Below are 57,671 nucleotides of genomic sequence, written 5' to 3' on the forward strand. Positions count from 1 at the left end.
GGCTGGAGAGAGACTCTCAGTCTCCCAGACTTAGGAATTCCCACCATCAATGCCAAGATCGATACTGGCGCAAAGACATCGTGTCTTCACGCATTTAAAGTTAAAGCCTTTAAAAAAGAAGGCGAACAATGGGTGCGATTCTGGTTACATCCCCGTCACAAGGACGATTCAGAAATTGTCATTTGCGAAGCGCCTGTGATCGACCGACGTATCGTCAGAAACTCCGGTGGCTATGAGGAAAAGCGTTATGTCATCCGCACAAAGATCAAGATTGGCACGGAGCAATGGCCGGTCGATATTACACTGACCAATCGTGAAAACATGGCATTCAGAATGTTATTAGGCCGGACAGCGATGCGCCCAAAAATCGTCGTTGATCCGGATGCATCATTTCTACTGACCTCTGGTAATAACGTATGAAAATCGGCATTCTTTCGAGAAACAGCTCGCTCTATTCAACTCAGCGACTGATTGAAGCGTGTAAAGAGCGGGGACATGACCACAAAGTGATCGATGCTTTACGCTGTTATATGAATATCAACTCAGAAAAACCGGAAATTCACTTTAAAGGAGAACAATTATCTGGGTTTGACGCCATCATTCCACGTATCGGTGCGTCTGTGACCTTTTATGGCACAGCAGTCTTACGTCAGTTTGAAATGATGGGGGTTTATCCGGTCAATGAATCTGTCGCAATTAGTCGTTCCAGAGACAAACTTCGTTCCATGCAATTACTGTCCAGAAAAGGGATTGGTATGCCGATCACCGGATTTGCCAGCAAACCCGATGATATTAAAGACTTATTAAACATGGTCGGCGGTGCGCCGGTTGTGATCAAACTCCTTGAAGGAACCCAAGGGATTGGCGTCGTTTTAGCAGAAAACCGCAAAGCTGCGGAAAGTGTGATTGAAGCCTTTATGGGGCTCAAAGCACACATCATGGTGCAAGAATATGTCAAGGAAGCCGGTGGTGCTGATATCCGTTGTTTTGTGATCGGTGATAAAGTCATTGCATCAATGAAGCGCCAAGGTGCAGAAGGCGAGTTCCGTTCAAATCTGCACCGTGGCGGGACAGCAACACTGATCAAAATTTCTCCTCAAGAGAGAAAAACCGCCATTGATGCTGCAAAGATTATGGGACTCAATGTTGCCGGTGTTGACCTACTCCGCTCTTCTCGTGGCCCACTGGTGATGGAAGTCAATTCATCTCCCGGTTTAGAAGGGATTGAACAAGCGACAGGTAAAGATATCGCAAGCATGATCATTGAGTTTGCCGAGAAGAATGCACAATTGAGAACAACAAGGACACGGGGACGAGGATAATAACGCCCCTCAAGAGCCAAGTGGCAGACTCTTGAGGGAGCATCAGTGACTGAAGCGAGTCACTGACATCAGAATATCAATAGAAGCACGAGTCCCCTATATTCTACTGAGAAAATAGAGAAAACCACATCACAGCAGCAACAAAGATAGGGCAAACATATTTAATATATATCGGCCATAAACGTCCAAACCAATGTTGAGAAATGCCTGGGAACCCATGCTGAAGTTCCGTAATTTTAGCGCGATGACGCCAGCCCCATCCCCCGAGCAGACAGAACATCAAGGCTGCAAGCGGCTGTAGATACTGTGTCGCCATCACCACCACCACCCCAAAAAGTGCCGAGAAATGATAGAGCACGACCCCACTCAATAGTGCAATAGCCGCCCCCAGCGCCCAAGTTGTGCCACTCCGGCTGGTATTCCACCGCTCACTCACAAGCGTAACCGGGCATTCAAGCATTGATATCGATGAAGTTAGCGCAGCAATCGTCAATAACAAAAAGAAGACGACAGCAAAAAATTGCCCGAAAATTCCCAAACTCTCAAACATCATGGGTAATACACGGAAAACCAATGTATCGGAATTGAGTAAGCTTCCATCCGCAGCATAAATTTCAACGCCTTGTTTCATTGCTACAAACATAGCCGGCATGACAACCAATCCCGCAATAAAGGCAACCCCGGTATCAACCAGTGTGACACTTAACGCCATTTTGGGGAGATTCTCTTTTTTACTCAAATAAGAACCATACACCAGCATCGAACAGCCACCGATAGTCAGCGAGAAGAAGCCTTGCCCCATCGCAGCAAGAATCAGGTCTTTATTCCATATTTTAGTGAAGTCTGGAATCAGATACTGCTTGAGTCCTTCAACGGCTCCGTCTTGCATCAAAATATAAATGAACAGTACGGCAAAGAGGACAAACAGAGCCGGCATCAAACGTGTCGACCATTTTTCGATGCCCTGTTTGACACCGCCCTGAACAATGAGAATTGTTAGAACATAGAAAATAACGGTTCCTAACAAGTTGCGTTCAACAGAGAAACCTTCTAACCACTGAGAAAGTTCTCCCCATCCCAATAACTGACAGAGAGCGGCCAGAAAGAAACAGATGATCCAGCCCCCAACGATGCTGTAAAACGTGAGTACGGCACAGGGAACGCTCAACCCTAACCACCCCACACCAACTGCAAATTTCTGGGTTTTCGGAGCAGAAGAAAGGGCACGCATACTATCGACTGGATTCGCTTGACCATGACGTCCTATCGCCATTTCAACGACCAACATCGGAAATGCAACAAAAGCAATCAGAACCAGATAGACCAATAGGAAAGCACCGCCGCCATTACTGGCAACCTGAGTCGGAAATCCCCAGATATTACCCAACCCCACCGCAGCACCGGAAGCCGAAAGAATAAAACCAAGTCGAGATGCGAAAAAATCACGCGAAGAAGATTGTGCCATACCACTCATACAACATATCAATAAACTAGTTGATGAGTACAATAATCAAAAAATTGGCTTTTCACAATCAAAAAAGCGTGTATCCGGTATACAACGCGCAAATGTTCCTATATTCAACTATAAATAAACATAAACAAACAATAAGTCTCTATTTTTTATCAGCTGATAGATACAACATCACGAGTGGCGGAAATGGGGGGGAACGCTGGTTATTTCAAATCACCAATCAAAACTCATCTGCTCTTTTTCACTTTGTTCGACATTCAGCCCAACCGACAGACCAATAAGACGAATCCCCCGACCTTGTTGTCTCGACAACGCATCTCGCAATAATGCAGTAAAAAAGTCTTTATCTAATCGCTGTTGTTTATGCTCAACTGTCGTTTGCTTAAAATCATCAAATTTCAATTTGATCCCTTGGCGGATGATGTCCTTTTCCGGGGATACTTTTTCAAGTCGAGTGACTAAATCTGGATATAATCGGTCAATCACGTCTAAACATTCGGCTTCAGTATAAATATCCGCACTGAATGTCTTTTCAACACCGACGGACTTCCTCACTCGAGAAACTTCAACGGCTCTTTTATCGATGCCGTGACACCTGTCCCACAGTGTTTGACCAAACCGGCCAAAATGTTTGACCAGTAGATGATGCTCATATGCTTTGACATCTTTGCCATAAAACAACCCTAACTTGTGTAATTTTTCTAATGTGACTTTTCCTACACCGGGAATCTTCCCCAAAGCCAACGCCTCAATAAAGGAATGCAAATCGTTCGGGGGAATCACACAAATCCCATTTGGTTTATTTATATCTGAGGCCACTTTCGCAACAAATTTAATGGGAGCAACCCCTGCACTCGCAGTTAAATTCAACTCAGATTCAATGGTCTTTCTGATATCTTGAGCAACCAACGTCGCAGAACCTTGAAACAGCGTAGTATGCGTTACATCCAAATAGGCTTCATCTAAAGATAGCGGTTCAATCACATCGGTATATCTGTTAAAAATTTCACGGATTTGCTGAGAAACAGCTTTATATTTCTCCATATTTCCAGAAATCACGGTTAGATGCGGACATAACCTGAGTGCATGCGCGGTTGGCATTGCTGAGCGAATGCCATATTGACGAGCCTCATAGCTACAGGTAGAGAGAACCCCGCGTCCAAACTGAGATCCTCCGATAGCCAATGGAATCCCTCTCAGACTGGGATTATCTCGCGCTTCAACCGCTGCATAATAACAATCAAGATCTATATGAATGATTTTATTCGTCATTGTCATTCTCGATACTTACACTCAGTCACGTGTATTGAAAGGGCTATCAAATCAATATGCTCTGTTCGTTAGCTCATGAACAACACATACTGTCATTATATACAGTATATGATTTTTCATAACCTTTTTTAAAGGGTCATCAGTAAAAAGCTGATTGATGAAATGTCAGAAGGGAGCGAGTTCCGCCACTATCGAGATCGATATAAAAATGCAGTCATCCGCTGAACATGATAAAGGCGGGAATCCCCCGCCTTTATCATGGGTTTACAAAGTGAGTTCAATTAAAATTCAGAACAAGGTTTAGGCCTGCGTTTCAACAATCGAATTCGTGGCAGTAGCAGGCCGGTAATCACTATCGCAATCCCGATTAATTGTAACTGAGTCACAGCTTGGCCAAACATAAACGAGGTGAGCACAGAAAAGATCGGAACAAAGTTGAAAAACAGTGCTGCATCCGCTGATCCAAGGTGACGCACGCCATTTAACCACAGTAAATAACCGGCAACAGTGCCAAACACACCAATATAAACGATTTCCGAGATCCCCAGTGCAGAACTATTCCACAGTTCAGCGAACGGATGCACTTCTGATGATATCAGACACATGATGCCAATCACTGAAGCACCGCTCAGCATACCGATAAAGGTATAGGGAATGACTGGTATCCAGCGACTAATCCCCTGACTACAATAGGTATAAAGACTCCAAGCAAGCATTCCACCAAAGATCAACTGATCACCGTAATTCATCTGCATGGAGAGTAACGTTTCAAGATGTCCATTGGTGAGCACCATCAATACGCCGGTCAGACTGACGAGCAGACTAAAACATTGTACAAAAGACGGTAAAGTGCGCAGTGCTACACACGCGATTAGAGACGTCATCAGTGGGCTAAGCGCCATAATTAATGAACCGTTGGTCGCATTGGTCATCGCCAGACCGGTAAACAGACCAAGATTGAGACCACCAACCCCGACAATACTAACCGAAATAACCCAACACCACTGAAATACACTCAAGTGCATTTCTGGCATACGTTTAACCTTGAGATAGACCGCCAGACATGTAGCAGCAATAATAAAACGCCAGAACACTAAGGTGAGTGCATGCACCTCACCTAACGCATGTTTACCAACGGGAAAGCTGCTCCCCCAAAAGAAGGTACAGATAATGAGAAGAACAGCTGCTTTCATGATTGAATGAGATTTCATCGTTACTCCGAATGACTTGCCAAGACTTATTGATTAGTGTATTGATTTCAATAATTAGATAAACAAGCAATTTTAAGACGGTAAATACCAATAATGAAACCTAGCTATTCGTTAGACGACCTCCGCTGTTTTTGTTCTGTAGCACGTGCCGGTAGTTTCAAAGGGGCCGCCCAATCTTTAGGGATGCCTCTTTCCACTTTAAGCCGTCGTATTCGTCAGTTAGAGACGGATCTACAGCTTCGTCTACTCAATCGAGACGCTCACCGAGTTTCGCTGACCAGCACCGGTGAACGGTATTTTCAGCGCTCCGCCATGCTGTTTGATGAACTCAATGATATTGACGAAGATCTACATCGGGATAAATATCAGCCACAGGGAAAAATCCGGATTTCCGCGCCAATCAATGCTGGCTCACAATTTCTACGCGACATTTTTTATGATTTTTTACTGCAATATCCAGATATTCAGTTAGATCTGAGTTTTTCCAACTCTCTGATAGATATTGAAGCGGAAGGGATGGATGTGGTGTTTCGAGTCGGAAATCCAGTCGTCGACAATTGGATTGCGAGACCACTAAAGCATATCCATTTTATTGTGTGCTCTCATTTTGATTACAATATTTCCGACATAACCACACCAGAAAAGTTGTGTGGTCATCCCACCATCATTTGTCGTCCGATGATACCGTGGCAGTTAGTACATAAAGAGAGTCATGCAACATTTGATTATCACCCGCAGAAAGGAATAAGGCTGGAAGTAGATGAGATTTTGACGCTGGTTCACGCCATTAAAGCAGGACTCGGGATCGGATACGTCCCAGATTACTTTGCACTACCGATGATAGCTCAGAGCAAGATCAAACATGTGCTACCTGACTGGCGCAGTCAAACTCGCACATTATTTATGCTATATCGCGATCGTGACAACTTACCGATGCGAGTACGCTTGTTCATCGAATTTGTTATCAAGCATTTTGAGCGTTAGCTTCATCGCTAACAGAATACGAGTATACGTTTCGCCTTGTGAATCTAAAAATTACCTAAAATGCCTTAAATTAAACGTTTGTACATGAAATTATCGGCGCTACTCTAAACTCATTGAATACTCTCATATTTGCATAAATTTGCACTGACTTGTGGGCTGCTGCCAGAATTACAAATTTAATACTCCCTATTATGCATATTGCACTATAGGATGGGCAATCACTAAGTGCATACGGAGTGCCATTAATGTTAAAAAAATATATGTATTTCGGATTAGTGTTGCTAGGTATAAGCAGTGGCGCTATGGCTCATTCTTTATATCCCAACATGACGCCCCACGAGATCCCACAGGCAAAGTTAACGAGTAGTGAACTACCAAATGTTTTGATCAGTGATAACGCGTTTGTCTACCAGCCCCATTTTCGACCATTTGATATCGGTAGTTTTTTAGCGGATACCCAACCTTCATGGCAGACACGCAAGGAATCACTGAAGCATTGGGCAGGAGCAACTGGTGTTGATCCCAGAGTTCTGTTAACAACGCTGATGGTTATTCATCCAAAACAAATACCGACAGCTAATGAGATTAAAGCCGTAGCAAATCAACTGTCACAGTATTTCTACTATTACGATTCACGCAAATCACTTACCCAGAAAAATTACAACGCTGCCACTTTGGCGTTGGCACAACAACTACCTACGCTATCTGATTGGCATGACTGGCAACGTCAATATGAACAGTGGTTCGGTCCGATCATCCCAACACAAGAAGCAAAGCAAAAAGTGAAACCAGCAGCACCGGCTCTTGCTCTCGCGCCTTCCCTTGCTGATGCGAATTCTGCCCTCGGTATCATCCAATGGCCATGGATGCAAGGCTATTCATGGATGCCTAATGGCCCACATTCAAATACTGGGAGTGGATATCCTTTATCATCGATAGATGTTTCCTATAATTGGCCAGATTGGGGAGAACCCACTTATAGTGTTACAGCCGCTCACGATGGTTATGTGACGGTCATGTCTCGTTGTCAGGTAAGAGTGACCAACCCCAGCGGATGGGCAACTAACTATTATCATATGGACTGGATTCAGGTAGAGGATGGCCAATGGGTAACCAGAGATACTGAGTTAGGTATTTATGCGAACCAACGTTCAACCGCACTTTGTGAAGGCGGCTCATCGACTGGCCCACATTTACATTTTTCTTTACTTTACCAAGGTCGCTTTCAATCTTTACAGGGCGTTCAGCTAGGTCCATACCAAATTCAAGTTGGCCGTTACAACTATGATAGTGATTGTCGATATAGCTGGTTATACGATACGCGAAATCGACGCAAAGTGTGCCTGTATCAAAGTGTTGATAACCCACCTCTTTAGAACTTCGGGTTACCCCACTTCATCAGAGGATAAATGTTAATGTCCAACCTCCACGCCGGGGAGATTGGACATTAAATAAATTTCAAGTTCAAGTTCAAGTCCTCAAGATTGCTTCTCACTTAAAGGGGATTTGTTATAAAACGATACCTTTTGAGCATCACTTTTCATGCAGTCCCCTCTCAGGTGTGATCGCTCAATATTTAGCTTTGTAACCGCCTCAGAATACCTTTCAATATAACCGTTATTAGCAAAAGCCTCTCATATAATGCTTGAATTCAGAACAGCGCCATTTGTTCCCCACAACGGGGAGGTAACCGGAAATGACTGCTATCTAATATACCGGATTCACGCCGATCGAACCCGGATTTACGCCTTGCCAGATGGAAGCGTTGCCGAATGAAATCAGCATAGACGCCACTGCCGGTCATTCGTTTACCAAACTCACCTTGATAAAGCTGTCCGCCATGCAGACTACGAAGGTGGCTAAGAACTCGCTCAGCTCGCAGAGGAAAATGGATGTGTAACCAATCTTCAAATAAAGGGGCAACCTCATGAGGTAAACGTAACATCACATATCCGACACGCTCGGCACCAGCTTCAGCACTCGCCTGTACGAGTGTCTCCATTTCATGATCGTTAATAAAAGGGATCACGGGTGCGATCATCACGGTCACTGGTATATTTCTCTCGCTCAACGCTCGAATCATTTTCAAACGGACAGCTCCCGGAACAGCTCTGGGTTCAAGTCTGCGCGATAAGTCATTATCGAGCGTTGTTAAGCTGACACCGACATGAACCAGATGTTCTGATGCCATTGATTGCAATAGGTCGATATCCCTCAAAATCAAAGCGCTTTTCGTGATCAAAGAAATTGGCTGTTTATATTCATAGGCAATATTCAACAATTTCTGGGTGATCTTTAGTTCTTTTTCTATGGGTTGATAGGCATCGGTATTGATACCAAGCGCAATGGGTTGACACTGATAATTCGGATTTCTGAGTTCTTTTTCAAAGATCTCGGGAGCATTGATCTTTGCTGTCAGACGTGTTTCAAAATCAATGCCGGGAGAAAGGTCCAGATACGCGTGTGTCGGTCGGGCAAAACAATAAATACAACCATGCTCGCAGCCTCGATAGGGATTCACCGAAAGACGGAACGGAATATCCGGAGACTGGTTCGATGTAATCAAAGTCTTTGCGTGTTCGTAGCGAACCTCTGTGTCCGGTGAAGACACAGAAGAAAAGCCATCCTCTGCTTCGATAATGCGGACGTCAAAACGCCCGGGGATAGCAGACATCGTTCCACGACTTTGAAACCGCTTCTCTGATACATCGCGTGACATAACAACTCACAATGCTGTTTATACATACAGTTAATCATAAGCAATATTTCTCTAAATCGCGATCTAATTTTTTGTTGTTAACCGCGTTATCGCAATCATGCCCGACACGACTGATATTGGGATAGGCAGGTGAACCGACAGATAGATACCGGTCAGAATGGGATGCATTGATACTTTCAGAAACAATCGAGGACAATATACAAATCAGAGAGGGTATAACAAAGTCAAATAGAGAGATCCAGAGCAGGATGCCGCTCTCAGTATGGAACCATTAAGAGCAGCATAAACATCGACAAAGTCAGCTCAATTAAACAATACGGTCTTTGTTCCATTCAGCTAAACGGTCAGCTCTAGCTGCCGCTTTCGCTTCGCGTTTCTTGCGAGCGTCACAAGGTTCTGGACAGTTGCAGACTTTTTCAATACCGACAGCCCCCAAACCACCACAACTACCGCTCACCATTTTCTTTTGGAATATATATCCAACCGCCATTGCTGCAATCACAGCAACAAACATTGCAAAAGTGATTAGGAAAGTACTCATATTTATACCTCATTCACGGTTTAGACTGACGGGAAGCCATCCGGAGAGAACTTCTTTGCACCAAATATCGTTTCACAATCACTACGACTTCAGTGACTCATCCACAAGCGAATCCCCTCTGCTTTGACCAAAACACCTCAATCTCACCAGCAACAAATCTTGTGCTCTCACTCATGAGAGATTCTGTCATTAACCATAACAAAATACAGCATTTGGATAAAACAATGGCTGACTTTACAGTCAGCCATATCATACAGGGAATGAAATGACAGCTTAACCGCCAAAGTCATCAAGAAGAATATTCTCTTCTTCGACACCCAGCTCTGTCAACATGTTAATGACAGCTGCATTCATCACTGGTGGTCCACACATGTAGTATTCACAGTCTTCCGGTGCTTCATGCTCCTTCAGATAGTTCTCATACAGAACGTTGTGAATAAAGCCAGTATAACCATCCCAATTATCTTCTGGTAATGGATCTGACAGAGCACAGAACCACTTAAAGTTCTCGTTCTCTTCTTGTAAAGCATCAAAATCTTCTACATAGAACATTTCACGCTTCGAACGTGCACCATACCAGAAACTGATCTTACGCTGAGACTTCAAACGTTTCAGCTGATCAAAGATATGTGAACGCATTGGTGCCATACCTGCACCACCACCGATAAAGACCATTTCAGCATCGGTATCTTTGGCAAAGAACTCACCAAACGGACCAGAAATTGTGACCTTATCTCCCTCTTTCAGAGACCAGATATAAGATGACATTTGACCTGGCGGCACATTTGGATTATTCGGTGGCGGAGTTGCAACCCGAACATTCAGCATAATAATGCCAAATTCTTCAGGATAGTTTGCCATCGAATATGCCCGAATGATGTCTTCGTCAACTTTCGACTCATAACGGAACAGATTAAATTTTTCCCAGTCAGAGCGATACTCTTCAGGAACATCAAAATCTGAGTACTTAATATGGTGCGCTGGCGCTTCGATCTGGATATATCCACCCGCACGGAACGGTACAGACTCACCATCAGGGATTTGTAACTTAAGCTCTTTAATGAAAGTCGCTTTGCTATCATTAGAGATAACAGTACAGTCCCACTTCTTCACCCCAAAAATTTCTTCCGGCAATTCAACTTCCATATCTGCTTTTACGGAAACCTGACATGCCAGACGCTCACCTTCACGAGCTTCACCTTTGGAAATATGGCTTAATTCTGTAGGAAGAATATCGCCACCACCCGCTTTAACTTTTACTTTGCACTGACCACAAGAGCCACCACCACCACAAGCGGATGATACGAAAATACCCGATCCCGCCAGTGCGCCCAGAAGTTTACCACCAGGGCTCGTGACGATCGCTTTCTCAGCATCGCCATTAATTAGAATCGTAATGTCACCTGTTGGAACTAGCTTAGATTTGGCGAACAAAATCACCAAAACTAAAACCAGTACAATCAGAGTAAACATCACTACACCAAGAATAATGTCCATTGACTATTCCTTATTGCTGCGGTTTACCCGACTTACAGTTGAACACCAGAGAATGACATAAAACCTAACGCCATCAGACCGACCGTGATAAACGTGATACCAAGACCACGTAACCCGGGAGGGACGTCAGAATATTTCATTTTCTCACGGATACCTGCAAGCGCGACGATCGCAAGCATCCAACCAGCACCGGAGCCAAAGCCATAAACAATTGACTCAACAAAATCATATTCGCGTTGTACCATAAACGATACACCACCAAAGATCGCACAGTTCACCGTAATGAGCGGTAAGAAAATCCCCAGTGCGTTATATAAAGGTGGGAAGAAACGGTCAAGCACCATTTCCAGAATCTGTACTAACGCCGCGATTACCCCGATGAAAGTGATAAAGTTCAAGAAAGTCAGGTCAATACCATCAACCAGTGCATTTTCTTTCAAAACGAGGTTATAAACCAAGTTATTGACTGGCACAGAAATGGTTAACACAACCGTAACGGCAATTCCCAAGCCAAATGCTGTTTTGACTTGTTTTGAAACAGCCAAAAACGTACACATCCCCAGAAAGAAAGCCAGCGCCATGTTTTCCAGGAAAATGGATCGTACGAGTAAACTAATATAATGTTCCATTGTTCCTTACTCCTTCGCTTCCACTTGCTCTGGTTTGAATACACGGATGCCCCAAATCAAGAAGCCAATCAAGAAGAATGCAGATGGTGCAAGTAGCATCAAACCGTTTGGCTGATACCAACCACCATTATTCACTAATGGCAGAACTTCCATCCCAAAGATTTTACCCGAGCCAAATAACTCACGGAAGAAACCAACACTGATCAGGACAAAACCATAACCCAGACCATTTGCAATTCCGTCAATTAAAGAAGGAATTGGGGCTTCTTTCATCGCAAATGCTTCAGCTCGTCCCATAACAATACAGTTCGTGATGATCAAGCCAACAAAAACTGAAAGTTGTTTGGAAATCTCATAAAGATATGCTTTCAGAACCTGGTCAACCACGATTACCAACGAAGCAATAATTGCCATCTGGACAATAATACGCACACTGTTAGGGATGTGGTTACGAATCAATGAAACGAAAAAGTTAGAAAGCGCGGTTACAAACATGACCGCCACCGTCATAACAAATGCTGTTTCAAGCTTCGTTGTGACCGCTAGTGCGGAACATACGCCAAGAACCTGCAATGCAATCGGGTTGTTGTCTAACACCGGTCCTAACAGACTCTTTTTCAGATCTTTCACAGTAGACATTAGTTCAGACCTCCGTCACGGACTTTTGCCAAGAATGGACCAAAGCCCTTATCACCCAGCCAGAAGTCAAATTGATGCTGGACGCCCATACTAGTCAGAGTTGCACCTGACAGTGCATCAACGCCATGTATCGATCCTGCAGGTGCACCACCTTTGACGATCTTAATTGCTGGTTTATGATTTTCATCATAAAGCTTTTTACCAACAAACTGTGCACGCCAGTTTGGGTTTTCCACTTCACCACCGAGCCCAGGAGTTTCACCTTGCTCATAGTAAACAATGCCATCAATTGTATTACCATCTGTCTCTACTGCAACAAAGGCATACATCATTGACCATAGTCCTTTACCATGAATTGGCAGGATCAAACGCTGAATTTTACCACCCTGCTTCACAAGATAGACCAAACCATAATCAGCTCTATAGCGAATTTGCGCTGGATCTTCAGATGTAGGCAGTTTCAGAGATTGTGATACCTCTTTTGAAGCCGCACGCTGATCATAGTCAGACGCGGTTTGCCCCTCAGGAGTCTTCTCAACAAATTCACCGGTTTTAAAATTCACCAGTTTCGGTTCGATATATTGCGTATAAAGTTCTTTTATACTACCGGATGACGTATCGACACCGGAAACTTCCAGAATCTTTTCCTGCTTATCCAAAACTGCATTGATTTGTTGCTTACTACGCAACCCTACAGCTGCCGTTGAAACGATGATTGAGCACACTAAGCTCAATACGATAACAACAAACAACGTTTTCTTAATGCTATCGTTATTGTTTGCCATAGCGCGCTAATCTCCGTTTGACATTCTTTTCAACGACAATATGGTCGAATAATGGTGCAAAAAGATTCGAGAACAGAATCGCCAGCATCATTCCTTCCGGATAAGCTGGGTTTACAACACGAATCAAAACACACATTGCCCCAATCAACATTCCATAAGCCCATTTACCTTTATCGGTAAACGATGCTGAAACGGGATCGGTCGCCATAAAGAACATACCAAAAGCAAATCCACCAAGAACAAGGTGCCAATGCCAAGGCATATTAAACATTGCGTTGGTATCTGAGCCAATAACATTGAACAGGGTTGAAAGCGCAATCATACCGACCATCACACCACCGATGATTCGCCATGAAGCAATTCCCATGTACACGATAAAAGCAGCACCAATAGCAAGCGCTAAGGTAGACACTTCACCAATTGAGCCTGGAATATTGCCGAGGAATGCATCCATCCAAGAGATAGTCGCACCTGTGACATTATTAACCAATGCACTATGTCCACCTTGAGACCACTGACTCAGTGCCGTTGCACCAGAGAAACCATCGGCAGCAGTCCAAACTACATCACCGGAGATCTGAGCAGGATAAGCAAAGAACAGGAATGCACGGCCGGCCAATGCTGGATTGAGGAAGTTACGCCCCGTTCCACCGAACACCTCTTTACCAACAACAACACCAAAGGTGATCCCTAACGCGGCCTGCCACAAAGGCATGGTTGGCGGAACAATCAGTGCAAACAGAATTGACGTCACAAAGAAACCTTCGTTGACTTCATGTTTCCGCACAATACAGAACAAGACTTCCCAGAAACCGCCGACAATAAAGACGGTCAGGTAAATCGGAAGAAAATATGTCGCACCAAGCAACATCTTACTGCCCCAACCAGCCGTATCGGCCATTAGGGTGCCACCCAATAGTTCGGTAAACCAGTAATGCCAGTTGCCATCAATCACACTGAGCAGTTGTTGCCCCTGATAGAGGTGATTCAATGCAGCAATTGCCTGACCGCCAGCGTTATACATTCCCCAGAACATTGCAGGGAAAACAGCTAACCAAACCATGATCATAATGCGCTTTAAATCGACGCTATCACGAACATGTGAGCTTTTTCTCGTCACCGTGCCTGGTGTATAGAAAATTGTCGCAGCCGCTTCATACAGCGAATACAATTTCTCATACTTGGCACCCGGTTCAAAGTGATGCTCGATGTCTTCAAAAAACTTTTTAAGACCCATGGAAATTACCCTTCCTTCTCAATCTTGTCGAGACACTCACGGAGTAACATGCCGTACTCGTATTTGCCTGGACACACAAAGGTACACAGTGAGAGATCTTCTTCATCGAGCTCTAAAATGCCGAGACGCTGAGCACTGTCAGTATCACCAGCACAGATATCGCGAAGGAGCAATGTTGGTTCCATATCAAGTGGCATTATTTTTTCATAATTGCCGATTGGAACCATCGCACGCTCACTACCATTTGTGGAGGTTGTCATATTGAAAAGCTGGCCTTGGAAAAGGTGTCCAAGGTACGAACGTGTGACGGAGAATTTATGTTTACCGGGAACTAACCAGCCAAACAGTTCTTTCTCACGCCCTTCTCGAAGCACTGAGACTTGGAGATGATAACGACCAAGATAAGCATGAGGACCACTGGCTTTCACTCCGGAAAGGACTGAACCAGAAACCACACGGACTTCTCCGGGCATAATTTCGTTATCGATCAATTCGTCTAAACTAGCTCCAATCATCGTACGAACCAGACGTGGTTTATTTACAACCGGTCCGGCCAGAGACACAACACGATCAACGTATAACTCTCCGGTCAAGAATAAATGACCGATAGCAATAACGTCCTGATAGTTGATACTCCAAGCTACATGGTTGAGATCCACAGGATAGAGGAAATGCATGTGTGTTCCGGGCAATCCAGCTGGATGCGGCCCTTCAAACACATGCTCTTCCACATTCGGTTGAGCCGAACGAGGTAAGCTCTTTCCTTGTTTACAAACGTAGACTTTACCTTCTGTCAAAACAGATAAAACGTCTAAACCTGCAACGAAAGCATCTGATTGTTCATTAATAATCAGTTGTGGATCAGCAGCCAAAGGATTGGTATCTATTGCCGTAACAAAGATAGCCTTGGTTGCAGAATCGATAGCAGGAACCTTGCTAAAGGGACGAGTACGTAACGCAGTCCACATACCGGAATCAACCAGCTGTGTTCTAACTTGCTCGCGTTCCAAGCTTGCAAGTTGACTCGCGTCAAACTTATCGAATGTCTCCTGTGCATCACCAGCAACTTCAATCACGACAGATTGAAGCACCCGTTTTGCACCACGGTTCACTTCGATAACTTTACCGCAGACCGGTGAAGTAAATTTAACCCCCGGATTCTTCTTATCTTCAAAAAGAATTTGAGCTTTCTTTACTTCATCACCTACGCGGACATGCATCGTAGGACGCATACCAACGTACTCTTCGCCAAGCAAGGCGACTTTGCTGATGGTTTTACCATCACTTATCACCTGGGAAGGAGTTCCAGCAATAGGAAGATCCAATCCCTTCTTTATTGTAATCATACGCACTTGCACTATTTTATCGGGAAAAAGATTCTTTAAAATTCTGTAAATAATTAATTGGCTTTGTTTAGTTATTCAGATCGGGGACAAACGCCGAGAAAACTAAATGAGCCCTAGACACGACACTGGTATCCAGCCTTGATTTTTTTGCAACAAGGTCGTAAACCCTATTTAAAACACGTCTCTCACTCATGTGAGGCATATTATCAGACACGAGAGTGTACCATCTTTTAGGCATTTGATGCCATGATCTAGGCTGCTTTTCTTTCTTCATTAGGGTGCAATATAATGCAAGAAATTATCATAATTTTGACGAATAGCACACTTATCTCAAGTCGTTTCAAAGATGTATATATTTAGTAAACATCTTGTTTAATCAAATAGATAGATGGATTAAAAGCACAAACGGCTATCACAGAGACAATCATACCTCATAACTGTCAATCCACTCAGTTCGCCACCACTCAGCTCTCTTTATGACCGCCGCCATGACACATCGGGCTATCAGGCACCTGAGTATTTTGTCGCCACTGTTCTGGAGTATAGGTATAAATCGACAACGCATGAACCTGACCTGCTAATTCATCAGCTAAAACCTGATTCACAGCTCGGTGCTGTTCAATTAAACGCTGTCCATCAAACGAGGGACTGACAATCACAACTTTGAAATGGCTTTCAGATCCAGCTGGCACATTATGCATGTAACTCTCATTAAGCACTTGCAGGTGCTCGGGCTGGAATGCCTGATGTAACTTCGCTTCAATAATTTCTTGTATCATGTACTTTCTCTCTCCGAGATCACCGGAAAAACGTGTTGAGCACAGATAAAAATACTCCGGTGAACCTGTGGCGACATATATTACTACTCTCTGACGTTCAGAAAAAGGTTTCAGTTTCTTGTTTGTGCTGCATTTGCGACAATAATCGACAATTTAATAAACCGACACGCCTAATTGAAAACAATGAAGACAGAATTATCATTAAACGAACGAACGCTGACATTGCACCGCTACCCTGAGCAGCATTATGAAAATTTGCAGGCATGGGATGCCGGAGACGAATACCTCATTCGTCATGTTGAGGCCATGACGTTATCTCCGGGCAAGCATATCTTGATTCTGAATGATCATTTTGGCGCACTGTCATGTTGGTTTGCCCGGGATCATCAAGTCACCCTGATGAGCGATTCATACCTCTCCCATCAAGGGGTGCAACAAAATTTGACCCGCAACGGTGATCATGCGATCAGCTGCCTGACAACAATCGCAGATCTGCCTACCGATATTGATTTGGTTTTATTTCAGTTACCCAAGAATAATCGCCACCTCATCTGGCAACTCAGTCAACTCCGCACCTATCTACCTAAAACCTGTCCAGTGATTGCGGTCAACAAGGCGAAAGATATCCATACCTCAACATTGCAACTGTTTGAACAATATCTAGGTACCACGCAGACGTCACTCGCTTGGAAAAAACATCGCTTAGTGTTTGCCAGTGCGGATGCGCCCCTTCAGTCGGTATCCCCAGAGCTGATCTGGGACGCAGAAATTGATCATCAATCGGTTCGGTTAGTCAATCTGCCCAATGTCTTCTCCGGAGAAAGTCTTGATTTGGGAGCGCGTTTTTTCCTTTGCCACATTCCAGAAAAACCAAATTGCAAGCACATTATCGATTTAGGATGCGGTAACGGCGTTCTCTCTATCAAAGCAGGACAACGAAACCCGCACGCAGCTTTAACCTGTATCGATGAAAGCTTCATGGCCGTCGAATCAGCCCGAAGAAATTTAAACTATCACTTCGGCAACCGCGCAAATATGCAGTGTATCGCGAATAATTGTCTCGATGGTTTGGCCCCCGCATCCGCTGATTTGATTTTATGCAACCCACCTTTTCACCAGCAGAATACCATCACTGACCACATTGCCTGGCAGATGTTCTGTGATGCAAAGCATGTTCTGGAAAAGAGAGGTGAATTATTAGTGATCGGTAACCGTCACCTCGGCTACGATGGAAAACTCACGAAAATATTTGGAAAATCTAACGTAAAAACTGTCGCGATGAACAAAAAATTTGTTATCTTACAGGCAACTAAACCGTGAGCAGCTAAACTTCTGACCATGGGAGTCGGAGAACTGAAGCACGAAGGATAAACGCTGAAATTTAGGTGTTTATCACGCCACTTCTCAATGTCGGCTCACACACGAATCGTATGACGTTTTTACACAAACCTAGAGTTCCATACAGACTTGGTTTTCCATACATATCTGTTAATGTGATTACTCGATTTTGAACAAGGAACCACTCATGAAAAAACTGGTTATTGCAGCGACTGTCGCACTGCTTGCCGCCTGTTCAGGCCCACAGCAGCAACAAATCAACTTTGCCCCTCAACCGGCCCTCAGCCAGAGTGATATTGTGAAAGGAAAATCTTTTACCCTGATGAGTAAAGATGTCAGAACCTCTCAATATGTTGCGTTAGTTGATAGCGGCCGTGCACATATCGAACCGGTTCATGCGCGCCAGAATGTGCGGATCGCGATTGAGAATGCATTGTCACAACAATTCTCTTCTCAAGGTTTTACAACCAGCGTCAATAGCGAAAACTCAATGACGGTAGAGATCCAAGAAGCACTCGTTTCAGTGAAGCATTCGATGATGGAAAGTGAAATGAACGCAAGTGTTGTGCTTGAAATCACGGCTGAAACGCCAACCGGAAAATTAGTAAAAACTTACCATGGTACCGCAAAGAAAACGTCAACATTTAGTGCATCGAATGATGATATCGAGATGGTCTTTAATGATGTCGTGAATAATGTTCTGAAAAAGATTGCCCAAGATGACGAGCTGAAAAACTATATGCGGGAGCACTTTTAATGCGTCGGTATCGCTTCTCAGCCATACTGGCCTGTTGCTTTTTTTCACTGTTTAGCCTCGGCGCGTCAGCATCCCCCAGTGTGGCATTTGAAACCACACTGGGTTCGTTTACAGTCGAATTGAACAGCGCACAAGCACCGGTCACAGTCAAAAACTTCTTGCGTTATGTTGAAAACGGCAGCTATGTCGGCAGTATTTTTCACCGGGTCATTCCCGGCTTCATGGTTCAAGGGGGGGGATTCAGCACCCAAATGGAACGGCTGAAAACTTACCCGCCAATCGCTAACGAAGCCAATAACGGTTTGTCCAATCAAACCGGAACCATTGCAATGGCCAGAACTCAGGATCCAAACTCAGCTACCCGGCAATTTTTTATCAACCTGGTTGATAATGACTTTCTCAATTACGGAAAACGGCCACCGGGTTATGCGGTATTTGGTCGGGTCACGGCAGGGTTTGACGTGATTCAAAAGATTGGTCAGCAAAAAACGGGCGTCCAGAAATATATGAACGATGTCCCCGTAGAACCGATTATTATCACGCGTGTTTTTGTTGTCCCTGAAAAAGACACCACAGCAACGACGTCAACAGCACAATAGAGGTTTATTCGTTGCAAAAATCATCATACACGTGGAAATCCACTGTTCAGAGTTATCTCGATAAACGTTTGGCATGGGTTCTCATGCTTGGATGTTCCAGTGGATTTCCTTGGGTATTAATCGGTTCCAATATGTCCGGCTGGCTAAAAGATGCTGGATTTACCAATACGGATATTGGTTATTTCAGCAGTATTTTTGTCGCCTATTCAGTCAATTTTTTATGGTCCCCTCTCGTAGACCGAATTCATATCCCACTGGTGAGCCGATGGCTCGGGCAACGGCGTAGCTGGATTTTTGTCTGCCAGTGCATCATTTTGTTGTGCACACTGGCAATTGCTTCTTTTTCCAATCCCACCACTCATTTTATGATGACCTACGGGATCGCACTGGTGATCGCATTTGTCTCAGCAACTCAGGATATTGCGATTGATGCGTTTCGGATCGACAGCTTCAATAAAGCCGAAGAATCGAAGCTGCCTCAAGCTTCTGCAATGGCGGTCATCGGTTGGTGGACCGGTTATTCTCTACCGGGTTATCTGGCATTTACCAATGCCGATCAATATGGCTGGAATACGATTTATTTTGGGATGGCTGCCGTCATGGTTGTGCTGATAATATTCACGCTGATGACCAAAGAGCCAGTCACCCACCGAGATCTTTTACAGCAAAAAGCGCAAGCGCGTCACCATCAGTATATTGAATCTCCGGCCCTCCTGTGGCTTTCTGTCACCGTAGTCGAACCGTTTATTGATTTCTTTAAACGGAACGGGATTCGGGTTGCATTAACGATCTTGCTCTTCGTGTTTTTGTTCAAAATTGGCGAAGCGTTTCTGGGCAAAATGTCGATTTCATTTTACCGGGAGGTCGGGTTCACCAATGAGCAAATTGGTTACTACTCGAAAATGATCGGTTGGTGGACAACGATGTTCTTCACGCTGATCGGGAGTATGGTGACAGTCCGATTCGGTATTGTAAAAGGCTTGATGATCGGGGGCATCGCCATGTCAGCCAGCAATCTGATGTTCGCATGGATTGCGCAGACCGGTCCGAATGAACACCTTTTTCTGGCAACCGTCATCGTCGATAACTTTACCACGGCTTTTTCAACCGTCGCATTTGTCTCATTCCTCACCTTAATGACCGGGCAAGCCTTTTCGGCAACGCAATACGCGCTATTAGCGTCTTTAGGCAATGCCGGGCGCACCGTCCTCTCGTCATTCAGTGGCGCGATGGTCGATTATCTGAACAACTGGCCACTATTTTTTGTCCTGACTTCGGTTATGGTTGTCCCGAGTCTGATCATGCTTTATCTACTCCGGCATTACTTTACGGATCTGCTGGAAAAAGCAAAAGCATCCAGAAAACAGGACTGCATTTAAAACAAGATTGCATTTAAATCAGGCTTGATTAGACTCGCTAATCGTTCGGAACAAATCAATGAGCCCCAATAAAGCATGAATATTCTGGTGATTGGCCCGGGAGCGATTGGCTCGCTTTGGGCCATCAAATTACAGCAAGACGGACATCAGGTCGCAGTGTTTGGCAGACAAACCGAGTCTCACTATCAATGTCGGTTCGGTGAACACAGCTACACATTCAGCAACCGTCAGATCAACGATATCAAACACGCTGATCTCATTTTGGTGACCGTTAAAGCCTGGCAGGCCACGTCAGCCCTTGATTCACTCGCCCGTCAGATCGATCCTGACACCATCATGATGCTCATGCACAACGGAATGGGGACTGTTGAGTCAATCCGCACTTTATTACCAACCAATCCAATCGTTCTGGCGACGACGACACATGGCGCTTTCAAGCCAGCGCCGACACAACTCTTCCATACCGGACAAGGTGAAACCTTCATCGGTGCTGCGAATGAGCAAGGTCATCGCTGTCAGTTTCTGTGCGATGTCTTACAACATGCATTCCCTGAGGTTCACTGGCACCCACAGATTGAACACGCCCTATGGCGCAAACTTGCCGTCAATTGTGTGATCAATCCCCTAACCGCCATCCATCAATGCCCGAATGGCAATTTAGCATTCCCCAGATACCAAGCCGTCATCTCTCGTCTGATTGCGGAAGTGGGCGCCGTCATGGCTGCTGAGAACATTCCGGTTCATCTTGAAGAATTAACCACTCATATTGACTGCGTCATCACTGCTACATCGGAAAATAAGTCGTCGATGCATCAAGATGTTTACCACCGGAGAAAAACTGAAATAGACTTTATTACAGGGTATCTGCTCAGCCGTGCGAAAAAACATGGGATTGCAGTCCCAGAAAACGAAGCCTTATATCATCACATCAGGACATTGGAACAACAGTGGGAGTCACTCATATGAGTTATAACATTTTAGTGCCCATAGCGACCGGCAGTGAAGAAATCGAAGCAATCACAATCATTGATGTCATGGTTCGGGCGGGTTATCACGTAGTAACCGCCAGTGCCGATCCGACAGAACAACTGATGATGAAAGCCTCGCGAGGCGTGATGTTAACGGCGGAAACACCGCTGCGGCATGTCATACACCAACCGTTTGATGCCATTGTCCTGCCCGGCGGCCTTGCAGGTGCAGAGAACTTCCGCGACAATCCGCTCCTCATTGAGCAACTCAGACAACAAAAACAAGCCGGTCGTCTGGTTGCTGCGATCTGTGCTGCGCCGGCCATTGTATTCCAGCATCATCACCTGTTCCCGGAAGCACAGCTCACCTGTCACCCGAATTTTCAACAACAGATTCCCGATGCACAGAGAAGCACACAGCGTGTGGTTTACGATCGCTCGGCCAACGTGTTAACCAGTCAGGGGCCCGGAACTGCCTTAGAATTCGCACTGGAAGTGGTTCGTCTGCTCTCCGGAGAACAACACATGTGGCAGGTCGCTGAGCCGATGGTTCCGCCTGCTGAGATTACGCCAGTTCAACCGCTTAATACTTAATGAGTCGTAACCGTCATGACACTTGATATTTCGTCCGTTCGCCAACAGTTTCCGTCGTTAAACGATGCTGCTTATGTCTATCTGGACAGCGCTGCGACCACGCAAAAACCACAATGCGTGATTGACCGATTGTCTCACTACTATCAGCACCAGAATGCCAATGTTCACCGCGGTAGCCATCAGCTCACGGCCGAGGCAACCCAAGCATTCGAACAAGCTCGCTCATTGGTTGCTGACTTTATCGGTGCAGCTTCCGAACAGGAAATTATCTGGACAAGAGGCGCAACAGAATCCTTGAACCTGATTGCTCAGAGTTGGGGAAGAGCGAACTTGAGTGCAGGCGACGAAATTCTGGTGAGTGAAACCGAGCATCACGCGAATATCGTGCCGTGGCAACTAGTCGCGGAACAAACGGGGGCTCGGGTCATCAAGATTCCGATGACGGCACAGGGAGAGTTTGGCTGGGAGGCTTATACACAACGGCTCAATGCCAAAACCAAGCTGGTAGCAGTTGCGCATATGACCAATGTCACCGGCACCCGGCTACCGTTAGAAGCGATTATTCCGCTGGCTCATCAAAACGGGGCTGTCGTCGTCGTGGACGGGGCACAAGGCATTGTTCATGAATCGGTCAATATGGTCGAGATGGACGCCGATTTTTATGTTTTCTCCGGCCATAAACTGTATGCGCCTACCGGCATCGGGGTTTTGTATGGCAAGAAACACCTATTAGATGCCATGCCGCCTTGGCAAGGCGGTGGCAAAATGGTCGAGAAGGTTTCTTTTGAGCAAACCACATTTACCGGATTACCCGGTAAATTTGAAGCGGGGACACCTAACATCGCCGGCGCGATTACGCTGGCTGAAGCGATTCGTTGGTATCAGTCTTTTACAATCGAAGACCGAGAACAACACTTACACCAATTACAACACGCGGCCTATCAGGCTCTAAGTCAGTATGAAGATGTCCGGGTAATAGGATACCAGCCCAACGCCAGTATTCTCAGTTTTGTGGTGGAAGGCGTTCATCATCAGGATGTCGCCACGCTCTTGGACCAACAAGGCATTATTGTCAGAGCGGGTCATCATTGTGCTCATCCTTGTATGGATGCATTGGGCATTCAGGGAACCATTCGTCTGTCTTTCGGGATTTATAACACCATCACAGATGTGCAAAAATTCATTGCCGCATTGGACAAGTGTCTGAGTTTTTTCTAACGAGACAGAGCTCGGAACGCGCTGCCTGTCTGTCAGTGCTGACTCAGTATCTGGATTTGCCGGACGATAGCACGGAGGCCGTTGCCCCGGGATGGGCTGAGATGATTCAACAAGCCTAAACGGGAAAAATAGTCTTCAATAGGGAAAGCCGCAATCGCATCACGCGTTTTCCCTTGGTAAGCCGCCATCACAATCGCAATCAATCCGCGGACAATTCTGGCATCGGAATCCGCACAAAAGAACCACTGGTCCTGTTCAGATTCAGCCACCAGCCAGACCTGACTCTCACAACCCGAGACCTGAATACGTTCAGATTTCAAGTCCTCCGGCATCGCGGGTAACCGTTTTCCCCACTGAATCACCTGACGATATTTATCTTCCCAGCCGTGAAGGTTTGCCATGATTTGCTGCACATCATCAGCAGTGATTTCACGACCAAATGGCGACAACGGTAAATTAGGCATCACATTTCCCCTTCCATCACTGTTGATATTTGCGGATCAGTTTTTCGACGATTTTAGCGGCTGCCACAAAGCCGAAGCTTGCAGTAACCATGGTTGCGGCACCAAACCCCGTGGCACAATCCATCCGCTTCGGACCTTCGGCTGTCGATTTCATCGCACAAACCGAACCATCAGCCTGCGGATATTTTAATTGTTCTGTTGAGAAGACACATTCAATACCAAACTTCCGTGCCGGGTTTTTCGGAAAATGATAATCTCGCCGTAAACGATCTTTCAGTTTCTTCGCCAGTGGATCCTGAATGGTCCGGGTCAAATCCGCGACCTGTATCTGGGTCGGATCGACTTGCCCGCCGGCGCCGCCAACCGTAATCACTTTGATCTTATTGCGTCGACAATAAGCTAATAAGGCGGCTTTTGCTTTGAGGCTATCAATTGCATCCAGCACATAATCAAATTCAGGTTTCAGATACAAATGCTGATTGTCAGGAGAGATGAAATCATCAATCAAATTGACGCGACACTCGGGATTAATCAACCGGATCCGCTCCGCCATCACTTCGATTTTGCTTTGACCAACCGTCCCTTGCATTGCATGGATCTGACGATTCACATTGGTCACGCATACATCATCCATGTCGATTAAAGTCAGTTCACCTATACCGGTTCTGGCCAACGCTTCTGCGCCCCACGAACCAACGCCACCCAGACCAATGACACAGACATGTGCCGCACGGAGAATCTCAACCGCATCATGACCATAAAGACGGCGGGTTCCGCCAAAACGCTGGTTGTAATCATCAGAAGCCAGCGTATCTAATTCACGCATTACATTCCCCAAAGTCAAAACTATTTTGCCAAAGCATCTTGAAAAAGAAAGAGTGCGATTTATACGCACTCTTGCTCCAAAAGTCTAGAAAACCATCCGGAAACTATTCTAACTTTTCTGGCGGTAAAGCCCACGGAGCCTGCGTCGGAGAGTTTTCTAACCCCAGTTTCCATACGCGTCCGAAATGACGGTAATGCCCGGCAGCGATCCCGGCTCGTTCGCCCATACCATGATAAAGGTCGAGATGATTATCTTTCACCGCACCGCCGGTATCGAGCACAATCAACAACCGCAACTCATGTGTTCCGCTCCAACTACCATCCGCATTGAGCAAGGGCACTTCGGCCAAGATCGGCGTTCCCATCGGAAAAATCCGTCGGTCCCCGGCAACTGAAGCCATCGGTAGCAGTTGAATACCGGCTGAACCGGTCACCGGTGCTGCGGCTTTCGGCTCAAAAAACACATAGGAAGGATTTTGTTCCAGCAAGGTTTTTACCTCATCTTCAGGATGCGTCATGACCCAGTGCTTAATCGCTTTTAACGACATTTTCTCCCGTGGAATCTCGCCCTGGTCGATCAGCACTTTACCGATACTGATATAGGCTTTGTTGTTTTTCCCTGCATAGGCAAAATATTCCAGAGAATCATCATCCCCGAAATGGACAAACCCGCTGCCTTGTACCTCCATAATGAACGGATCAATCAGATTCGCTGAATAACCCAGTTCCAATCCCTGTCCGGTAAGCGCCCCTGCATAAATCTGCGCCCGGGTTGGGCAATCGGCCTCGCAGGCCGGTATGGCATACAACGGATAACGAAACACCTCATCAGGTGTATGACGCAGTTCAATCACCGGTGAAAAATAACCGGTAAACAAAACATTCCCCTGTTGATCGCCCCCTTGAAGCTGAGCCGCCTGAACCCCGTACTGTTGCAATTCTGCGGGATCGCCACTTTGTTGGATCCACTCTTTCAAATGTTCATAAAGCGGCTGATAAAGCATCGCCAGTGACGGGGAGTTTTGTACCACCAGCTCACTCTGAAGCGGAAATTCAGTAAAGTCCCGAGGTGTGTTGGAAGTAATGGTCTCAGTTCGGTTGAGATCATTTGATAATGTGCCGTCGAGATACTGCTGAGCACGATCGGTCGGGTGCACACACCCATTGAGTATCACAGATGCCAGCATCAGGCCCAATATTTTTTTCACAGTTCGTTTTCCATCATTTACGGTTGGCAAAGCATGACAAATTGATCCATCATCTGCAATCGACAGGACGGATATTTAAACGAAATTTATCAACTTCTGACGTGCAGACAATCATGGACAAAAAAGCAATAAAAAACACTTGCTCAAAATTGAATAAAAAGTCATTATTTCAACATAAATAAACATGGACATTTTACTGTGAAGAACAGAAGTACTGCACTGGTTAAAGGCTTTCGCCAATCAACACCATACGTCAATGCTCACCGTGGGAAGACAATGGTCATCATGCTCGGTGGTGAAGCGGTCGCGGACAAAAATTTCACCAATATCATCAGTGATATTGCCCTGCTGCACAGTCTGGGGGTAAAGCTGGTCGTGGTGCATGGCGCTCGTCCGCAAATCAATCAGATTTTGCAGGATCAAGCATGTGCAACGCCCTACTATAGGGGGATTCGGATCACCAATGAAAAAGCTTTACCACTGGTCATGCAGGCCGCAGGTCAGCTCCAGCTTTCAATCACCGGCAAACTCTCCTTAAGCCTGAATAATACACCGATGGCGGGAAACCAACTGAATATCGTCAGCGGTAACTTTGTCATTGCCCAGCCTTTAGGGATTGATGATGGAATTGACTACGGTCACAGCGGACGGGTGCGCCGCATCAATATCGACGGGATCAACCGGGCTTTAGAACAAGGCTCGATCGTCCTGCTTGGTCCAATTGCCAGTTCGGTGACCGGAGAGTGTTTTAATCTGCTGTCGGAAGAAGTGGCCACGCAAGTCTCGATTCGTCTCAAAGCCGACAAATTGATCGGATTTTGTTCCGAACAAGGCATTATTGATGAACACGGCAATGCGATTGCTGAACTGTTCCCGGCCGACGTCGAAGCCCTATTGAGCCGAATGGAACCGGATCCCGAAGACGAAGAGCAGCAAGACAGTCATACCGGCAGAGTCCGTTTCCTCAGAGCTGCAATTTCAGCCTGTCGAGCAGGCGTCCCTCGCAGTCATTTAGTCAGTTACAAAGAAGATGGCGCCTTGATTCAAGAGCTGTTCTCTTTTGATGGTATCGGTACTCAAGTCGTGATGGCCAGTTCAGAACAGGTTCGTCAGGCCACCATCGATGATATCGGTGGTATTTTTGATTTAATCCAGCCACTGGAAGATACCGGCATTTTGGTGCGCCGCTCAAGAGAACAGCTTGAACAAGAAATTCATCGCTTTACCATTATTGACCGCGATGGGCTGATTATCGGTTGCGCTGCGCTTTATCCCTATGTGGAAGAGAGCATGGCAGAAATGGCATGTGTCGCCATTCATAATGAATACCGGGATAGTAACCGTGGACTGATGTTACTCAATCATATGAAAGGACAAGCGAAGAACATGGGGATCGAACATATGTTCGTTCTCACCACGCATAGCCTGCACTGGTTCAGAGAACAGGGGTTTGTTGAGATGGACGTGAGTTCACTGCCAGCAATCAAACAAAACCTGTACAACTACCAGCGCCGCTCCAAAGTTTTGAGTCTCGAACTGTAACGGGCATGAAACGCAAGGCTTGGATGCAATCCATTATATGATGTGGTGACATCTAAGCCTGTTTACTATTTTATTGTCAGTCATGGCAAATACTTAAATTGCACTGAAACCAAATGGATAACAAACCGCTTTACTCTATTTTTAAATTGTGTAAAATTCACCCGATCAATTAAGAAATACTGTTTTTGGGATAAATATCACAGTATTTGTTCAAGGTGAACAGTAATGCAAGGATGCTTTTAGTCACTAAATTAGTCATTAAGAGCACAGAAATATGAGAACGGTTATCTGTAATTCACTCCAGAGCTTCTGGGACATGGGAGACCATCAGTTTTTAGAAGGCCATAATGTTCATTGCGTTTTTCCGATAAATGAACAAGTGAAAAACTTCATTTTGGAATGTCAGTCTCGTTATAAAATTCGCGCCATCACATTCACTTCACATCAATCTCCCTAAGATAAATGATGTACAGGTTAATTGCGTTTTTCGGAATGAACCCAAGCAGTCACTCTGCCATTTTTTCTCTTAACCCACTCACGCGCTGAGTTTTCACCCTGACCGCAGCCTGCAAGATTTTGGGGGAAGTGAAGAGTGCCAACTGCTTTCTCGCCCGAGTAATGCCGGTATAAACCAACTCCCGCGTCAAAAGCGGGGTATGATCCGGTGGGAGCAGCAACAACGTAAAATCAAATTCGCTCCCCTGCGACTTATGGATTGTCATCGCATAAGCGGTTTCATGTTGCGGGATCCGGCTCGGCAGAAAACCCCGGACATGACCGTCAAATTGTTCAAAATAGACCTTCAGCCGCTCGTCCTGAGGATCGCGCATACAGATCCCGATATCCCCATTATATAACTCAAGATGGTGATCATTCCGGGTGATCATCACCGGACGACCTTCATACCACGGCTCATCATTTTTACGAATCAGTTGATGGCGGCTTAAGGCTCGTTCAACTCTCTGATTAACACCGGTGACACCAAAGTCACCGTCTCTAATCGCGCACAACAATCGACAGCGATGAAATAACCGCAGCACATATCCCGCTTTTTTCTCCGGAGTGGTGCCCTCAGCAATTGCGGATTGATCCGTAATTGCGTGCAAGTAATGCGCATACTCCGCCACCAGTGTCTGTAACATTTGATGATAACTTTCACTATCCAACCCATGAATTTGCACATCGGTGTAGCTTTGTTGCATCACCTGAAATAGCTGGGAGACATCACCTGAATTCACCGCTTTGGCCAGTTGTCCGATCCCGGAGCGAGCATGAAAACGGTAACTTTTTTGTAATAGACACAAACTGTCCGCCAGTGCCGGCACCTCTTGATGAGGCAGTTGTGGCGCAAATTGGTATCCCGTTAACCGAGCCAGCTGAGTGATTTGACGCCGGCTATATCCCTGAGTCTGAAAGGCGCAGAGATCGCCTAACACCGCGCCGGCTTCGACAGAGGCTAACTGATCTTTATCTCCCAGTAACACCAAGCGGGCATGATCAGGTAAAGCCATCAACAATTTATACATCATCGGTAAATCGATCATTGACGCCTCATCAACCACCAGCAGATCAACATGCAGCGGATTGCGCTGATGATGGCGAAACTCGGCACGATTCGGAATTGCACCTAATAACCGGTGCAACGTACTTGCCTGAGTCGGTATCAATGCTTTCATCTCTGCGGGAATGGTCAATCGTTCAACCGCCTGACCGATAGATTCGGTCAATCGTGCGGCGGCCTTTCCGGTCGGGGCAACCAGTTTGATCACCAGCTGCTGCTGAACTGAATGATTTTGACTCACCAGTGCCGCCAGCAACCGTGCGACGGTGGTGGTTTTCCCCGTGCCCGGCCCACCGGAAATCACCGCAAAACGACGACTTAACGCAATCGCGGCTGCGACCTTCTGCCAATTCAGACACACCGATTCCGGTATCAGCGTCTTCAGCCCCAAAAGTGCCGAACAACTGGAGGCTTGCTGTAATAATTCATCAATCGACGCCCAGTCCAACGCAGATTCTTGGACAACATCGAGATATTCACAAACCAGACGCTGCCGTTCTCCTACAGATGACGCCTGTTGTAACGCCTCAAATAACGCGTCATAGGGACGAGGAAATAATTGATTCAACGTGTTGGCTAAAGATTCAGTTTGTGTCGTATCATTCAGGACCGGTGATGACAACTTCTGCAAGCGCAACGCCAACTGATGCTCATAAAACCAATAACGCTGGAGATAAAGCCGTTTTCCATCAAAAATCAGCGGCAAGTAACTGCCCGGCTCACCTATCAATGGACAACGCGCAATCACCGCTAACCAATCGAGTGATTCAACACCCTCTCTGATCGCGTGCAACTCAGCAACCGCATGACCGAATAATAATTGCGCCAGCGTCACTCGTCCTTGATCGTCCACCAACGGTACACAGATGTGTCCTCGGCCCAGTTCATAACTGACCAGCGCGGCTAACCAAGCCACCGCAGCCTGATCCTGTGAGCACTGGTGAGCAATAAAACGGGCAAATTGTTGATCCAACGGACGAATCACACGTTTTTCAGCTAACGATGCCAGAGCCTGATCCAGTTGTATCATAAGTCGAGCTCCATCTGCCCTTCCTGCGTGGCTCGCATATGGTCATCTTCCCCGGCAAAAAAACGGTCTAATGCGGTAATCAGTTCACACTTGGGACGATGGGCAAATACCCCCGACGAGGTCTGCCCATCCATGCCCCGCAAAAACAGATAATACACACCACCAAAATGTTGTTCATAGGTATAGTCAACCAAACGACTTGCCAAAAATCGGTGCAGTGCCAACGTATAAATTTGATACTGAAAATCATACCGATGTTCAACCATCGCAGCGTCGAGACGAGCGGGGCGATAATCTTCAGGTTGATTTCCTAAATGATTTGATTTCCAATCCAGCACGTAATATCGCCCCTGATATTCAAATACAAGATCGATAAATCCCTTCAGCATCCCTTCGACCTGAGCAAAATTCAGCTCCCCGGCCTGAGCGGACAACGCATCATGTCGTTTCAAAATCCGGTTCAACAGGGGTGAACGTAATTTATCAATCGGCAACAGAAACTCCATTTCAACCAACCGCTGTTGCGCTGGAACCTGTCCCAAACGCAATTTTTTACCATCTAAGGGCGTCTGTAATACATGCGTAAGCATTTGCTGTAATACAGGCAGCCAAGACTCATCAAGCGCAGCCGACGCCATCAACGTTTGGATCACCCCGGTATTTGCCGGACTATCCGGAGCCTCGGTAAATTCAATCTGCTCAAACAAACTGTGCAGAAACGTCCCTGCGGTTGCCCCTTTCGGAAATGTAAAAATCGTCTGTTCTTCCGGGTCGAACAGAGATTCGTCCGCTTCTCCGGCCGAATCGAGATCGAATCCCGGTTCTTCCTGCGTCGCATCGAGAAAAGCATGATGGCCGGATTGCTTGACCAGATTGGAATAACTGGTCATGCGCCACGCCCGCTCAATCGGATGTTGTTTCTGTTGTGCCGTCAATGTTTGTTGCGGTGCGTCAACGCGTGGCAAAGGCGACTCGGGAAGTGACGGTGGTACATCAATAACCGTGTGTCCTTCACTATCACACTGCGATGCAATGCCCTGCTGCAACAATCCGGCATCACCGGGTTCGCCCTGTTGCAACAAATAACCGATTGCAGATAAATGAGCGCTGCTGGTCCCTTTCCCTGAACGCCCTTTCAACGGCGCAACCCCAACATAACACCCATATATTGAACGCGTTAAAGCCACATACAACAAACGTAAATCTTCAGCCAGACGCTCTCTTTCAGCTTTTGCGAGCGTCTCTTCTCGACGGGTGATATCCAGAACAATTCGGTCCTGTTGCTCGTCGTAGTAACGCGCCTCTTTGGCCTCACGGAAGCTCATCACAAACGGGAGAAACACCAGATCATATTCGAGCCCTTTTGACTTATGAATGGTGACGATTTGCACCAGATTTTTCTCTGACTCCAACCGCTGAATCGACGTTTCCGGATGTCCCCCCTGCGTCACATCAATCATCGACTGAGTCAGCCAGCGCAACAGAGCATGATCACTTTCGATTTCGGCCCCCGCTTGCTGTAACAGTTCTCCGATGTGCAAATAGTCCGTTAACAACCGTTCTCCGACTTTGAGTGCCAGCCAACGCTCAGCAAGATGGCGCTGATAGAGCACCGCCCGTAGCATCGGCAGAATACCGCGCTCTGACCAAATGGTCCGATACTGGCGAAACTCCTGAACCACGCGCTCCCATAAAGATTCATTACTATTTAATGCATCCAAATCCTGAATCGCCAGTCCGAACAAGGGAGACGCCAGTGCAGCCCGGAGTGGGCGCTCCTGCTCCGGGGTCAACACCGCCTGTAACAACCGCTGAATATCCACTGCGATGTCACTGGCAAAAACACTCTCCCGATTCGACAAATAGACACTGGCAATGTCCTGACGCGCCAGCGCTTCTTTGATAAGCCGTCCTTCACGCCCCGTCCGAACCAACACCGCAATGTTACCGGCCTGAATCGTTTTCTGCCCATTCTTAGAACAGAGGCTCCCTTCCCCAGCATGCGCCGCCTGTAGAATCGTTTGGATTTGAGCTGCGGTAGCATTCGCCATGACTTGTTCGTATTCACCTTTGGTCATGACGGAATCCGGTGCAATATCATCCGGCCACCAGTAAGTCATGGCGGGTTGCACTTGCTGATGCAGTTGCCATTGGCGTTGCTGCGCTTCGGGTGGGGCGGCAACCTGAATGAACGGAATATCTGAATCATGGAGAAAAGGACTATCGGACGATGCAAACAATCGGTTTACAGCATCGATCATCGACTGTCCGGACCGCCAGTTCGTTGCCAGAGTAAAATGGGAACTCACCTGACGACGCGCTTTGATATAGGTGAAAATATCCGCCCCGCGGAACGCATAAATCGCCTGCTTCGGATCACCAATCATTAACAAGCCACATGCTGGATGCGGGGCGTAAATGTGGCTAAAAATATGGTATTGCAGCGGATCGGTATCCTGAAACTCATCAATCATCGCGATTGGATATAAAGTGCGAATCCGCTGCGCTAACTGACCGGTACTATCAAGATCCAAGGCGGATGAAAGCTGAGACAGCAAATCATCAAACGATAACCACTGCTGTTCCGATTTTGCTTTCGCCAACAAATGACGACAAGTGTCAATCGCATGCGCTTTCAAAGGCGCTTCAATTGACACCGGTGTCGCAAGAAATCGTTCAATTGTCTCAAATAATGGATGCTCCGGTGGTGTACCGGTTGGTGTTTTCTCATACAACACTTGTTGCGAAAAACGAGACAACTGTTCGGGAACCCAGTAACTATGCGTCTCTGCTTCAGCCCATTGGGACACTTGCTCAATCCACTGTGGCCGGAATTTTTTGGTGTAAACACGTTTATTGACATCCGATTCAGCAATACACGCATCAATATCAGACTGATACTGTCGCCATTGCGCCTTCATCTCAACGATACGTTGCAAGTTATCTTGATGGAGTTGTTCAAGGCTGGCCTCCATCGCGCTGACGGACAGGGATAGTGCATGACCACTGAGATAAGGGCCGATTTGTGCCAGTAAACCGTTTGGTGTCGGCCATAAGTTACGGACTTCAGCTGCCAGCGCAACCGACAGCGGATAAAACTGTCGTCGCCAATAATCCGCCACTACCTGCGCTTTGAGACGGCTTTCATCCGTAATAAAATCGTGATGAAAGCTGCTCCCCGACTCAAACGCATTCTGAACGAGCATCCGCTGACAGAATCCGTGAATCGTATAAACCGCCATCGTATCCATCTCTCGCTCTGCCTGAAGCAAAACACTGGCAGCCTCAGCATGGTCAGGAATGTCATCGAGAAATGATTGCAGCAGCGGATCATCACTATGATGTCGGGCAAATGCCAGCCGGGCTTCATGAATCCGGGCACGAATCCGTCCTTTCAACTCTGCGGTAGCCGCCTCAGTAAATGTCACCACTAAAATCTGATCCACCCGCAGCGGTGTCGCATGGCGCACCTGTGCATCGCCATGTCCTAACAACAGACGCAAGTAGAGACCGGCAATCGTAAATGTTTTTCCAGTGCCAGCGGACGCTTCAATCAAGCGCATCCCATGCAGCGGAAATCGCATCGGTTCTAGCGGGATCATCGCATCAGATGCTGTGTGACTCATACCCGTATTTTCTCCAAGTTAACTGTTGATTCAGCATGATGGAGTGTGATCTAAGCAATATAATTGACATAAATCGATTCACGCTGGTTATGCCTGACAAGAGAGTGCGATCTGACTCACGGATAACTAACCCTTTCATCATTAGTATCTCGTTCCAAGTTGAAGACATACTCAGTTGAGTGAAATGTCCAACTCACCGAATTATGGTCCCTCTGACCTGTGGTCGTACAGCAAACACCCTACACAAAATAACGATTTTCTGGCGGCCACCCACTTTCTTCTGTCTTCTGTTTACCATCCGAGAAACTCTTTTTACTATCCGAGCCACTCGCATACATGCGTGATGTCCTGAGCATCATCATTCATCAGTATCTGCTTTTACCCAAAGCATCGGGGGCTGTAAAACCTGTGCGGCATAAGCACGCACCATCTGACTTAAAGTGTCTGACCACTGTGGCCAGATGCGGGCAATATAAGCATTTTGCCCTTCACCGCCAACCGCACTAAAGTCATTACCGATAAAGGCATCTTGCATTTTCTTTGCTGCTTTTTCTTCATCTTCATGCCATTCCCGCTGACGATTGAAATTTGCTTCAATCCCAGCCAACGCAACTTGCGGAAAATAAGCTAAAGGATGATTCATTCCCTCGACGTAGAGCCGGACGAACTCATCCAAATAAGCTTGGGCTTGTTGGGCATCGATCTCTGGATAATAGAGGTGCTGAACCCCATTCTTACGCTCATAACCGATAAGATGTGTCGGACATGATTCACCCATAACGGCCACAGCAAGATGATCCAGCCATGCTGACAAATAATCCTGCGCACGTATGCGACCGACCCGATAGCGCACCAGACCGGATTGAAAATAGTGAGTCACCCAGCCAAGTAATTGGATTGGCCGCTCATCCCCCAACGCTGTGGTATAGAGATTTAGTTCACAGTCGGGCTGCGGTTGCTGACATAGTCCGTCGATGACCTCTGTCAGTGCGAGCGCTTGTTCATAATGCTCGCGAAATTCAAGTTCACCGAAAGCCCCGACAGGGAGTTGTCCTTGTGCCCGCTTTGATTGAATAAAATAATCAACCTGCTGCGCTTCTGACCGTTGCGTTTCTGACCGTTGTACAGTCATGTCTGCATGACTTTCCTGCCCCGCGGCACTGCGACGCGCATCAAGCAAGACGGCCACTAATTCATCTAACAGTTGATAGCGTGCCAGACCATTGAGTGAAAACGGCTCTTCATCTTGCAATGACACCAACTCATTTTCAAACCAGACACGCAAACGACGATTGAAAAAATACTGAGCCGGCAAACGCCAAAAGCGTTGTAATTCGACAAAGTCCAGTTCTAATGGAAATGCCACATCCGCAAAAAAATCAGGTAATTGTGCCGCCTCAGCCATTGGCTCGGGTAACGCTGTTCCCGTTGCTGCCGGGAGCCACTCTCTGGCATAACTACCGTGAGGGCTGGTAAATGCATCCGGACTGTACGGCACCATCGGGTGAGACAAAGTCATCTGTTGGACCAGCCGATCACCGGAGGTATCACTGGCAAGCGCTTGATCGCCATCCAGACAATAATTCTGATGGCAATACGCCACCAGCTCACTCACCAGAACCGATGGCAAACTGAGACTATTATCTTGAACTGAACGTCCGACATAACTGATATACAGCCGCTCCCGGGCGGAGAGCAATGCTTCAAGAAACAGATAGCGATCATCATCCCGGCGTGAACGATCACCGGGGCGAGCCTGCTCTGTCATTAAATCAAACCCTTCGGCTGGCACCGTTCGAGGGTAAACCCCGTCGTTCATCCCCAGTAAGCAAAGCACCCGGAAAGGAATCGAGCGCATTGGCATCAGGGTACAGAAATTGACTTGCCCGGCTAAAAAACGCTGACTGACCCGGGCATTGGATAACTGCCCGGTAAGATAGTGATATAAAATGTCCGGCGCAATCGGCGCTTCATAGTGAGCGTCCTGTAATTGTTCCTGCAGGTGACTGAGTGTATCGCGGATGTGCTGAAAGCTGACTTCCTCTTCCACCGAAGCAACAAAAAAATCATCAAGCAAAGCATGGAGTAACTCACGCCATTCGGCAACCGCCAACGTCTGTCGCAACTGCTGGCGGTAATCCCGAACCCGGCTGATAAACGCAGCCAGTTTGCCGGCCAACTCAGCGTCAAGCCCCTGAATCTCGTTATACGGGGCAACATTGTGATCATCCAGTTCCAGCATGGTTGCTGAATCAGACATAGCATAGCCCGCGAGCATTCGGTCAATCCCGAACTCCCATGTGTTTTGTCGTGTCGGCGGTAAATCGAATTCACTCGCGGTCTGCTCATTCAGCCCCCAGCGAATGCCGGACGCTTCCACCCAACCCTTCGCCTGTAAAAATTCGGCTTCATTGATATCAAACCGCGCCATCATCGTCGGGGTTTCCAACAATTCGAGTAACTCCGAGGCGAGACAGCGGGAACGCGGCAACTGAAGCAAACGCATGAATGCCTGCAAAACCGGGGATTCTTGATCCGCAGTGCGGTCAGAGATGGAAAAAGGAATATAGCGCTCAGCGGATGCATTACCGAAAACGGCCTCAATCACCGGACTGTAGGTATTGATATCGGCAACCATCACGATCACATCCCGGGGCTTGAGATCTGGGTGACGGTCAAACAATGACAAGAGCTCATCATGCAGGACTTCCACTTCTCGCAGCGGACTATGACACAGATGAATCGACACAGAATCATCACCGTTATCGATCGGTTGCTTGTGCTCGCTGGAGGTCAGAATCTGATCATTCTGATGTTCTTCGAGATGAAGAATATCGGCCTGAATCTGATGTAATAGCGTGTCCCGGGGTGTTTCAATAAAAAACTCATGTTCTTCACTTTCAATCTGCGACAGCAGGTAAAGGTTATCTCGCCCAAGTTTCCCCATTGACGCCAGCAAGCTATTCCCGACCGCTTGCTGCAAATGCAGTTCATCCTCAAGATTGGCGTCGATTCCCCCTTTTAATGGCGAGCGTTCGCCACCTGTAACCCATTGGCCTTGCTGTAATACAACCTGTTTACGTTTCAGACTCGCAACGCGGGCCAGATATTTTCGGTCCCGAATTTCCCCCCAATAATGTTGACACGGATTGGTTAACATCAGGTGGACATCGGTCTGCTCTCCCAGAGCTTGCAGCGCATCCAGATAACGAGGCGGCAGTGCTGTGATACCAAAAATAAACAACCGTTTGGGCAAAATCCCGTCTGGAACCCGGGTCTGTTGTAACAGTTCAATAAACTGTTGATACAAGTTGCCCCGGTGATAATGCGACTGCCCCAACCGCTTGGTGTCCTCAAACAACCGTTGCCACAATAGCGGTTGCCACGGATGGCGTTCAGCCAGTGACTCAATGGGTTTATCGGCTTCCCAACGCTCAATCCAGTCAGGGCGATACACCAAGTAACCATCGAAGATATCGGCAATTTTTTCAGCCAGCTGAAATCGTTTCAACGCTGAATTGTCATCCGCCAGATACTGCTGTAACGGCATGAACTCGGCTTGATCGAGCATTTCCGGTAAAAGTCGCATCAACTTCCAAGTCATGGCCGCTTTATTGAAGGCACTTCGCTTCGGCACATCCGGTAACACACTGGAAAACATCTCCCAGATAAATGTCGCCGGCAACGGAAAATCAATGTTCGCCGTGATGCCAAGCTCCTGCGCCAACGCCATTTTCAGCCACTGCGACATCCCCGGACTCTGAACCAAAATTTGCTCGGCTTCAAACGGGTGAGTCAATGGATCACTTTGAATCAAATGAACCAGCAGGATCTTGAGCGTATCAAGTTGATTGGAGTGATAAACAGTAAACAAGTATTATCCGGATTGAGAAATCATCATTGTTGACTAGATTAGCATATTGCCTGTTAGCTTTCCCATGTCACCGACTTGAATAAAAAGATAAAATATCGAAAGATGTAGATTCTTATCCGTTGAAAATCGAATCCAATATGCTCACTCATATCACCCTCCGACAATTGCACATTTTTACGGTCGTCACCCGTAACAAGACCCTCACAGAAGCTTCCGAAGAGCTATTTTTGTCCAAAGCAGCCGTAAGTATGGCGCTCTCAGAGCTGGAGAAACAGTTGGGACATGTGTTATTTGACCGGGTGAATCATCGCCTGATTCTCAATCAGGAAGGCAGAAAGCTGCTCCCCTTAGCGGATGAGCTGTTAAACCGGGCCAATAATATTCCCCTATTATTTGAGCACGAAAACCGGCTATACGGTCAATTGCGGATTGGCGCCAGTGATACCATCGGCAATCAAGTCGCGCCTTATCTTCTGAGTCACTTCCGGCAACAGTTTCAGCACAGTACACAAACATTATTTATTTCTAACTCGGCACAAATTTGCCAAAAGCTGGTTGATTATGAGCTGGATATTGCCCTGATCGAGGGGAAAACGTTACATCCGGCCTTAGTGTCCAAACAATTTAGCCAAGATGAGATGTGCATCATCTGTGCGCCTGAACATCGGCTTACTCAAAAAACCGACATCCAGTTATCGGATTTCGAGCATAGCCAGTGGTTGCTACGCGAAGCGGGTTCCGGTTCCAGAGAATTCTTTCTCCGCACTATCGCGCCCCGTTTGGAAAGATGGTATGAAGCATTTGAACTCAATACGACCGAAGCATTGATTAACGGCGTATCCGCCGGGTTAGGATTCGGGTGTCTGTCCCGATTAGCGGCCAAAGCGGCTTTACAAGATGGTCGGGTTGTCTCGTTATCAGTCCCTTTGGATATGCGCCGACGCTTTTGGTTGCTGGTCCATAAAGAAAAATATCAAAACCCGCTGTTGAAATGCTTTATCCAATTTTGCTTTGAATGGCGTCGCAATGAATAGACTTACGCGCGTTTTTACTGTATAAAATAACAGTGTTTCATCATTCAACCAAAACAGAGGAATTACCATGGCTGTAATCGTCAAGTACGTGGTCGAGCGGAATGGAGAAGAAAAAATGACTTTTACCTCTAAAGCCGAGGCAGATGCTTATGACAAAATGCTCGATATGGCAGATGAATTATTCACTTTACTCGGCAAGAGTGAGTTACTGGATAATGAAGAAAAACAAGAAGAATTGGCAATGTATCTGGCACAGAACAAAGAAGAAGTGCTGTACGCCTTAGGTGCTAAACGCAGACCGGCACCAGCCAAACCCAAATCAGAGAAGAAGCCAGCTCCCAAAGCAGCCGCCACAGACTCCGATGATCAAGCGGCCTGATTGAAGTTTTCTTTATAGGGTGATATATCGCTAAAACGACAACGCATATCAATTGACAGACGTTCTGCGTTTGCAGGCTTTCATCCTGTGTCGTGGCTCTTTATGATGGTCATATCTGATTTCAGTGCCCGCGTTGCTGACTCAAACGAACGGCTCAACAGCATGAGTCAACGTCACAACGCGATTCATCAACGGAGAACACAATGGCTTATTTTGCACTAGCGCTTGGAACAGCAACGAAAAACCGTGACGGAAAAATTATCGAAGCGTATTTTCCAACCCCGATTCTCAACCCGAGTGATGCTTTGGTTTCCCAATTGGCCACCATACTCGACTATCAGGGTGGCAACGAAACACTTGAAGTCACTCAGGCGCAAGCCGCTGAGCTGGCGCAAGCATTTCAGTCTGAGCATGAGGCTAGCGCTGTTTTTGCAACTCAGGCTGCATCATCTGAACAACCGCTTGTCGGGGTTATTCTGGCAAGTGATGATAAACCGCAAACTGTCGCAGAAGGATTCCTGAAGCTTCAGTTGATCTCACATCGCTTAGTTCAGCCACACGGCATTGTATTGGATGGCATCTTCGGCCTGCTCCACAACATTGCCTGGACCAGCGAAGGGCCGATTGACTTACCGGAACTCCCTGAACGCCAAATGGCTGCGCGTCTGGCTGGTCGAGCCCTCAGTGTTGACTGTGTCGATAAGTTTCCGAAGATGGTTGACTACGTGGTACCGGCAGGCGTGCGGATTGCAGATACCTCACGCGTTCGCCTAGGCGCACATGTGGGCGAAGGCACCACGGTCATGCATGAAGGTTTTATCAACTTTAATGCAGGAACAACGGGGGTCAGCATGGTTGAAGGCCGGATTTCTGCGGGCGTGCTTGTCGGCAACGGTTCAGATATCGGTGGCGGTGCATCCATCATGGGAACACTCTCTGGCGGCGGTAAAGTCGTTGTGTCTATCGGTGAAAACTCGCTCCTCGGTGCCAATGCCGGGCTGGGCTTCCCGCTGGGCGATCGTTGTACGCTTGAATCTGGCTTATATGTTACCGCCGGAACCAAAGTCCAAATGCTGGATAAAGATGGCAACAAAGTTGAAGTCGTCAAAGCGCGTGATTTAGCCGGAGTCTCCGATCTGCTCTTCAGACGAAACTCTCAGACCGGACAGGTCGAGTGTCTCGCCAACAAGTCAGCAGTAGAACTCAACGATGAGCTTCACAGCAATAACTAAGCATGATGCATGAATTCATCATTTGAATTCATCGCTCCTTGATTAAAATCCAAAGCCGGCCCTGATGGGTCGGCTTTTTTGTGATGACATTCATCAGCCCCCTGTCGATTAAACTCAGTAGAAAGCGTCACTTCTTTGCCAGAGAAGTGATGAAGAACACAGATTTTTTCAGTAGAATCCGTGGCACAGAGATAATGGCGGGTAAAACACATTCATCATACACCGCTATCATGAGCAAATATTCGTGAATCGCTTGATTCACTGTAGAGTTACCTGATTGTCACAGAGGCAGATATGCAAAACTTTATCCAGAATCTCCCCAAAGTAGAGTTACATCTTCATGTTGAAGGCACACTCGAACCAGAATTGATGTTTCAACTGGCAAAACGTAATCAGGTCAATATCCCCTTCCAGACACCAGAAGAAGTCCGGGCCGCTTATCAGTTTAGCAATCTGCAATCTTTCCTTGATATCTATTATCAAGGTGCGGATGTGTTGATTCATGAACAGGACTTTTTTGACCTGACTTGGGCCTACCTCCTACGCTGTCAGGCTGACCATGTGATTCATACTGAAATATTTTTTGACCCACAGACGCATACCGCCCGTGGCGTCGCCTTTCAAACAATCATCAACGGTATCTCCGCTGCATTAGACAAAGCCAAGCAAGAGCTGGGGATTTCCAGTCAGTTGATCATGTGTTTCCTGCGTCATCTCAGCGAAGCTGATGCCATTGAAACTTTAAAACAAGCTCTGCCTTATCAGGATAAAATTGTCGGTGTCGGGCTGGATTCTTCAGAGCAAGGTCATCCACCGGAAAAATTTGCCCGAGTATTTCAAATGGCGCGAGATGCGGGTTTTATTCCCGTCGCTCATGCAGGAGAAGAAGGCCCTGCCAGTAATATTGATGATGCTTTGAACCTCTTGGGGGTACAACGGGTTGATCACGGAGTTCGCTGTGTCGAAGACCCACAACTCGTGCAACAACTGGCCAAGACACGCATGCCGCTCACGGTTTGCCCCCTTTCCAATATCAAGTTACGCGTCTTTGATGATATGCAACAACACAACATCGTCGAGTTATTAAGACAAGGACTCTGCGTCACCATCAACTCTGATGATCCGTCTTATTTCGGTGGCTACATGACTGATAATTTCCTTGCCGTTGCCAACGCCCACGAGATAACGCATGCTGAACTCGCTCAGTTCACATTCAATGCGATTGAAGCCAGCTTTATCTCAGCCGCAGAAAAAGCACGCATGGCAGCAGAAGTTGAAGCTTATCTCAATCACACCGATACAAAATAAAGAACAGCATAGCAGCGGAGGTTTTGTGGCAATTTACATTTTTGGGTACGGGAGCCTGATGAATTCATCGTCACGACAGTTGACCGGACAGACAGGTTTAACCTGTCCGGCTGTGGTTGAGGGTTTAACCCGCACTTGGGGAATCGTGGATGACAGCTATCAGGCTTCACCGCTGATTGCTCAGCTCGGTGACGGCATCGTGAATGGGGTACTGCTCAATGTATCAACCGAAGGACTGGCTCAGTTTGACCAGCGTGAACGGGGATATCATCGCATCCAGTTGGCGTCTGCCAACATCGAAACGGAATTGCCACTCACCGATAAAGATACCGTGTGGGTTTATGTCAAGCATCAGCCCATGCCACCGAGTCATGAGAGCCCAATCCTGCAAACGTACATCGATACGGTTCTCACCGGCTGCCTTGAAGTTTCAGAGGCCTTTGCACACCTTTTCGTCAAACACACGCATGGTTGGTCGCATCCACTGGAGAATGATCGCCACGCCCCCAAATATGAGAATTATGCGGGAATTCATCCGGAACATTGGCCTAAAATCGACCAACTCCTCACTCAGATCCAATCCTGACAATTCACGGCCTCTTCACTGAGGCCTTATTTTATTTTGCCCTCACGAAAGCTCAGACTTTTGCGGTCGCTACATTTTTATGCCTGCACGTTCATGATAGAATCCGCGTGTTTACAGAAAATATCACCAAGATGGCAACATCCGAAGACATAGTCCCATCTTTATCTAACGGGCTGTGATGTCATCGTTTCGCTGCGCCATATTTTATCTGAATGATGTATAGAGGAATGTAATGGCAACGATAAAAGATGTTGCACGAGAAGCCGGTGTGTCCGTCGCAACCGTGTCGCGTGTCGTGAATCAGTCTCCGAAAGCCAGTCAGTCATCCATTACAGCGGTCAAAGCCGCAATGCAAAAATTAGGCTATCGTCCCAATGCCGCAGCCCGGGCTCTGGTGAGTCAAAGCACCAATATTATCGGTGTTCTGGTCAATGATGCGTCTGATCCATTTTTTGGCACACTGGTGAAAGCCGTCGATAAAGTCGCCCATGAGAATGGTAAGCAGGTGTTGATCGGTCATGGTTACCATCATGCGGAACACGAACGCAAGGCGATAGAGCTATTGATCAACAGCCGTTGTGATGCACTGGTCATTCATGCGAAAGCACTTTCTGATGACGAGCTGATCGACTATGCCCGGGAGGTCAAGTCGATGGTATTGATTAATCGTTACATTCCAGAAATCGCTGATCGCTGTATCTCTCTGGATAATTTTAAAGGGGCATATCTGGCGACAGAATATCTGATTAAAAATGGACATAAAAATATTGCTTGCATCAGTTCTTCACACCCGATTGAAGATACCGAGCAACGTATTTCCGGATACAAAGCCGCCCTGCATGATTATGGTATTTCGCTGCCTGCCAGTTATATTGAGCAAGCTGAACCCAATACCGAAGGGGGCGAAATCGCCACCACAAACTTATTGCTAAAATCACTGGATATCACAGCGATCGTGGCCTACAACGATAATATGGCAGCGGGTGCAATCTTTGTGTTACAAGAAAACGGCCTGACGTTACCGGATCAAATCTCGATTGTCGGCTTTGATGATGCGTTAATTTCTCGCTATGTCAGTCCCAAATTAACCACAGTTCTCTACCCGATTCAACTGATGGGAGAGCAAGCCGCACAACTGGCACTCAATCTGGCCAAAGGTACTCAATCAGACTCACAACCGTTGCGTTTTTCGCCCACATTAGTCAGACGGGATTCCGTTAAAAAACAAGCCTAACTGCTCGTCAAAAACCGCAGAGCAGAACCACAGATTCGAGTCCGCGGCTGCCACCAATGGGGAGCACGAAAAGAATGCATTTTTTCGACAACTGACTGCTATTTTTATGCATAATTCTTCTAAACTAAAATAAGGCATTGGTGAGAAATCGTAGCAAGGGTATCGACATGAGTCATCTTGATCACAATGATGTTCAACAAACATCCCATCAGCGCAGTCTGAATGAGCAGTTTGTTGAAATTCATCAATATATTCGCGAGCAACTGCCTCAAATCGCCCGCATATCATTTGCCTTGTACGAACCATTTTCAGATCACTTAAAGACCTATGCCGACAGCACCCCGGACCATGAAATTTTACACCGCTACGAATACCCGCTGAGTCAACTGACCGGGCTGAAGCGCTGTGCTACTGAACGATGCGATCGCTGTATCAACGATCCGACTCAGTCACTGGGAGCCGATACGCTTCACAATCAATGGCTCAAACAACAACGTTTTGGCGCATCACTCGCCTCCCCGATGTATTATGAGCATGAATTCATTGGTTTCATTTTTATCAATACTGCCGAAGGGTACCATTTCGACGAACAACTCAATCAACAACTCTCCACGCATATCGACACGATTCGTCAGGCAATCGGGCGTGAATATGAAACCGTTTATAAGATTCTGGATATGACGAGTTTCATTCTCAAACAGAATCCGAAACATCTGGCTCAAAGCCGTGATCATCAAGAAAGAATGTATCATTTCACCAAAATTATCGCCTGGGGCGTCTCACAGCGATATCATCTGGACGATGAAAAAATCGACCATATCACGCTTTTTTCCCGGTTACATGATATCGGTAAGCTCTCGATACCACATCGCTTGCTTTTAAAACCCGGAGAGCTGGAAATGACGGAAAGGCAACAGGTGATCGGGCATATTGAAAAAGGGGTTGAGATGATGGAATCCGTCTTATCACGCACTGACTGTCTTCATCATGCCTGTATCCGGACACTGAAAGAAATTGTTTCCTACCACCATGAATTAATGGATGGTAGCGGCTATCCGCACGGACTCCAAGGTGATGATATTCCGGTTTCTGCGAGAATTGTCACGGTTGCTAATATTTTTGATGCACTGACCACCCATCGACCTTATAAACAAGCTCGCTCAGTCCCCTTTGCCCTATTGGAACTAGAGAAAATGGTTGCCGAAGGAAAACTCGATAAACATTGTGTCAATGCGCTAAGAAACCATCAGGAATTTTTAAAAGACATCACCCGAAAATACCCGGAGCCGGATCCCTGCCATTTCTCCGACTAAATCGTCATTCCTTTATTCCAGTCACCAGCAGAGATCAAGCAGCAGAGTGAATCACTTGCTGACGTAACTTATCTCGAAATACATCACAAAAATGAATCACATAAAGAACAAAGTTATCGAAATAATCTTAAAGTAAAGCTAACTCAATCCAAACTTTGAAATTCAATAAAACAGCTCGTTAATGGCTAGCTATAAATATAGAGTATCGATAAAGGCCTGTGTCTGATGACGCACTCCGAGTCATATATCGTGAGTCCACTTAGACACCAATGCCACCAAATAATACTGCCTAATAATGGATATACCTTATGCTCAACAAAGGACATCAAACCCATACCGATAACAGTACATTAAGAACACCTTACGAATGTATGCTCCACTGGGCTGAATCGCGACCCGATGATATCTATCTGAAACAGATCAGACATCGCCGCTTTGAGACATATACATTTGCTCAAGTGGCCGACCATGCGCAAAGGTTGGTCAGTGCATTACATGATCTCAACCTGAAACCCGGGGACCGCGTCGCAATCATTTCTAAAAACTGTGCTGAATGGTTTATTTGTGATCTGGCAATTATGCTGGGCGGTTTTGTCAGCGTACCAATTTTTCCAACTGCCAAAGAAGACACCATCGATTATTGCCTCACTCACAGTGAGTGCAAAGCAGCGTTCATTGGCAAGCTGGATGACATGACCGCCGTGATGGACATTTTGAACAACCAACCTGATTTGATCAGCATTTCTCTCCCATACGATAGTACACCACACTGCCAGTATCAGTACAACCAACTGATTCACGATCACCCCCCCACAACCGACAAGCCGCAGCATGATGAACAATCGCTGATGTCAATTGTATACACATCCGGTACATCCGGTACCCCCAAAGGTGCGATGTTAAGTTATGGTGGTTTCGCTTGGTCTGTGAGCCAGTTAAGTCAGTGTATCGGAATCGAGAGCCATGATCGGCTTTTCTCATATCTGCCGTTGGCTCATATTACAGAACGCGTTTATATTTTTGGCTCTTCTATCTTCTCCGGTGCGCAAACCGCGTTTCCGGAGTCCCTCGATACGTTTATCGAAGATGTCAAAATGCATTGCCCGACACTATTTATTTCAGTCCCTCGGTTATGGACACTTTTTCAGCAACGCATTCTGGATACCCTTCCACAAAAACGGCTTGATCTGCTCCTCAAGATCCCATTGATTCGAACCATCATCCGCAATAAAGTCGCCCATGCATTAGGCCTGAACAAAGCGAGAGTGCTTGGCTGCGGTTCGGCACCGGTCTCTCCTGAACTGTTGCTTTGGTATGATAAGCTGGGTCTGAAGATTACGGAGGCTTGGGGAATGAGTGAGTCCTTCGCTTACTCAACACTCAACTACCCTTATCAAAAATCCAAAGTCGGTACGGTCGGCCTCGCCGGTCCGGGCGTTACTCTCAAGATAGCGGAAGAAGGTGAAGTTTTAGTTCAGAGTAAAGGGTTATTTACCGGTTACTACAAAAATGAACAGGCAACCCGTGAAGTCTTAACCGATGATGGCTGGCTGAAAACGGGTGATATTGGCAAAATTGATTCAGAAGGTTACCTGTCCCTTCTGGGGAGAAAAAACGATACGTTCAAAACAGCGAAAGGTAAATTTGTCTCTCCGGTTCCCATTGAGAAAAAACTCTATCAAACCAGCCGTGTTGAAATGCTATGTCTCATCGGTTTAGGTCTACCCGGACCGATCCTGTTGGTTGTCCCGCATGATATCCCCAATTTCAATAAAGCCCGCTATGAACGTTCAGCCAAACGTATCATCGAAACGCTCAATCAAGAGTTGCAATCTCATGAGCAAATCAGAGGGGTATTAATGGTGAAAGATGTCTGGCGTATTGAGAATGGTATTCTGACGCCAACACTCAAGATCAAAAGGCACTTGCTGGAACAACAGTATCACCAACTGGGATTACACTGGCCAAAAGATAAGCTTGTGGTATGGGAAGACGCAATCTCCGAAAATCATCCATATGGCTGAGCCCATGAATGATCTTCAGATACTTGGTGCGAAACACAAACACCGGAATCACCGTCGATTAATCCCAGAAAGATTTTTGACACTCGGTGTGAGCATCTTCCCGGGTCAGACCAATGTCTTCCAACAGATGTTCCGGCAATTCTGATAATTGTTGGCGTGTCTGATAATTGCGCTGCCATTGTTTTATCAAAGAGTAGATATTCTTAACCCAAAAACGATAAGTATCAATCAAAGGCGGTTGAATTTTATTGACAATAACGTTCATAGTTTTTCCTTGATATATGGTGTTTTCGTGGTTAAATAATCGTCGAAAATAGTTCGTGGCACAAACGATAAAATCTGACACTCAATTAAGGAAAACTTAAGTGAAAAGTCGCCTACCTCCTTTACAATCTGTCTATTATTTTTACATGGCGGCACAAGCAGGCAGCTTCAAAATTGCGTCCGAGCAGCTCTTTGTCAGTGCCGCTGCAATCAGCCAGCAAATTCGTCAACTAGAAGAGTGGTTAAAGTGTGAATTGTTCATTCGTCAGCACAGGCGAGTCCATCTGACAACAGAAGGACAGATCCTATATAAATATGCTCAAAAAGGGTTTTCCGAACTCTATGCTGGAATACAACATCTAACGCAGGATTCGTCACCGAATCAGCTCTCGATTTCCACTCATCCGGCTTTCGCCCAACACTGGCTTGTTCCCAAACTTCAAGAGTTCAGACAAATACATCCAGATATCATACTGCTGATCGATCCAAAAGATGCATTGGTGACATTTCAGGATGATTCAGTTGATCTCTGTATTCGTTATGGACAAGGGAACTATGAAAACCTGACCAGTATCAAATTGATGGATGAAGTGCTCTATCCCGTATGCCATCCTCTCTATCAAAAACAGCATCGCATCGAATCAGTGAATGATTTATATCGTGTTGACTTAATTGAAGATATGATTCCAGATATGAGTTGGGAGCTATGGTTGAACTCTATCGGTGCTCCAACCGGGCGTCCAACCCTTCAATATGAGGGGTCGCTGTTTGTGCTGGAAGGGGCATTAGCCGTACAAGGTGTTGCCCTGATGAAACACACGCTGGCTCATCGCTATATTCAGGAAGGAAAACTCATTCGGATAGGGCATCAAGCCATCCGCTCTCGTTACAGTTACTATATCTGTGCCCCAGAAAGTTACCTGCAAAGAAAAAAGGTCAAAGTCTTCATTGCTTGGATACAAGAACAAATCGCAACTTTCACTCTTTCCGGTTTAAACGAGCTTGATATTATTGAACAGACCATCATCGAACGTACATAAAGCAACATACGTAAGATGTAGATGATGAAAAGGTTCATCGCAGGGCAGGAACTGGAAACCACCACCACAGCCAAAATCAGTTGTTCAGAAATCACAACAAAAAGCCCCGTCTGCTTTCGCTCGCGGGGCTTTGTCGTTAAAGGGTTAACCCGGAAGAATTACTTCTTCGCGTTACGTTCTTTAACTTCAGCGATAACTTTCTCAGCAACGTTTGCTGGACATGCTGCGTATTTTTCGAACTCCATAGAGAACTGACCACGACCTGACGTCATAGTACGCAGTGTACCGATGTAGCCGAACATCTCTGAAAGAGGAACGTCTGCTTTGATCCGTACGCCAGTTGCACCAGCTTGTTGGTCTTTGATCATACCACGACGACGGTTCAGGTCACCGATGACATCACCAACGTTATCGTCTGGTGAGAACACGTCAACTTTCATGATTGGCTCAAGAAGCTGTGCGCCGGCTTTTGGCATTGACTGACGGAATGCGCCTTTCGCTGCGATTTCAAATGCGATTGCAGATGAATCCACTGCGTGGAAGCCACCGTCGAACAGTTCAACTTCAACGTCCAAAGTCGGGAAGCCAGCCAGAACACCGTGCTCCATCATACCTTCGAAGCCTTTCTCGATTGCAGGCCAGAATTCTTTAGGGACGTTACCACCAACAACAGTTGATTTGAACGAGAAGCCAGAGTTTGGCTCACCTGGTTTGATACGGTAGTCGATCTTACCGAACTGACCAGAACCACCAGACTGTTTCTTGTGCGTGTAGCTGTCTTCGATTTCTTTGGTAATCGTTTCACGGTAAGCAACCTGAGGTGCTCCCACTTCCAGATCAACGCCGTAAGTCCGTTTCAGGATGTCTACTTTGATGTCCAGGTGAAGTTCGCCCATACCTTTCAGGATGGTTTCGCCTGAATCTTCATCAGTTTCAACCTGGAATGATGGATCTTCTGCAACCATCTTACCGATCGCGATACCCATTTTCTCAGTAGAACCTTTATCTTTCGGAGAAACCGCGATAGAGATTACCGGTGTTGGGAAGATCATTGGCTCAAGTGTACATTCGTGTTTTGGATCACACAGCGTGTGACCGGTCTGAACGTTCTTCATACCAACAACTGCGATGATATCACCCGCTTGTGCTGAAGTGATTTCAGTACGGTCATCAGCCTGCATCTCAACCATACGGCCGATACGCTCTGTTTTACCAGTTGCAGAGTTGAGAATGGTATCACCTTTCTTCATCACACCTGAGTAGATACGGATGAAAGTCAGAGCACCGAAGCGGTCATCCATGATCTTGAATGCCAGCGCTTTCAAAGGTTCTGCTGCGTCTACTTTTGCCACTTCGCCAGTTGGTTCACCAGTTTGTGGATCAGTCAGTTCCTGCGGATCAACTTCTGTTGGGTTTGGCAGATAATCAACAACTGCGTCCAGAACCAGCTGAACACCTTTGTTCTTAAATGCAGAACCACAGTAAGTTGGGAAAAATACTAGGTCACGTGTCCCTTTACGGATACAACGTTTGATGTCTTCGATAGAAGGTTCTTCGCCGTCCATGTAAGCCATCATTAGATCGTCGTCTTGCTCAACAGCAGTTTCAATCAGGTACTCACGATATTCTTCTACCTGATCAACCATATCTGCTGGAACATCTTTGATTTCGTAGTTTTCTGGCAGACCTGTGTCATCCCATACATACGCTTGACGAGATAATACGTCAACAACGCCGACGAATTCATCTTCGCGGCCGATAGGCAAAGTCATTACCAGAGGAGTCGCAGCCAGTACACTCTTCACTTGCTCAATAACGCGGAAGAAGTCTGCACCCATGCGGTCCAGTTTGTTTACGAAGATCAGACGAGATACTTCTGATTCGTTCGCGTAACGCCAGTTGGTTTCTGATTGTGGTTCAACACCACCAGAACCACAGAATACACCGATACCGCCATCAAGAACTTTCAGTGAACGGTATACTTCTACTGTAAAGTCAACGTGTCCAGGAGTATCGATAACGTTTAGACGGTGGTTTTTCCACTCACAAGTTACCGCAGCTGATTGGATAGTAATACCGCGCTCTGCTTCCTGTTCCATGAAGTCCGTAGTAGATTCACCATCGTGAACCTCACCAGTTCTATGGATTTTACCAGTAAGCTTAAGAATACGCTCAGTGGTAGTGGTTTTACCCGCGTCAACGTGCGCGAAAATACCAATGTTTCTGTATTTCGATAAATCTGCCATTGTCTTACTCTGTTAATAAGGTATAAAGTGCGCGCAGAGTATATCATAATCCATCAAGACTGATAGCCCCGCTCGCGGTTTGGTGAAAAATATTTTCCATCGCCTTATTTAAAGGTGATTTACAATATTTTTGCTGGTTATTCATCTGAGAAACAAGCTAAATTTCTCAATCAGTGCTGTTAAAGCTCATCAAATGCCTGAATCGCATCGGCCAATTTTTTCACCGCATGGATTTGCATCCCTTCAATACCACCTTTCGGCATATTTGCATGAGGAATAATGGCTTTTTTAAACCCATGTTTAAAAGCTTCATTTAACCGCTCCTGTCCACTCGGCACAGGACGGATCTCTCCCGCGAGCCCGACTTCACCAAAAATGACCACATCTTTGGGTAAAGCCCGGTCTCGAAAACTCGATAATAATGCCATCACCAGTGCCAGATCCGCACTGGTTTCGGTCACTTTCACGCCACCGACGACATTCACAAACACATCTTGATCAGCCATCATCAGACCACCGTGCTTATGTAAAACAGCCAGAAGTAAAGAAAGACGGTTTTGCTCAAGGCCGACAGCCACCCGGCGCGGGTTCGCAAGTTGTGAGTAGTCCACCAGCGCTTGAATCTCGACCAAGAGTGGGCGCGTGCCTTCCCAGACCACCATGACAGAACTACCGGATGTTTCTTCTTCACCTCTGGATAAAAATATAGCAGAGGGATTACTGACTTCTCTCATACCTTGCCCGGTCATCGCAAAAACGCCCAGCTCGTTCACAGCCCCAAAGCGGTTTTTGTGACTTCTGAGCGTTCTGAAGCGACTGTCTGTCCCGCCATCCAATAACACTGAGCAGTCAATAATATGTTCAAGCACTTTCGGCCCTGCCAACGTTCCATCTTTTGTTACGTGGCCGACAATAAATAGCGCAACATGATTTTGTTTCGCATAACGAGTTAATGCCGTGGCTGATTCCCGGACTTGAGAGACACTGCCCGGTGATGACTGAACATCAGCAACATGCATCACTTGAATCGAGTCAATCACCATAACCTTCGGCTGCTCTTGTTCTGCAATCTGGCAGATTCGATCAACACTGGTTTCAGATAACATTCGGAGCCGATCTTTCGGCAATCCTAAACGAGAAGCTCGCATTGCAACCTGCTGGAGCGACTCCTCACCGGTGACATACAGCGTCGAAACCCCACTGGCGAGATAGCACATGACCTGTAACAATAACGTTGATTTCCCAGCCCCCGGATTGCCACCAATCAGGATTGCAGCACCGGGAACGACCCCCCCACCCAAAACACGGTCTAATTCTTTAAACCCACAGGTAAAACGAGGCACTTCTTGTAGGTCAATATCAGCCAATGTTTGAACTTTGGCTTCAGTCACGTCACCTGCATAACCACTCAATCGCTCATTCCGAGAAACCTGAGGAGAGGCAGCCAACCGGACTTCCGTAATGGTATTCCATGCGCCACATGCATTACATTGCCCTTGCCAGCGAGGAAAATCCGCACCACAATCATTACAAACGTATGCTCTTTTTGTCTTCGCCATATCCCCTCAACTCGACTATGGAATGTGATTCAGTATACAGTTTAATTCGAGCAAACCCGAAAATAACAAATAACTCATTAAATTATTGACGAAAAAAGCCGATAATTATTTCAGAGCGTGGACATCATAAATAATTATGCAAAAAACAGAAATTAGATCTATCGCGGAAAAATTAATTCCAGCTTATAAGTCAGAGGATTTTGAAAAAATTCTGTCACAGATGACGGAAGGTGAACAGCCCTCTGTCAAATTACTTGTAAAAATGGAGCTGAATCGAGTCATGGGCCCTTGCACCAAGATCGTCGATCTCCGTGGACGTGTTCAGGGTGAATGTCGAGAATATCTCCTTAATGGCCTGCATCACTGGCTCGATGACGTCGCTTTCAATGACTATTACAAATATATCAAAAAATTTGGCGGTTATACCGAAGGTGTATGGGAAGCACTTTATAATACCCGTAATAATTTTCGGATTATGAAAGAGAGAAATGCCGACAACCAACCCAGCCTTACCGATTCAGAGAGTCCTTTTGAAGTAGAAACAATTCAATTAGGCTACGATCTGAAGCGCAGAGAAAACCGGATGAAGCTAGCTTCACAGGTTGATATCATGTTATCAAATGGGCAGCCGATTGTTGCTGTTACACTCGATTTCTCTCCTTCTGGGGCAAAAATCAAAGTGCCTGCGGCATTTGATTATAAACTGGGAGAAAGCATCCAGCTTCATTTCTTGGAACTTGAGCAAAAACACCCGCACCTTGAAGGCCTCCAATCGCCAATCGAGTATCGTATACTCGGTATCGATGAATCTCTTGAAAATGATGCGGTAAAGTTTCTTCGGCTGATCAAACTGACTGAAACACAGGTAATCGAGCAAGTTATTCAAGAGCACCTGTTCAATGAAACTCAGAAAGCGCGCCATGATAATCAAGATAAAATCATGCGGGCCAGAACCCGAGCCTACGAACATACATTTCTGAAGCATGCTTGCCAGCTCCCGGTGTTTTTTGAAGGCGATGAGCTCAAAGTTGTTCTTTTGACCGAAAGCAACCACAATATCTGGCAGTATTGGCATGATGAAAGAAATCAGCAATCGCTGGGCAATCTGTTTAACCAGCAACGAATGTCGCTGCTTGCAAAACAAGGTGTGAGCGTAAGTAGTAATACTCTCTATACCTTTAAACATGACTATCAAGAAAAATGTTTGTTTTTTTCCATGATGAAGTCAGAAACGACTCCCGAATTGCGCAAATTATTTTGGCACATTGGTGCAAAAAAGGAATCGTGGCGAGCTTTCCGAGTTTCAATGTTTGAGCTCAGCGCTCAGGAACGGGAAAGTCTTACCACAGAATCACCGGAGCTGACGAAGCACCTTTCATCACTGACTCACTGTGGAATATTGCAAGAAATCGGTAATCCAGAAACCGCTGCAGATTACCTGCTGGTCGATAAACCGAAAATGGCCAGCAGTGAATTAAATATTTTCCGTCACCCAAGAAAAGTGAATGGTTATCCTATTTCAATCTTCTTTGATGCCCGCTCTCAGCGCAAGGAGCCCCGCTATCGGCTGAGCTCTCCGGTCTCAATCGAAACCGCTCAAGGCGATGTCATCAGCGGTAAAACCATTGATCTGTCCAAACGGGGCGTTTACATCACCCTTGAAACTCCCGTTGTCCTGAAGGTCGGGGATCCGATCAATGTCGATTTTATTGAACTCAAACTCTATAACAAGAAATTACCGCTGGCTCAGGTCCCCTATCAAGTCGCCCGAATCACACCAAATGGTCAGCGTATTCAGCTCTCCATTCAAGAAGATAGTCAAACTATAAAAATCATTCGTTTTTTCAGCCGCTTAATTGAAAGTAACCGAGATAAGTTAATCGAAAATGACGAAATACGCCCCTCCTTAGCACTACTTGAGGGGCTGCATCATATTCTCTTGGATAAGATTGTCTGCTCACCGATTTTTGTCGAACGACAGGGCGCTTATCTCAAAACCACAGCAATTGGGGTCCGTAGTCCACTCGCATCCTATCAGGTGTTGCTGGCAAAACTCGGGCATAGGGAAGGCTATATGTCTCTAGATCCGATTTTCAAAGGACATAGTAATACCCTGATCGCGCAACCAATGAAACATGTTGACGGCGCACAACCTCACCATTTTGATATTTATTTCTCCGTCAAGAAATTCGGGAGTCGGATTCAGTCGATTGAAACGCGCTTGTTATCTGATTTTACAACCACCCAAGAACGAATCTCCTTCATTCAGGAATCATTAGTGATGGGTGATATTTATATTCTCAGGTATTGTGCAATCGCGGTATTCCATCCAGTGGCAACATTACTACGTTCCGATCTGGATGAGTTGTCACTGATTAGTATCCATCATGCCAAAACCATCGAAAAATCGATTGCTTCGATCGTCGGTTATGGTGAATTTTTTGATATTACCGAAGAAGTGCTACTCCGTCTGGAAGTCAACTAATTCAGCATTGGAAGGGGCGCAAGATACGAGTACTATTCGTATCTTGCCGCTCATAAAGACGGTAATACGCTTGATTAAGACTGTAATACCAAACTTGCTGATAAAATACAGAGGATGCCGCCCAACTGCGCATAGCGAATCGCCGACTGAGCCTGAGCTTCGACTTTCGGTTTCGCATGGAACGCAATTCCCAATCCGGCAGCATCCATCATCACCAAATCATTGGCACCATCACCAACCGCAACTGTATTGGCTGATTGAAGACCATACTGCGTCGTCAGACTGCGTAAAATGTCGGCTTTGGTCTGCGCAGAAACAACCTCACCTAACACCTCACCCGTCAGTTGACCATCGACAATTTCCAGTACATTAGACTGCGCGAAATCCAGCGCAAGCATCTCTTGCAGGTAATCAGAGAAATAAGTAAACCCACCGGACGCAATCGCGGTTCGCCAACCGAAATCTTTTAATGCCGAGATCAACTCGCGTAATTCCGGCATCAAAGGGAGAACCGCCCGAACCTGTGCGAGAATATTCGCATCCGCACCGGTTAACTGAGCAACACGCTGACGGAGACTCTGCTCAAAATCAAGCTCTCCCTGCATTGCTCGCTCTGTGACTGCTGAGACTTCTGTTCCAACCCCGGCCAGTTTGGCGATCTCATCAATGCATTCAATCTGAATGGCTGTCGAGTCCATATCCATGAGTAACAAACCCGGTTGACTTAAATCGGGGAGCGCTTCGACACGGGCATAATCAACCTGCAACTGTTGAAGGATCTTTTCATGAGAGATGGTTAAATCACTTGCCATTAAAGCGACATCATAGTGACCAACCCGCCAAATCCGATTGATCGGATTCAACATGCCGGTTAATTCATCAAGCTGAGTAAAAAAATCAGGAGACAGGGAGGCACTGTATAAAATCCAGTTCGCCTGAACATTTTGTATCCGTTGCTGTAACTGTTCAGCGAGTGCCGTCTTTTGTGTGATTAACAATGTCTTTTGCGAGTTCATGAAATTTACCTGTAATGAAAGTAACCCGACGTTAACCTATTGCAATTTAAAAACGCAAGTATCAATATGACTTCTGATAAAAATTCTAGTGGTTAAGGTACGATGAGTGGTTCCCTGTTCTCGCTACGTGTAGTTCTACGCATCATTGCAGTCCTCAGTGTTGTCATGATGTTTGTCTTTACCGCTGAAAACAGCGTGATGATCAGTAAAGGCAATGAGAAAATTCAGACTAATCAGCTGGAGACTCTGACCAAACTATTGATCTCACAGGCCTCGCTCACGGCCAGTAGCTTTTTAGCGGAGCAGGATGAAGAGAAACTAAAATCTCTGACCAATCAACTGGCGCGTAATCGATTAGTATTTGACGCAACGATTTATGATGCGGAAGGTGTGCAAATTGCCGCAAGCGACTCGGCACTCAGCGTGAGAGATGTCTTAGGTCTGGATACACCGCTGAAAACAGCAAGCATTGGCAGGCAACAATTGGTTGAACCGGTGTTACACGATAACAACGTGATCGGTTTCATTCGCATTACTTTTGAAACGGGAAAAGTAACGGCTATATCTGATCACCATTACCGGAAAAGTGATCGTTATATGTATTTAATGATCTTGGCAAGCTTTACCAGCGGTATTCTGCTGACTCTATTACTCGGTCGTCAAAAAAGACGCGCCCGTCAAGGTGAAAATTTACTGTTAAAAAATGCAGGGTGACCACTGTCACCCTGCCCGTTCAATCACTCAACAGAGTCAAGTCTTACTGCGCGTCACCAATCAATACGGATTCAAGCGCAATTTCAATCATATCGTTAAATGTCGTTTGACGCTCCTGAGCGGTAGTCTGTTCGCCAGTCTTGATATGATCGGATACGGTACAAATCGTTAGTGCTTTCGCACCATATTCAGCAGCAACACCATAAATACCGGCAGCTTCCATCTCTACACCGATAATGCCGTATTTATCCATGACATCAAACATGTCTGGATCGGGTGTATAAAATAGCTCTGCTGAAAACAGGTTACCGACTTTCACATCGACACCGCGCGCTTTGGCGGCTTCTTCAGCCGCTTTCACCATCTGATAATCCGCAATAGCCGAAAAGTCATGATTTTTAAAGCGGATACGATTTACTTTTGAGTCGGTACAAGCCCCCATTCCGATGACCACATCACGGATATGAACATCTGAACGAACCGCCCCACAGCTACCAACCCGAATCACTTTCTTGACACCAAAATCTTTAATCAGCTCCGTGACATAAATAGAACAAGATGGAATGCCCATACCATGCCCCATCACAGAGATCTTCCGCCCTTTATACGTTCCGGTATAACCGAACATATTTCTCACGTCGCAAACTTGTACGACATCATCTAAAAAGGTTTCAGCAATATATTTTGCTCTCAGTGGATCTCCCGGCATCAAGACGACATCGGCAAAATCTCCCATTTCAGCATTAATATGTGGCGTAGCCATTTTTTCTCCTTAACGAACGATCAGATCTGATTAATATGAATCAGAATTTTGAGAAACTTCTGTGCCTTCCAATGTTGCCAACAGAGCATTTAACAAACTGGATGCACCAAAACGGTAGTGGCGACTGTCGGCCCACGATTCACCCATTATTTCGTCAGCCATCGACAGGTAAAGCGCAGCATCTTGTGCAGTTCTTACGCCACCGGCTGGTTTAAAGCCAACTTGATCAGCAACACCCAGATCGCGGATCACTTCCAACATCATTCTGGCATACGCAGGCGTTGCATTTTCTGCCACTTTCCCGGTTGATGTTTTAATAAAATCGGCACCCGCGCGAATCGCGATTTCAGAAGCTTGTTTAATCAGTGCTTCTGTTTTTAATTCACCCGTTTCAATAATCACTTTGAGCAGTACATCACCACCACAAGCCGTTTTACATTGTTTGACTAAGTCGAAACCAACCTGCTCATTCCCGCTCATTAAAGCACGGTAAGGAAAAACAACATCGACCTCATCCGCACCGTAAGCAACCGCTGCCCGGGTTTCTGCAACCGCAGATTCAATATCATCGCGTCCATGAGGGAAATTAGTGACCGTTGCGATCCTGATATCCGGTGTGCCTTGCTCTCGGAGCATTTTTTTAGCAATCGGAATAAAGCGAGGATAAATACAAATAGCGGCAGTTGTTCCAAAAGTCGTCTTTGCACTCTGGCACAATGAAATCACTTTTTCTTCAGTATCATCGTCATTCAACGTGGTTAAATCCATTAAGGTTAACGCCCGTTGAGCAGCTGACTGTAATTCGTTCATACACCACTCCGTTTTAATAAACCATCTCAAATCGACATCCGACCATTTTATCTCACCAACAAGTCTGGGATATAGGAGAATAACCTCTCTATCAATCACGCAATCGGTTTGTATCTCATTATATGATTGGCAATTAAAATCGTCACAAATAAAAAATGCCTCAAGGTATCACCCCTGAGGCACATTTCATCATGAGTGTTCATCCACTCTCACTAAAAAGAGAGGAAGAATCCGGCAATCGTTGCAGCC

General features: G+C 46.3%; 50 protein-coding genes (2 of these 50 running past the window's edge). 24 read left to right on the forward strand and 26 right to left on the reverse strand.

What is annotated here, in order from left to right; genetic code table 11:
• On the forward strand, positions 1-420 hold the 3' portion of the coding sequence (locus OCU60_RS13455; protein WP_074371714.1) for an ATP-dependent zinc protease family protein. Its footprint begins 21 nt before the window's first position; the window shows 420 of its 441 coding nt (coding positions 22-441); its start codon lies off the left edge, out of view; its stop codon occupies positions 418-420.
• Positions 417-1,322: a 30S ribosomal protein S6--L-glutamate ligase gene (gene rimK, locus OCU60_RS13460; protein WP_074371715.1), complete on the forward strand. Its 906-nt coding sequence runs from the start codon at positions 417-419 to the stop codon at positions 1,320-1,322. The genes OCU60_RS13455 and rimK overlap by 4 nt, the downstream gene beginning before the upstream one ends.
• Before the next feature lie 103 nt (positions 1,323-1,425).
• Here rimK and OCU60_RS13465 read toward each other — a convergent pair whose 3' ends face one another.
• From OCU60_RS13465 to OCU60_RS13475, 3 genes are all read right to left on the reverse strand, one after another.
• A complete protein-coding gene (locus OCU60_RS13465; protein ID WP_095533267.1) occupies positions 1,426-2,787 on the reverse strand; it encodes a sodium-dependent transporter in 1,362 nt (453 codons plus the stop codon).
• A 219-nt stretch (positions 2,788-3,006) separates the two neighbouring features.
• The gene (gene dinB, locus OCU60_RS13470) at positions 3,007-4,065 is read right to left on the reverse strand and encodes a DNA polymerase IV (RefSeq protein WP_074371717.1); all 1,059 of its coding nucleotides are present in this window, start codon (positions 4,063-4,065) and stop codon (positions 3,007-3,009) included.
• A 281-nt stretch (positions 4,066-4,346) separates the two neighbouring features.
• Positions 4,347-5,276: a DMT family transporter gene (locus tag OCU60_RS13475; RefSeq protein WP_074371718.1), complete on the reverse strand. Its 930-nt coding sequence runs from the start codon at positions 5,274-5,276 to the stop codon at positions 4,347-4,349.
• A 93-nt stretch (positions 5,277-5,369) separates the two neighbouring features.
• Here OCU60_RS13475 and OCU60_RS13480 point away from each other — a divergent pair, with 93 nt between their 5' ends.
• Positions 5,370-6,260: a LysR family transcriptional regulator gene (locus OCU60_RS13480; protein ID WP_074371719.1), complete on the forward strand. Its 891-nt coding sequence runs from the start codon at positions 5,370-5,372 to the stop codon at positions 6,258-6,260.
• A gap of 245 nt (positions 6,261-6,505) precedes the next feature.
• Complete coding sequence (locus OCU60_RS13485; protein WP_074371720.1) at positions 6,506-7,636, forward strand: M23 family metallopeptidase; 1,131 nt, start codon at positions 6,506-6,508, stop codon at positions 7,634-7,636.
• Positions 7,637-7,911: 275 nt separating this feature from the next.
• Here OCU60_RS13485 and OCU60_RS13490 read toward each other — a convergent pair whose 3' ends face one another.
• The 9 genes from OCU60_RS13490 to OCU60_RS13530 all read right to left on the reverse strand — a co-directional run bounded on the left by OCU60_RS13490 (position 7,912) and on the right by OCU60_RS13530 (position 16,432).
• On the reverse strand, positions 7,912-8,979 hold the full coding sequence (locus tag OCU60_RS13490) for a PA0069 family radical SAM protein (RefSeq protein ID WP_074371721.1): 1,068 nt from the start codon (positions 8,977-8,979) through the stop codon (positions 7,912-7,914).
• A 307-nt stretch (positions 8,980-9,286) separates the two neighbouring features.
• Entirely contained in the window at positions 9,287-9,520 is a 234-nt protein-coding gene (gene nqrM, locus OCU60_RS13495; protein ID WP_074371722.1) for a (Na+)-NQR maturation NqrM, read from the reverse strand.
• 273 nt (positions 9,521-9,793) lie between these two features.
• A complete protein-coding gene (gene nqrF, locus OCU60_RS13500) occupies positions 9,794-11,017 on the reverse strand; it encodes an NADH:ubiquinone reductase (Na(+)-transporting) subunit F (protein WP_074371723.1) in 1,224 nt (407 codons plus the stop codon).
• 32 nt (positions 11,018-11,049) lie between these two features.
• Complete coding sequence (gene nqrE / locus OCU60_RS13505; RefSeq protein ID WP_074371724.1) at positions 11,050-11,646, reverse strand: NADH:ubiquinone reductase (Na(+)-transporting) subunit E; 597 nt, start codon at positions 11,644-11,646, stop codon at positions 11,050-11,052.
• Positions 11,647-11,652: 6 nt separating this feature from the next.
• Positions 11,653-12,285 carry an NADH:ubiquinone reductase (Na(+)-transporting) subunit D gene (locus tag OCU60_RS13510; protein WP_074371725.1) on the reverse strand — a complete coding sequence of 211 codons (633 nt, stop codon included), beginning with the start codon at positions 12,283-12,285 and terminating at the stop codon, positions 11,653-11,655.
• Complete coding sequence (locus OCU60_RS13515; protein WP_074371726.1) at positions 12,285-13,070, reverse strand: Na(+)-translocating NADH-quinone reductase subunit C; 786 nt, start codon at positions 13,068-13,070, stop codon at positions 12,285-12,287. The genes OCU60_RS13510 and OCU60_RS13515 overlap by 1 nt, the downstream gene beginning before the upstream one ends.
• A complete protein-coding gene (locus OCU60_RS13520) occupies positions 13,057-14,307 on the reverse strand; it encodes an NADH:ubiquinone reductase (Na(+)-transporting) subunit B (RefSeq protein ID WP_074371727.1) in 1,251 nt (416 codons plus the stop codon). The genes OCU60_RS13515 and OCU60_RS13520 overlap by 14 nt, the downstream gene beginning before the upstream one ends.
• A gap of 5 nt (positions 14,308-14,312) precedes the next feature.
• Positions 14,313-15,653 (reverse strand): Na(+)-translocating NADH-quinone reductase subunit A, encoded by a 1,341-nt coding sequence (locus OCU60_RS13525; RefSeq protein ID WP_074371728.1) that lies wholly within the window; start codon positions 15,651-15,653, stop codon positions 14,313-14,315.
• A gap of 464 nt (positions 15,654-16,117) precedes the next feature.
• Complete coding sequence (locus tag OCU60_RS13530) at positions 16,118-16,432, reverse strand: BolA family protein (protein WP_074371729.1); 315 nt, start codon at positions 16,430-16,432, stop codon at positions 16,118-16,120.
• Between the two features lie 183 nt (positions 16,433-16,615).
• Between OCU60_RS13530 and OCU60_RS13535 the strand changes: the two genes are divergently transcribed.
• The 7 genes from OCU60_RS13535 to csdA all read left to right on the forward strand — a co-directional run bounded on the left by OCU60_RS13535 (position 16,616) and on the right by csdA (position 23,285).
• Positions 16,616-17,752, forward strand: coding sequence for a methyltransferase (locus tag OCU60_RS13535; RefSeq protein WP_074371730.1), 1,137 nt, complete (start codon positions 16,616-16,618; stop codon positions 17,750-17,752).
• A 205-nt stretch (positions 17,753-17,957) separates the two neighbouring features.
• Complete coding sequence (locus OCU60_RS13540; RefSeq protein ID WP_074371731.1) at positions 17,958-18,527, forward strand: YajG family lipoprotein; 570 nt, start codon at positions 17,958-17,960, stop codon at positions 18,525-18,527.
• The gene (locus tag OCU60_RS13545; protein ID WP_074371732.1) at positions 18,527-19,126 is read left to right on the forward strand and encodes a peptidylprolyl isomerase; all 600 of its coding nucleotides are present in this window, start codon (positions 18,527-18,529) and stop codon (positions 19,124-19,126) included. The genes OCU60_RS13540 and OCU60_RS13545 overlap by 1 nt, the downstream gene beginning before the upstream one ends.
• An 11-nt stretch (positions 19,127-19,137) precedes the next feature.
• Entirely contained in the window at positions 19,138-20,505 is a 1,368-nt protein-coding gene (locus OCU60_RS13550; protein ID WP_390903473.1) for an AmpG family muropeptide MFS transporter, read from the forward strand.
• Between the two features lie 75 nt (positions 20,506-20,580).
• The gene (panE, locus tag OCU60_RS13555) at positions 20,581-21,471 is read left to right on the forward strand and encodes a 2-dehydropantoate 2-reductase (protein WP_074371734.1); all 891 of its coding nucleotides are present in this window, start codon (positions 20,581-20,583) and stop codon (positions 21,469-21,471) included.
• Entirely contained in the window at positions 21,468-22,067 is a 600-nt protein-coding gene (locus OCU60_RS13560; protein WP_074371735.1) for a DJ-1 family glyoxalase III, read from the forward strand. Before panE ends, OCU60_RS13560 begins: the two co-directional genes overlap by 4 nt.
• A gap of 15 nt (positions 22,068-22,082) precedes the next feature.
• On the forward strand, positions 22,083-23,285 hold the full coding sequence (gene csdA / locus OCU60_RS13565) for a cysteine desulfurase CsdA (RefSeq protein WP_074371736.1): 1,203 nt from the start codon (positions 22,083-22,085) through the stop codon (positions 23,283-23,285).
• Positions 23,286-23,317: 32 nt separating this feature from the next.
• Here csdA and csdE read toward each other — a convergent pair whose 3' ends face one another.
• The 3 genes from csdE to mltA form a co-directional block, all read right to left on the reverse strand.
• On the reverse strand, positions 23,318-23,749 hold the full coding sequence (gene csdE, locus OCU60_RS13570) for a cysteine desulfurase sulfur acceptor subunit CsdE (RefSeq protein WP_074371737.1): 432 nt from the start codon (positions 23,747-23,749) through the stop codon (positions 23,318-23,320).
• Positions 23,750-23,765: 16 nt separating this feature from the next.
• Complete coding sequence (tcdA, locus tag OCU60_RS13575) at positions 23,766-24,575, reverse strand: tRNA cyclic N6-threonylcarbamoyladenosine(37) synthase TcdA (RefSeq protein WP_074371738.1); 810 nt, start codon at positions 24,573-24,575, stop codon at positions 23,766-23,768.
• Positions 24,576-24,678: 103 nt separating this feature from the next.
• The gene (gene mltA / locus OCU60_RS13580) at positions 24,679-25,782 is read right to left on the reverse strand and encodes a murein transglycosylase A (RefSeq protein ID WP_074371739.1); all 1,104 of its coding nucleotides are present in this window, start codon (positions 25,780-25,782) and stop codon (positions 24,679-24,681) included.
• 198 nt (positions 25,783-25,980) lie between these two features.
• On the opposite strand from mltA, the gene argA reads away from it, so the two are divergent.
• Both argA and OCU60_RS22960 read left to right on the forward strand, forming a co-directional pair.
• Positions 25,981-27,324 (forward strand): amino-acid N-acetyltransferase, encoded by a 1,344-nt coding sequence (gene argA / locus OCU60_RS13585; protein WP_074371740.1) that lies wholly within the window; start codon positions 25,981-25,983, stop codon positions 27,322-27,324.
• A gap of 274 nt (positions 27,325-27,598) precedes the next feature.
• Positions 27,599-27,781 (forward strand): hypothetical protein, encoded by a 183-nt coding sequence (locus OCU60_RS22960; RefSeq protein WP_074371741.1) that lies wholly within the window; start codon positions 27,599-27,601, stop codon positions 27,779-27,781.
• A gap of 49 nt (positions 27,782-27,830) precedes the next feature.
• Here OCU60_RS22960 and recD read toward each other — a convergent pair whose 3' ends face one another.
• The 3 genes from recD to recC all read right to left on the reverse strand — a co-directional run bounded on the left by recD (position 27,831) and on the right by recC (position 37,415).
• On the reverse strand, positions 27,831-29,915 hold the full coding sequence (gene recD / locus OCU60_RS13590) for an exodeoxyribonuclease V subunit alpha (protein ID WP_074371742.1): 2,085 nt from the start codon (positions 29,913-29,915) through the stop codon (positions 27,831-27,833).
• Entirely contained in the window at positions 29,912-33,541 is a 3,630-nt protein-coding gene (recB, locus tag OCU60_RS13595) for an exodeoxyribonuclease V subunit beta (RefSeq protein ID WP_074371743.1), read from the reverse strand. The genes recD and recB overlap by 4 nt, the downstream gene beginning before the upstream one ends.
• A gap of 358 nt (positions 33,542-33,899) precedes the next feature.
• A complete protein-coding gene (gene recC, locus OCU60_RS13600; RefSeq protein ID WP_074371744.1) occupies positions 33,900-37,415 on the reverse strand; it encodes an exodeoxyribonuclease V subunit gamma in 3,516 nt (1,171 codons plus the stop codon).
• Between the two features lie 137 nt (positions 37,416-37,552).
• Here recC and OCU60_RS13605 point away from each other — a divergent pair, with 137 nt between their 5' ends.
• The 3 genes from OCU60_RS13605 (at position 37,553) to dapD (ending at position 40,060) form a co-directional block, all read left to right on the forward strand.
• Positions 37,553-38,449, forward strand: coding sequence for a LysR substrate-binding domain-containing protein (locus tag OCU60_RS13605; RefSeq protein WP_074371745.1), 897 nt, complete (start codon positions 37,553-37,555; stop codon positions 38,447-38,449).
• 67 nt (positions 38,450-38,516) lie between these two features.
• The gene (locus OCU60_RS13610) at positions 38,517-38,828 is read left to right on the forward strand and encodes a YebG family protein (protein ID WP_074371746.1); all 312 of its coding nucleotides are present in this window, start codon (positions 38,517-38,519) and stop codon (positions 38,826-38,828) included.
• 203 nt (positions 38,829-39,031) lie between these two features.
• Positions 39,032-40,060, forward strand: a complete 1,029-nt coding sequence (gene dapD, locus OCU60_RS13615) for a 2,3,4,5-tetrahydropyridine-2,6-dicarboxylate N-succinyltransferase (RefSeq protein ID WP_074371747.1) — start codon at positions 39,032-39,034, stop codon at positions 40,058-40,060.
• On the opposite strand, the gene OCU60_RS13620 is transcribed toward dapD, so the two are convergent.
• Positions 40,057-40,272, reverse strand: a complete 216-nt coding sequence (locus OCU60_RS13620; RefSeq protein ID WP_074371748.1) for a hypothetical protein — start codon at positions 40,270-40,272, stop codon at positions 40,057-40,059. The two genes, dapD and OCU60_RS13620, sit on opposite strands and share 4 nt — an antisense overlap.
• Positions 40,273-40,354: 82 nt before the next feature.
• On the opposite strand from OCU60_RS13620, the gene OCU60_RS13625 reads away from it, so the two are divergent.
• The 5 genes from OCU60_RS13625 (at position 40,355) to OCU60_RS13645 (ending at position 46,525) form a co-directional block, all read left to right on the forward strand.
• Entirely contained in the window at positions 40,355-41,368 is a 1,014-nt protein-coding gene (locus tag OCU60_RS13625) for an adenosine deaminase (RefSeq protein WP_074371749.1), read from the forward strand.
• A 31-nt stretch (positions 41,369-41,399) separates the two neighbouring features.
• Positions 41,400-41,954 carry a gamma-glutamylcyclotransferase family protein gene (locus tag OCU60_RS13630; RefSeq protein ID WP_074371934.1) on the forward strand — a complete coding sequence of 185 codons (555 nt, stop codon included), beginning with the start codon at positions 41,400-41,402 and terminating at the stop codon, positions 41,952-41,954.
• Between the two features lie 232 nt (positions 41,955-42,186).
• On the forward strand, positions 42,187-43,188 hold the full coding sequence (locus OCU60_RS13635) for a substrate-binding domain-containing protein (RefSeq protein WP_074371750.1): 1,002 nt from the start codon (positions 42,187-42,189) through the stop codon (positions 43,186-43,188).
• Between the two features lie 167 nt (positions 43,189-43,355).
• A complete protein-coding gene (locus OCU60_RS13640) occupies positions 43,356-44,501 on the forward strand; it encodes an HD domain-containing phosphohydrolase (RefSeq protein WP_074371751.1) in 1,146 nt (381 codons plus the stop codon).
• A 308-nt stretch (positions 44,502-44,809) separates the two neighbouring features.
• Positions 44,810-46,525 (forward strand): AMP-binding protein, encoded by a 1,716-nt coding sequence (locus OCU60_RS13645; protein ID WP_074371752.1) that lies wholly within the window; start codon positions 44,810-44,812, stop codon positions 46,523-46,525.
• Positions 46,526-46,583: 58 nt separating this feature from the next.
• Here the strand turns inward: OCU60_RS13645 and OCU60_RS13650 are convergent, their stop codons facing one another.
• Positions 46,584-46,790, reverse strand: coding sequence for a DUF1127 domain-containing protein (locus OCU60_RS13650; protein ID WP_074371753.1), 207 nt, complete (start codon positions 46,788-46,790; stop codon positions 46,584-46,586).
• A 100-nt stretch (positions 46,791-46,890) separates the two neighbouring features.
• On the opposite strand from OCU60_RS13650, the gene OCU60_RS13655 reads away from it, so the two are divergent.
• Entirely contained in the window at positions 46,891-47,829 is a 939-nt protein-coding gene (locus OCU60_RS13655) for a LysR substrate-binding domain-containing protein (protein ID WP_074371754.1), read from the forward strand.
• A gap of 158 nt (positions 47,830-47,987) precedes the next feature.
• On the opposite strand, the gene fusA is transcribed toward OCU60_RS13655, so the two are convergent.
• Together fusA and radA are read right to left on the reverse strand one after the other, a co-directional pair.
• Positions 47,988-50,075, reverse strand: a complete 2,088-nt coding sequence (gene fusA, locus OCU60_RS13660; protein WP_074371755.1) for an elongation factor G — start codon at positions 50,073-50,075, stop codon at positions 47,988-47,990.
• Between the two features lie 179 nt (positions 50,076-50,254).
• Complete coding sequence (radA, locus tag OCU60_RS13665; RefSeq protein ID WP_074371756.1) at positions 50,255-51,634, reverse strand: DNA repair protein RadA; 1,380 nt, start codon at positions 51,632-51,634, stop codon at positions 50,255-50,257.
• Between the two features lie 136 nt (positions 51,635-51,770).
• Between radA and OCU60_RS13670 the strand changes: the two genes are divergently transcribed.
• Positions 51,771-54,119: a PilZ domain-containing protein gene (locus tag OCU60_RS13670; RefSeq protein ID WP_074371757.1), complete on the forward strand. Its 2,349-nt coding sequence runs from the start codon at positions 51,771-51,773 to the stop codon at positions 54,117-54,119.
• A 74-nt stretch (positions 54,120-54,193) separates the two neighbouring features.
• Here the strand turns inward: OCU60_RS13670 and serB are convergent, their stop codons facing one another.
• Positions 54,194-55,135 carry a phosphoserine phosphatase gene (serB, locus tag OCU60_RS13675; RefSeq protein ID WP_074371758.1) on the reverse strand — a complete coding sequence of 314 codons (942 nt, stop codon included), beginning with the start codon at positions 55,133-55,135 and terminating at the stop codon, positions 54,194-54,196.
• A 102-nt stretch (positions 55,136-55,237) separates the two neighbouring features.
• Here serB and OCU60_RS13680 point away from each other — a divergent pair, with 102 nt between their 5' ends.
• Positions 55,238-55,849 (forward strand): YtjB family periplasmic protein, encoded by a 612-nt coding sequence (locus OCU60_RS13680; protein ID WP_074371759.1) that lies wholly within the window; start codon positions 55,238-55,240, stop codon positions 55,847-55,849.
• Positions 55,850-55,892: 43 nt separating this feature from the next.
• On the opposite strand, the gene deoD is transcribed toward OCU60_RS13680, so the two are convergent.
• The 3 genes from deoD to OCU60_RS13695 form a co-directional block, all read right to left on the reverse strand.
• Positions 55,893-56,612, reverse strand: coding sequence for a purine-nucleoside phosphorylase (gene deoD, locus OCU60_RS13685; protein ID WP_072956101.1), 720 nt, complete (start codon positions 56,610-56,612; stop codon positions 55,893-55,895).
• 30 nt (positions 56,613-56,642) lie between these two features.
• On the reverse strand, positions 56,643-57,422 hold the full coding sequence (gene deoC, locus OCU60_RS13690; RefSeq protein WP_074371760.1) for a deoxyribose-phosphate aldolase: 780 nt from the start codon (positions 57,420-57,422) through the stop codon (positions 56,643-56,645).
• Between the two features lie 212 nt (positions 57,423-57,634).
• Positions 57,635-57,671, reverse strand: partial view of a NupC/NupG family nucleoside CNT transporter gene (locus OCU60_RS13695; protein WP_074371761.1) — the 3' portion only. 1,226 nt of this gene lie beyond the right edge of the window; the window shows 37 of its 1,263 coding nt (coding positions 1,227-1,263); its start codon lies off the right edge, out of view; the stop codon is at positions 57,635-57,637.

This window comes from Vibrio spartinae (assembly GCF_024347135.1).
Taxonomy (GTDB): Bacteria; Pseudomonadota; Gammaproteobacteria; order Enterobacterales; family Vibrionaceae; genus Vibrio; species Vibrio spartinae.

Bases quoted from the DNA above. Each gene is read 5' to 3' on its own strand.
- rimK (WP_074371715.1), top strand. From the start codon at position 417: ATGAAAATCGGCATTCTTTCGAGAAACAGCTCGCTCTATTCAACTCAG.
- OCU60_RS13465 (WP_095533267.1), bottom strand. From the start codon at position 2,787: ATGGCACAATCTTCTTCGCGTGATTTTTTCGCATCTCGACTTGGTTTT.
- dinB (WP_074371717.1), bottom strand. From the start codon at position 4,065: ATGACGAATAAAATCATTCATATAGATCTTGATTGTTATTATGCAGCG.
- OCU60_RS13475 (WP_074371718.1), bottom strand. From the start codon at position 5,276: ATGAAATCTCATTCAATCATGAAAGCAGCTGTTCTTCTCATTATCTGT.
- OCU60_RS13480 (WP_074371719.1), top strand. From the start codon at position 5,370: ATGAAACCTAGCTATTCGTTAGACGACCTCCGCTGTTTTTGTTCTGTA.
- OCU60_RS13485 (WP_074371720.1), top strand. From the start codon at position 6,506: ATGTTAAAAAAATATATGTATTTCGGATTAGTGTTGCTAGGTATAAGC.
- OCU60_RS13490 (WP_074371721.1), bottom strand. From the start codon at position 8,979: ATGTCACGCGATGTATCAGAGAAGCGGTTTCAAAGTCGTGGAACGATG.
- nqrM (WP_074371722.1), bottom strand. From the start codon at position 9,520: ATGAGTACTTTCCTAATCACTTTTGCAATGTTTGTTGCTGTGATTGCA.
- nqrF (WP_074371723.1), bottom strand. From the start codon at position 11,017: ATGGACATTATTCTTGGTGTAGTGATGTTTACTCTGATTGTACTGGTT.
- nqrE (WP_074371724.1), bottom strand. From the start codon at position 11,646: ATGGAACATTATATTAGTTTACTCGTACGATCCATTTTCCTGGAAAAC.
- OCU60_RS13510 (WP_074371725.1), bottom strand. From the start codon at position 12,285: ATGTCTACTGTGAAAGATCTGAAAAAGAGTCTGTTAGGACCGGTGTTA.
- OCU60_RS13515 (WP_074371726.1), bottom strand. From the start codon at position 13,070: ATGGCAAACAATAACGATAGCATTAAGAAAACGTTGTTTGTTGTTATC.
- OCU60_RS13520 (WP_074371727.1), bottom strand. From the start codon at position 14,307: ATGGGTCTTAAAAAGTTTTTTGAAGACATCGAGCATCACTTTGAACCG.
- OCU60_RS13525 (WP_074371728.1), bottom strand. From the start codon at position 15,653: ATGATTACAATAAAGAAGGGATTGGATCTTCCTATTGCTGGAACTCCT.
- OCU60_RS13530 (WP_074371729.1), bottom strand. From the start codon at position 16,432: ATGATACAAGAAATTATTGAAGCGAAGTTACATCAGGCATTCCAGCCC.
- OCU60_RS13535 (WP_074371730.1), top strand. From the start codon at position 16,616: ATGAAGACAGAATTATCATTAAACGAACGAACGCTGACATTGCACCGC.
- OCU60_RS13540 (WP_074371731.1), top strand. From the start codon at position 17,958: ATGAAAAAACTGGTTATTGCAGCGACTGTCGCACTGCTTGCCGCCTGT.
- OCU60_RS13545 (WP_074371732.1), top strand. From the start codon at position 18,527: ATGCGTCGGTATCGCTTCTCAGCCATACTGGCCTGTTGCTTTTTTTCA.
- panE (WP_074371734.1), top strand. From the start codon at position 20,581: ATGAATATTCTGGTGATTGGCCCGGGAGCGATTGGCTCGCTTTGGGCC.
- OCU60_RS13560 (WP_074371735.1), top strand. From the start codon at position 21,468: ATGAGTTATAACATTTTAGTGCCCATAGCGACCGGCAGTGAAGAAATC.
- csdA (WP_074371736.1), top strand. From the start codon at position 22,083: ATGACACTTGATATTTCGTCCGTTCGCCAACAGTTTCCGTCGTTAAAC.
- csdE (WP_074371737.1), bottom strand. From the start codon at position 23,749: ATGCCTAATTTACCGTTGTCGCCATTTGGTCGTGAAATCACTGCTGAT.
- tcdA (WP_074371738.1), bottom strand. From the start codon at position 24,575: ATGCGTGAATTAGATACGCTGGCTTCTGATGATTACAACCAGCGTTTT.
- OCU60_RS22960 (WP_074371741.1), top strand. From the start codon at position 27,599: ATGAGAACGGTTATCTGTAATTCACTCCAGAGCTTCTGGGACATGGGA.
- recD (WP_074371742.1), bottom strand. From the start codon at position 29,915: ATGATACAACTGGATCAGGCTCTGGCATCGTTAGCTGAAAAACGTGTG.
- recB (WP_074371743.1), bottom strand. From the start codon at position 33,541: ATGAGTCACACAGCATCTGATGCGATGATCCCGCTAGAACCGATGCGA.
- OCU60_RS13605 (WP_074371745.1), top strand. From the start codon at position 37,553: ATGCTCACTCATATCACCCTCCGACAATTGCACATTTTTACGGTCGTC.
- OCU60_RS13610 (WP_074371746.1), top strand. From the start codon at position 38,517: ATGGCTGTAATCGTCAAGTACGTGGTCGAGCGGAATGGAGAAGAAAAA.
- dapD (WP_074371747.1), top strand. From the start codon at position 39,032: ATGGCTTATTTTGCACTAGCGCTTGGAACAGCAACGAAAAACCGTGAC.
- OCU60_RS13620 (WP_074371748.1), bottom strand. From the start codon at position 40,272: ATGTGTTTTACCCGCCATTATCTCTGTGCCACGGATTCTACTGAAAAA.
- OCU60_RS13625 (WP_074371749.1), top strand. From the start codon at position 40,355: ATGCAAAACTTTATCCAGAATCTCCCCAAAGTAGAGTTACATCTTCAT.
- OCU60_RS13635 (WP_074371750.1), top strand. From the start codon at position 42,187: ATGGCAACGATAAAAGATGTTGCACGAGAAGCCGGTGTGTCCGTCGCA.
- OCU60_RS13640 (WP_074371751.1), top strand. From the start codon at position 43,356: ATGAGTCATCTTGATCACAATGATGTTCAACAAACATCCCATCAGCGC.
- OCU60_RS13645 (WP_074371752.1), top strand. From the start codon at position 44,810: ATGCTCAACAAAGGACATCAAACCCATACCGATAACAGTACATTAAGA.
- OCU60_RS13650 (WP_074371753.1), bottom strand. From the start codon at position 46,790: ATGAACGTTATTGTCAATAAAATTCAACCGCCTTTGATTGATACTTAT.
- fusA (WP_074371755.1), bottom strand. From the start codon at position 50,075: ATGGCAGATTTATCGAAATACAGAAACATTGGTATTTTCGCGCACGTT.
- radA (WP_074371756.1), bottom strand. From the start codon at position 51,634: ATGGCGAAGACAAAAAGAGCATACGTTTGTAATGATTGTGGTGCGGAT.
- OCU60_RS13670 (WP_074371757.1), top strand. From the start codon at position 51,771: ATGCAAAAAACAGAAATTAGATCTATCGCGGAAAAATTAATTCCAGCT.
- serB (WP_074371758.1), bottom strand. From the start codon at position 55,135: ATGAACTCGCAAAAGACATTGTTAATCACACAAAAGACGGCACTCGCT.
- OCU60_RS13680 (WP_074371759.1), top strand. From the start codon at position 55,238: ATGAGTGGTTCCCTGTTCTCGCTACGTGTAGTTCTACGCATCATTGCA.
- deoD (WP_072956101.1), bottom strand. From the start codon at position 56,612: ATGGCTACGCCACATATTAATGCTGAAATGGGAGATTTTGCCGATGTC.
- deoC (WP_074371760.1), bottom strand. From the start codon at position 57,422: ATGAACGAATTACAGTCAGCTGCTCAACGGGCGTTAACCTTAATGGAT.